The organism is Pseudomonas donghuensis (genome assembly GCF_000696345.2).
Classification (GTDB): Bacteria; Pseudomonadota; Gammaproteobacteria; order Pseudomonadales; family Pseudomonadaceae; genus Aquipseudomonas; species Aquipseudomonas donghuensis.
The window spans coordinates 2,151,761-2,209,431 of sequence record NZ_CP071706.1 but is presented as its reverse complement, the minus strand read 5'-3'; the positions used below and the strand labels follow the sequence as shown (position 1 = coordinate 2,209,431).

Annotated in this window: 49 protein-coding genes and 1 pseudogene (2 of these 50 running past the window's edge); 36 read left to right on the top strand and 14 right to left on the bottom strand. The window is 62.6% G+C overall.

Annotation, left to right across the window (positions count from 1 at the left end; genetic code table 11):
* Together BV82_RS10100 and BV82_RS10095 are read left to right on the top strand one after the other, a co-directional pair.
* Window positions 1-293: the 3' portion of a glycosyl transferase family protein gene (locus tag BV82_RS10100; RefSeq protein ID WP_036994555.1), read on the top strand. Its footprint begins 700 nt before the window's first position; 293 of the gene's 993 nt are visible here — the last part of the coding sequence; the start codon falls outside the window, past its left edge; it ends in the stop codon at window positions 291-293.
* A 101-nt stretch (window positions 294-394) separates the two neighbouring features.
* A pseudogene (locus BV82_RS10095) lies at window positions 395-1,363 on the top strand (glutathione S-transferase family protein).
* Window positions 1,364-1,432: 69 nt separating this feature from the next.
* On the opposite strand, the gene cysG reads toward BV82_RS10095, so the two are convergent.
* The 6 genes from cysG to ftsK all read right to left on the bottom strand — a co-directional run bounded on the left by cysG (window position 1,433) and on the right by ftsK (window position 8,933).
* On the bottom strand, window positions 1,433-2,821 hold the full coding sequence (cysG, locus tag BV82_RS10090; protein WP_036994552.1) for a siroheme synthase CysG: 1,389 nt from the start codon (window positions 2,819-2,821) through the stop codon (window positions 1,433-1,435).
* Entirely contained in the window at window positions 2,822-4,102 is a 1,281-nt protein-coding gene (gene serS, locus BV82_RS10085; RefSeq protein ID WP_036994550.1) for a serine--tRNA ligase, read from the bottom strand.
* Between the two features lie 17 nt (window positions 4,103-4,119).
* Window positions 4,120-4,494, bottom strand: a complete 375-nt coding sequence (gene crcB, locus BV82_RS10080; protein WP_036994548.1) for a fluoride efflux transporter CrcB — start codon at window positions 4,492-4,494, stop codon at window positions 4,120-4,122.
* Window positions 4,491-5,816 (bottom strand): replication-associated recombination protein A, encoded by a 1,326-nt coding sequence (locus tag BV82_RS10075; RefSeq protein ID WP_036994546.1) that lies wholly within the window; start codon window positions 5,814-5,816, stop codon window positions 4,491-4,493. Before BV82_RS10075 ends, crcB begins: the two co-directional genes overlap by 4 nt.
* A gap of 18 nt (window positions 5,817-5,834) precedes the next feature.
* Entirely contained in the window at window positions 5,835-6,458 is a 624-nt protein-coding gene (gene lolA / locus BV82_RS10070) for an outer membrane lipoprotein periplasmic chaperone LolA (protein ID WP_010226741.1), read from the bottom strand.
* Window positions 6,459-6,521: 63 nt separating this feature from the next.
* Window positions 6,522-8,933 (bottom strand): DNA translocase FtsK, encoded by a 2,412-nt coding sequence (gene ftsK, locus BV82_RS10065; RefSeq protein ID WP_026001533.1) that lies wholly within the window; start codon window positions 8,931-8,933, stop codon window positions 6,522-6,524.
* Between the two features lie 326 nt (window positions 8,934-9,259).
* Here ftsK and aat point away from each other — a divergent pair, with 326 nt between their 5' ends.
* The 3 genes from aat (at window position 9,260) to infA (ending at window position 11,028) form a co-directional block, all read left to right on the top strand.
* Window positions 9,260-9,940 carry a leucyl/phenylalanyl-tRNA--protein transferase gene (gene aat, locus BV82_RS10060; RefSeq protein ID WP_010226746.1) on the top strand — a complete coding sequence of 227 codons (681 nt, stop codon included), beginning with the start codon at window positions 9,260-9,262 and terminating at the stop codon, window positions 9,938-9,940.
* Between the two features lie 57 nt (window positions 9,941-9,997).
* A complete protein-coding gene (locus tag BV82_RS10055; RefSeq protein WP_036994542.1) occupies window positions 9,998-10,705 on the top strand; it encodes an arginyltransferase in 708 nt (235 codons plus the stop codon).
* A gap of 104 nt (window positions 10,706-10,809) precedes the next feature.
* The gene (gene infA, locus BV82_RS10050) at window positions 10,810-11,028 is read left to right on the top strand and encodes a translation initiation factor IF-1 (protein ID WP_002553999.1); all 219 of its coding nucleotides are present in this window, start codon (window positions 10,810-10,812) and stop codon (window positions 11,026-11,028) included.
* A 155-nt stretch (window positions 11,029-11,183) separates the two neighbouring features.
* Here infA and clpA read toward each other — a convergent pair whose 3' ends face one another.
* The gene (gene clpA, locus BV82_RS10045; protein ID WP_010226749.1) at window positions 11,184-13,454 is read right to left on the bottom strand and encodes an ATP-dependent Clp protease ATP-binding subunit ClpA; all 2,271 of its coding nucleotides are present in this window, start codon (window positions 13,452-13,454) and stop codon (window positions 11,184-11,186) included.
* A 30-nt stretch (window positions 13,455-13,484) separates the two neighbouring features.
* Window positions 13,485-13,847: an ATP-dependent Clp protease adapter ClpS gene (gene clpS, locus BV82_RS10040; protein WP_010226753.1), complete on the bottom strand. Its 363-nt coding sequence runs from the start codon at window positions 13,845-13,847 to the stop codon at window positions 13,485-13,487.
* 225 nt (window positions 13,848-14,072) lie between these two features.
* On the opposite strand from clpS, the gene cspD reads away from it, so the two are divergent.
* Window positions 14,073-14,327 (top strand): cold shock domain-containing protein CspD, encoded by a 255-nt coding sequence (gene cspD / locus BV82_RS10035; protein ID WP_026001534.1) that lies wholly within the window; start codon window positions 14,073-14,075, stop codon window positions 14,325-14,327.
* A gap of 63 nt (window positions 14,328-14,390) precedes the next feature.
* Here the strand turns inward: cspD and icd are convergent, their stop codons facing one another.
* Window positions 14,391-15,647: an NADP-dependent isocitrate dehydrogenase gene (gene icd / locus BV82_RS10030; protein WP_010226755.1), complete on the bottom strand. Its 1,257-nt coding sequence runs from the start codon at window positions 15,645-15,647 to the stop codon at window positions 14,391-14,393.
* A gap of 414 nt (window positions 15,648-16,061) precedes the next feature.
* Between icd and BV82_RS10025 the strand changes: the two genes are divergently transcribed.
* The 24 genes from BV82_RS10025 (at window position 16,062) to BV82_RS09910 (ending at window position 45,069) form a co-directional block, all read left to right on the top strand.
* A complete protein-coding gene (locus BV82_RS10025; RefSeq protein ID WP_036994540.1) occupies window positions 16,062-18,287 on the top strand; it encodes an NADP-dependent isocitrate dehydrogenase in 2,226 nt (741 codons plus the stop codon).
* Window positions 18,288-18,445: 158 nt separating this feature from the next.
* Window positions 18,446-18,880, top strand: a complete 435-nt coding sequence (locus BV82_RS10020) for an NUDIX hydrolase (RefSeq protein WP_036994537.1) — start codon at window positions 18,446-18,448, stop codon at window positions 18,878-18,880.
* A gap of 70 nt (window positions 18,881-18,950) precedes the next feature.
* The gene (gene mnmA, locus BV82_RS10015) at window positions 18,951-20,075 is read left to right on the top strand and encodes a tRNA 2-thiouridine(34) synthase MnmA (RefSeq protein ID WP_036994535.1); all 1,125 of its coding nucleotides are present in this window, start codon (window positions 18,951-18,953) and stop codon (window positions 20,073-20,075) included.
* A complete protein-coding gene (gene hflD, locus BV82_RS10010) occupies window positions 20,072-20,692 on the top strand; it encodes a high frequency lysogenization protein HflD (protein ID WP_010226760.1) in 621 nt (206 codons plus the stop codon). The genes mnmA and hflD overlap by 4 nt, the downstream gene beginning before the upstream one ends.
* Window positions 20,693-20,894: 202 nt before the next feature.
* Complete coding sequence (gene purB, locus BV82_RS10005; protein WP_010226761.1) at window positions 20,895-22,265, top strand: adenylosuccinate lyase; 1,371 nt, start codon at window positions 20,895-20,897, stop codon at window positions 22,263-22,265.
* An 82-nt stretch (window positions 22,266-22,347) separates the two neighbouring features.
* Complete coding sequence (locus BV82_RS10000; protein ID WP_010226762.1) at window positions 22,348-23,514, top strand: ribosomal protein uL16 3-hydroxylase; 1,167 nt, start codon at window positions 22,348-22,350, stop codon at window positions 23,512-23,514.
* Complete coding sequence (locus tag BV82_RS09995) at window positions 23,507-23,941, top strand: GNAT family N-acetyltransferase (RefSeq protein ID WP_010226763.1); 435 nt, start codon at window positions 23,507-23,509, stop codon at window positions 23,939-23,941. Before BV82_RS10000 ends, BV82_RS09995 begins: the two co-directional genes overlap by 8 nt.
* Before the next feature lie 160 nt (window positions 23,942-24,101).
* Window positions 24,102-24,866, top strand: coding sequence for a secretin N-terminal domain-containing protein (locus BV82_RS09990; protein WP_036994532.1), 765 nt, complete (start codon window positions 24,102-24,104; stop codon window positions 24,864-24,866).
* A gap of 489 nt (window positions 24,867-25,355) precedes the next feature.
* A complete protein-coding gene (aceA, locus tag BV82_RS09985; protein ID WP_010220395.1) occupies window positions 25,356-26,681 on the top strand; it encodes an isocitrate lyase in 1,326 nt (441 codons plus the stop codon).
* 181 nt (window positions 26,682-26,862) lie between these two features.
* The gene (locus tag BV82_RS09980; RefSeq protein ID WP_036994530.1) at window positions 26,863-27,525 is read left to right on the top strand and encodes a lysoplasmalogenase; all 663 of its coding nucleotides are present in this window, start codon (window positions 26,863-26,865) and stop codon (window positions 27,523-27,525) included.
* Window positions 27,526-27,883: 358 nt separating this feature from the next.
* Window positions 27,884-28,297 carry an NADH-quinone oxidoreductase subunit A gene (locus tag BV82_RS09975; RefSeq protein WP_010220397.1) on the top strand — a complete coding sequence of 138 codons (414 nt, stop codon included), beginning with the start codon at window positions 27,884-27,886 and terminating at the stop codon, window positions 28,295-28,297.
* Window positions 28,298-28,307: 10 nt separating this feature from the next.
* Complete coding sequence (locus tag BV82_RS09970; RefSeq protein ID WP_010220398.1) at window positions 28,308-28,985, top strand: NADH-quinone oxidoreductase subunit B; 678 nt, start codon at window positions 28,308-28,310, stop codon at window positions 28,983-28,985.
* A 78-nt stretch (window positions 28,986-29,063) separates the two neighbouring features.
* The gene (gene nuoC, locus BV82_RS09965; RefSeq protein WP_010220400.1) at window positions 29,064-30,845 is read left to right on the top strand and encodes an NADH-quinone oxidoreductase subunit C/D; all 1,782 of its coding nucleotides are present in this window, start codon (window positions 29,064-29,066) and stop codon (window positions 30,843-30,845) included.
* Between the two features lie 2 nt (window positions 30,846-30,847).
* Window positions 30,848-31,345, top strand: coding sequence for an NADH-quinone oxidoreductase subunit NuoE (nuoE, locus tag BV82_RS09960; RefSeq protein WP_010220402.1), 498 nt, complete (start codon window positions 30,848-30,850; stop codon window positions 31,343-31,345).
* Entirely contained in the window at window positions 31,342-32,715 is a 1,374-nt protein-coding gene (nuoF, locus tag BV82_RS09955) for an NADH-quinone oxidoreductase subunit NuoF (RefSeq protein ID WP_010220403.1), read from the top strand. Before nuoE ends, nuoF begins: the two co-directional genes overlap by 4 nt.
* 133 nt (window positions 32,716-32,848) lie before the next feature.
* Window positions 32,849-35,563, top strand: a complete 2,715-nt coding sequence (nuoG, locus tag BV82_RS09950; protein ID WP_010220404.1) for an NADH-quinone oxidoreductase subunit NuoG — start codon at window positions 32,849-32,851, stop codon at window positions 35,561-35,563.
* The gene (nuoH, locus tag BV82_RS09945) at window positions 35,560-36,567 is read left to right on the top strand and encodes an NADH-quinone oxidoreductase subunit NuoH (RefSeq protein WP_036994526.1); all 1,008 of its coding nucleotides are present in this window, start codon (window positions 35,560-35,562) and stop codon (window positions 36,565-36,567) included. The genes nuoG and nuoH overlap by 4 nt, the downstream gene beginning before the upstream one ends.
* A gap of 11 nt (window positions 36,568-36,578) precedes the next feature.
* A complete protein-coding gene (gene nuoI / locus BV82_RS09940; protein WP_009400993.1) occupies window positions 36,579-37,127 on the top strand; it encodes an NADH-quinone oxidoreductase subunit NuoI in 549 nt (182 codons plus the stop codon).
* Between the two features lie 9 nt (window positions 37,128-37,136).
* Entirely contained in the window at window positions 37,137-37,637 is a 501-nt protein-coding gene (nuoJ, locus tag BV82_RS09935) for an NADH-quinone oxidoreductase subunit J (RefSeq protein ID WP_010220408.1), read from the top strand.
* A gap of 4 nt (window positions 37,638-37,641) precedes the next feature.
* Window positions 37,642-37,950: an NADH-quinone oxidoreductase subunit NuoK gene (gene nuoK / locus BV82_RS09930; RefSeq protein WP_010220409.1), complete on the top strand. Its 309-nt coding sequence runs from the start codon at window positions 37,642-37,644 to the stop codon at window positions 37,948-37,950.
* A complete protein-coding gene (nuoL, locus tag BV82_RS09925; protein ID WP_010220411.1) occupies window positions 37,947-39,800 on the top strand; it encodes an NADH-quinone oxidoreductase subunit L in 1,854 nt (617 codons plus the stop codon). The genes nuoK and nuoL overlap by 4 nt, the downstream gene beginning before the upstream one ends.
* 39 nt (window positions 39,801-39,839) lie before the next feature.
* Window positions 39,840-41,372, top strand: a complete 1,533-nt coding sequence (nuoM, locus tag BV82_RS09920) for an NADH-quinone oxidoreductase subunit M (RefSeq protein WP_010220412.1) — start codon at window positions 39,840-39,842, stop codon at window positions 41,370-41,372.
* Between the two features lie 7 nt (window positions 41,373-41,379).
* Window positions 41,380-42,849, top strand: coding sequence for an NADH-quinone oxidoreductase subunit NuoN (gene nuoN, locus BV82_RS09915; RefSeq protein ID WP_010220413.1), 1,470 nt, complete (start codon window positions 41,380-41,382; stop codon window positions 42,847-42,849).
* Window positions 42,850-43,014: 165 nt separating this feature from the next.
* A complete protein-coding gene (locus BV82_RS09910) occupies window positions 43,015-45,069 on the top strand; it encodes a TonB-dependent receptor family protein (protein ID WP_036994525.1) in 2,055 nt (684 codons plus the stop codon).
* Here BV82_RS09910 and BV82_RS09905 read toward each other — a convergent pair.
* Window positions 45,066-46,130 (bottom strand): AI-2E family transporter, encoded by a 1,065-nt coding sequence (locus tag BV82_RS09905; RefSeq protein ID WP_036994524.1) that lies wholly within the window; start codon window positions 46,128-46,130, stop codon window positions 45,066-45,068. The two genes, BV82_RS09910 and BV82_RS09905, sit on opposite strands and share 4 nt — an antisense overlap.
* A gap of 122 nt (window positions 46,131-46,252) precedes the next feature.
* Here BV82_RS09905 and trhP point away from each other — a divergent pair, with 122 nt between their 5' ends.
* Window positions 46,253-47,572 (top strand): prephenate-dependent tRNA uridine(34) hydroxylase TrhP, encoded by a 1,320-nt coding sequence (trhP, locus tag BV82_RS09900; RefSeq protein WP_010220416.1) that lies wholly within the window; start codon window positions 46,253-46,255, stop codon window positions 47,570-47,572.
* A gap of 1 nt (window position 47,573) precedes the next feature.
* Here the strand turns inward: trhP and pvdQ are convergent, their stop codons facing one another.
* The gene (pvdQ, locus tag BV82_RS09895; RefSeq protein ID WP_036994522.1) at window positions 47,574-49,898 is read right to left on the bottom strand and encodes a bifunctional acylase PvdQ; all 2,325 of its coding nucleotides are present in this window, start codon (window positions 49,896-49,898) and stop codon (window positions 47,574-47,576) included.
* Between the two features lie 210 nt (window positions 49,899-50,108).
* Between pvdQ and BV82_RS09890 the strand changes: the two genes are divergently transcribed.
* Window positions 50,109-50,495, top strand: coding sequence for a fe2+ zn2+ uptake regulation protein (locus tag BV82_RS09890; protein WP_026001149.1), 387 nt, complete (start codon window positions 50,109-50,111; stop codon window positions 50,493-50,495).
* A 37-nt stretch (window positions 50,496-50,532) separates the two neighbouring features.
* On the opposite strand, the gene BV82_RS09885 is transcribed toward BV82_RS09890, so the two are convergent.
* Complete coding sequence (locus tag BV82_RS09885; RefSeq protein WP_010220419.1) at window positions 50,533-50,721, bottom strand: hypothetical protein; 189 nt, start codon at window positions 50,719-50,721, stop codon at window positions 50,533-50,535.
* A gap of 158 nt (window positions 50,722-50,879) precedes the next feature.
* Between BV82_RS09885 and BV82_RS09880 the strand changes: the two genes are divergently transcribed.
* The 4 genes from BV82_RS09880 (at window position 50,880) to BV82_RS09865 (ending at window position 53,311) form a co-directional block, all read left to right on the top strand.
* Complete coding sequence (locus BV82_RS09880) at window positions 50,880-51,344, top strand: hypothetical protein (RefSeq protein ID WP_036994521.1); 465 nt, start codon at window positions 50,880-50,882, stop codon at window positions 51,342-51,344.
* 288 nt (window positions 51,345-51,632) lie between these two features.
* Window positions 51,633-52,013 carry a Mor transcription activator family protein gene (locus tag BV82_RS09875; protein WP_010220421.1) on the top strand — a complete coding sequence of 127 codons (381 nt, stop codon included), beginning with the start codon at window positions 51,633-51,635 and terminating at the stop codon, window positions 52,011-52,013.
* A gap of 63 nt (window positions 52,014-52,076) precedes the next feature.
* Entirely contained in the window at window positions 52,077-52,646 is a 570-nt protein-coding gene (locus BV82_RS09870) for a DUF2589 domain-containing protein (RefSeq protein ID WP_036994520.1), read from the top strand.
* A gap of 101 nt (window positions 52,647-52,747) precedes the next feature.
* A complete protein-coding gene (locus BV82_RS09865; protein ID WP_302184189.1) occupies window positions 52,748-53,311 on the top strand; it encodes a DUF2589 domain-containing protein in 564 nt (187 codons plus the stop codon).
* A gap of 12 nt (window positions 53,312-53,323) precedes the next feature.
* Here BV82_RS09865 and BV82_RS09860 read toward each other — a convergent pair whose 3' ends face one another.
* Both BV82_RS09860 and BV82_RS09855 read right to left on the bottom strand, forming a co-directional pair.
* Window positions 53,324-57,001, bottom strand: a complete 3,678-nt coding sequence (locus tag BV82_RS09860) for a translocation/assembly module TamB domain-containing protein (protein WP_036994518.1) — start codon at window positions 56,999-57,001, stop codon at window positions 53,324-53,326.
* Window positions 56,998-57,671, bottom strand: the final stretch of a protein-coding gene (locus BV82_RS09855; protein WP_010220425.1) for an autotransporter assembly complex protein TamA. The gene runs 1,069 nt beyond the window's last position; 674 of the gene's 1,743 nt are visible here — the last part of the coding sequence; its start codon lies off the right edge, out of view — the gene reads right to left on this strand; the stop codon is at window positions 56,998-57,000. Before BV82_RS09855 ends, BV82_RS09860 begins: the two co-directional genes overlap by 4 nt.

Genomic DNA, 57,671 nt, shown 5'->3' with positions numbered 1-57,671 from the left:
TCAAGGGCGATGGCGGCGAGATCGAGATCAACCCGGACACCAGCAGCCACCTGTATGGCACCGCCAATGGCCTCGACTGGGATGAAGAATGGCCGGCCCTGGCCGCCCAGCGTCATGTCAAACCGGCGAGCCTGGAGCCCGAGCAGTTGCTGGCCGTGTGGCGCGGTGATGAGCAGAACAGCTATGGCGAACTGGCCGTGGTGGCGACCATGGCCCTGGCCTTGCGCGGCCTCGGTCAAGGCCGTGAAGAAGCCTTCGCCCAGGCCCAGCGCTATTGGGACCAGCGCCACTGATCGAATAGATCGATCAAACAGGCCCGGACTTTGCGCTATTCGTTCGAACCCAGGTCCGTACACTGGGTTCTATATCAGAACGAATCGCCAAGGAGCTCAGCATGGGCCTGTTGATCGACGGACGCTGGCACGACCAGTGGTATGAAAGCAGCAAGGACGGCGCCTTTCAGCGCGAAAGCGCACAGCGGCGCAACGCCCTGCCCGCCGCGCAAGCCGGGCGCTACCACCTGTATGTATCGCTGGCCTGCCCCTGGGCCCACCGCACCCTGATCTTTCGCAAGCTCAAGGGCCTTGAGAGCCTGATCGATGTGTCGGTGGTCAGCTGGCTGATGGGCGAACATGGCTGGACCTTCGACCAGAGCAAAGGCTCGACCGGCGACACACTCGAGCACCTGGACTTGCTGCATCAGCGCTATACCCGCGACGACCCGCACTACAGCGGCCGGGTCACAGTGCCGGTGTTGTGGGACAAACACGAGCAACGCATCGTCAACAACGAGTCGGCCGAGATCATTCGCATCTTCAACTCGGCGTTCGACGAGCTGACTGGCAATCGCCTGGACCTGTACCCCGAAGCGCTGCGCGGGCAGATTGAGGCGCTTAACGAACGGATTTATCCCGCGGTGAACAATGGCGTGTACCGCGCAGGCTTTGCCACTTCGCAGGCGGCCTATGAGCAGGCCTTCGATGACGTGTTTGCCGAACTGGATCATCTGGAGCGGTTGCTCGCCACCCAGCGCTACCTGGCCGGAGAGTACTTGACCGAGGCCGACTGACGGCTGTTTACCACGCTGATTCGCTTTGATGCGGTGTACCACGGGCACTTCAAGTGCAACCTGCGGCGCATTGCCGACTACCCGAACCTGTCGAACTGGCTACGGGAGCTGTATCAGTGGCCGGGGATCGCCGAGACGGTGAATTTCGAGCATATCCAGAAGCACTACTACATGAGCCACAAGACCATCAATCCGAACGGGATTGTGCCCAAGGGGCCGTTGCAGGATTTTGAGCTGGGGCATGACCGGGAGCGGCTGGTGGGGCGAGGGATTTGGCGCAAGGCTGGGGAATAGGGGTGGATTCATCGCGGGGCAAGCCCGCTCCCACAAAACCTGTGGGAGCGGGCTTGACCCGCGATGATTTCAAGGCTGGGCGCCTTCGAACCAGGCCAGCTTCTCGCGCAGCTGTACTACTTCGCCAACGATCACCAGGGTCGGCGCATGCACTTCATGCTCGGCCACCAGCTTGGGCAAGTCGGCCAAGGTGCCAGTGAACACCCGCTGATTCGGCGTGGTGCCCTGCTGTACCAGTGCCGCCGGCGTATCCGCCGCCCGCCCGTGACGAATCAGCTCGGCACAGATGGTCGGCAAGCCAACCAGGCCCATGTAGAACACCAAGGTCTGCGCCGGCGCCACCAGGTCATCCCACGGCAGGTCGCTGGTACCGTCCTTGAGGTGACCGGTGACGAAACGCACCGACTGGGCATAGTCGCGGTGGGTCAGCGGGATGCCGGCATAGGCCGAGCAGCCACTGGCCGCGGTAATCCCCGGCACCACCTGGAACGGAATGCCCTGGGCCGCCAGCTCTTCGATCTCTTCGCCGCCACGGCCAAAGATGAACGGATCGCCACCTTTGAGCCGCAACACACGCTTGCCTTGGCGCGCCAGGTCGACCAATTGCTGGTTGATCTGCGCTTGCGGCACGGCATGGTCGGCGCGGCGCTTGCCGACGTAGATACGCTCGGCGTCACGGCGGCACAGTTCGATGATCGCCGGGGCAACCAGGCGATCATAGAGCACCACATCGGCCTGCTGCATCAGGCGCAAGGCACGGAAGGTCAGCAGGTCCGGGTCACCGGGGCCGGCGCCGACCAGATACACCTCGCCCGGCGCCTGGTAGGTGGCACCGTCGATCTTGGCTTGCAGCAGACGCTCGGCTTCAGCGCCCTGCCCGGCCAGTTGCCGCTCGGCGATCGGGCCCTGGAAGACATCTTCCCAGAAGCCGCGACGCTGATTGACGTCCGGGTACAGCGCCTTGACCTTGTGCCGAAAGCGCGCGCCAAGGCCGGCCAGTTCGCCATAGGCAGCAGGGATCCAGGTTTCCAGCTTGGCCCGGATCAGCCGCGCCAGCACCGGCGCATCGCCACCGCTGGACACCGCCACCACCAGCGGCGAGCGGTCGACGATGGCCGGGAAGATCACCGAACACAACGCCGGCGCGTCGACCACATTGACCGGCACGCAGCGCTGGTGGGCATCCGCCGAGACCTGAGCGTTGAGCGCCTGGTCGTCGGTGGCGGCAATGATCAGCTGGCAGCCGTCGAGGTCGCCTGACTGGTAACCACGGCTGAGGATTTCACCACCGCTGTGCCGGGCAAGCTCGGCCAGTTGCGCTTCGATCTCGGGCGCCACCACCCGCAGCACAGCCCCGGCATCAGCCAGCAGACGCGATTTGCGCAGGGCAGTTTCGCCTCCGCCGACGATCAGCACACGGCTGCCGCGCAGTTTGTGGAACAGCGGCAGGAATTCCATTTAACCGATGACCTCCAGGCCACCCATGTACGGCTTGAGCACTTCCGGCACGCGGATCGAACCGTCGGCCTGCTGGTAGTTCTCCAGCACCGCCACCAGGGTGCGACCGACGGCCAGGCCCGAACCGTTGAGGGTGTGCACCAGTTCCGGCTTGCCGGTTTCCGGGTTGCGCCAGCGCGCTTGCATACGGCGGGCCTGGAAGTCACCACAGTTGGAGCACGAGGAAATCTCGCGGTACTTGTCCTGGCTCGGCACCCAGACTTCCAGGTCGTAGGTCTTGACCGCGCTGAAGCCCATGTCGCCGGTGCACAGCGCCAGCACCCGGTACGGCAGCTCCAGGGCTTGCAGGACGCGCTCGGCGTTGGCGGTCAGGCCTTCCAGAGCTTCCATGGACTTGCCCGGCTCGACGATCTGGACCATCTCGACCTTGTCGAACTGGTGCTGGCGGATCATGCCGCGGGTATCGCGGCCCGAAGCACCGGCTTCGCTACGGAAGCACGGGGTGTGGGCAACGAACTTGACCGGCAGTTGCTTGGCATCGAGGATCTCGCCGGCAACGATGTTGGTCAGCGACACTTCGGCGGTCGGGATCAGGTAGAAGTCGGCTTCGCCGTCGCGGCTGATCTTGAACAGGTCTTCCTCGAACTTGGGCAACTGGCCGGTGCCTTGCAGCGCCGGGGCCTGGACCAGGTACGGGGTGTAGGCTTCTTCGTAGCCGTGCTCGCTGGTGTGCAGGTTGATCATGAACTGCGCCAGGGCGCGGTGCAGGCGCGCGATAGGGCCGCGCAGCAGGGCGAAACGGGCGCCCGACAGCTTGGCGGCGGTTTCAAAATCCAGGCCGCCGCTCAGCTCGCCGAGGGCCACGTGGTCCTTGATCTCGAAGTCGAAGGCGCGCGGGGTGCCCCAACGACGGACTTCGACGTTGTGCTCTTCATCGGCGCCGACCGGCACGCTTTCGTCCGGCAGGTTGGGAATGCCCAGGAGGATGCCATCCAGTTCGGCCTGGATGCCGTCCAGCTCGACCTTGCCACTGGCAAGCTCGCCCGCCATACGCTCGACGTCAGCCATCAGCGGGGCGATGTCTTCGCCCTTGGCCTTGGCCTGGCCGATGGATTTGGAACGGGCGTTACGCTCGGCCTGCAGTTGTTCGGTACGGGTCTGCACCACTTTGCGGCGTTCTTCCAGTGCCTCGATGCGCGCGACATCCAGGCTGAAGCCACGGGAGGCCAGGCGGTCCGCCACTTCCTGAAGTTGGCCGCGTAACAGTTTGGAATCGAGCATATCGTTCTCTCGTTGGTTCAGAATTTGGTCAAAGACAGGCCGGCCCAGGTTGCGAGCAGCCCGCCAAATACGCTGATCCCGGCATAACCGAAGGCCAGCGGCGCCTGCCCGCTTTCAAGCAGGCGCACGGTATCCAGTGAAAAGGATGAAAAAGTCGTAAGACCGCCGAGAAACCCGACGATCAGGCCCGCGCGCAGCTCGACCGGCACCAGCGGGCGATGCAGAAACAGCCCGTAGAGCAAGCCGATCAGCAGGCAGCCAATCAGATTGACCGCCAGCGTACCGAGATAGAAGTGGCGTGGCCAGTGCGCGTTGACCCAATTGGCGGTGGCAAAGCGCATCAAGGTGCCAACAATACCCCCGGCGCTGACTGCGGCGATCACGGCAATCATGGTTTTCTCCGCTGCCGCGGGCTGTTGCGGTCGAGTTCGGCCAGGTGCTTGAGCTTCTCGCCGATCTTCAGCTCCAGGCCACGCGGCACCGGTTGGTAGTAGTGGCGCGGCGCAAGGTTGTCGGGGAAGTAGTCTTCACCAGCAGCATAGGCATCCGGCTCGTCGTGGGCGTAGCGGTATTCGTCACCGTAGCCCAGTTGCTTCATCAGCTTGGTCGGTGCGTTGCGCAGGTGCAGCGGTACTTCCAGCGAACCGTGCTCACCGGCCTCGCGCAGGGCAGCCTTGAAGCCCATGTACACCGCGTTGCTCTTCGGTGCACAGGCCAGGTAAGTAATGGCCTGGGCCACCGCCAGCTCGCCTTCGGGGCTGCCCAGGCGCTCCTGCACATCCCAGGCCGCCAGGCACAGGCTCAGGGCGCGGGGGTCGGCGTTGCCGATGTCTTCGCTGGCCATGCGCACCACGCGCCGGGCGATGTACAACGGGTCGCAACCGCCATCGAGCATGCGTGCAAACCAGTACAAGGCGCCATCGGGGTTGGAGCCGCGCACCGATTTGTGCAGTGCCGATATCTGGTCGTAGAAGGCTTCGCCGCCCTTGTCGAACCGCCGGCGGCTGTCGCCGAGCAGGCTCTGCAGCAACTCGACGCCGATTTCGCCACCGTCCTCCGCCAGGTCCGAGGCGTTCTCAAGAAAGTTGAGCATGCGCCGGCCATCGCCATCGGCGGCGGCCATAAGCATCTGGAAGGCTTCGTCGCCGACGCGCAACTGGCGCTTGCCCAGGCCGCGCTCTTCGCTCAGGGCGCGATTGACCAGCTTGCGCAGCGCGGCTTCGTCGAGGCTTTTCAGCACATAGACCCGCGCCCGCGACAGCAGCGCGTTGTTGAGCTCGAACGAAGGGTTCTCGGTGGTGGCGCCGATGAAAATCAGCGTGCCGTCTTCCACGTACGGCAAAAAGGCGTCCTGCTGGGACTTGTTGAAGCGGTGTACCTCGTCGACGAACAGAATCGTCCGCCGCCCGTACTGCCCGGCCTGCTGCTTGGCGATGTCCACCGCGTGGCGGATCTCCTTGACCCCGGCCAGGACCGCCGAGACGGTCTCGAAGTGAGCATCGCAGAACTGCGCCAACAGCCGCGCCAGGGTGGTCTTGCCGACCCCGGGCGGGCCCCAGAAGATCATCGAGTGCAGCGCGCCCGCTTCCAGTGCCTCGCGCAGCGGCTTGCCGCGGGCCAGCAGGTGCTCCTGGCCAACGTACTCGTCCAGGTTGGCCGGGCGCAGGCGCGCGGCCAGGGGCTGGGCTACGGGGTCGCTACGAAACAGGTCCATGGGCGGCGCTACTACCTCTTACTCGGAGATGACATCCGCACCTTTGGGGATATCGAACTTGAACTTGCTCGCCGGGATCGCCTCGTTGGCCTTGACCGCGGTGAACAGGATGTTGGTGCGCTGGCCGACGCTGTCGATCAGTTGCATGTCATTGACCAGGCCGCGACGGAACGACAGGCGCAGGGAGTCGAACAGGGTGTCCTTGGTTTTCGGCTTGAGCACGAAATCCATGACCTCGCCCTGCTCCTTGGAGGTGATGTCGAAGCTCTGGCTGATCTTCGATACGTCACCAGACAGCAACAGTGCCGGGGTTTCGGTCAGGCGCTGGTCGAGTTTCTTGATGGTAGCCTGTTCCAGGTCCGGGTCCCACAGGGTGACGTTCTTGCCGTCCGACACCACCACTTGCTCGGCTGGTGCGTCGGTGTGCCAGTAGAACAGGCCCGGACGCTGCACGGCCATCTGCCCAGTGGTTTCCTGCAACTGGGTGCCGGTGCCATCGAGGGTCAGCTGGGAGAAATTGGCGCTGATGGTCCTGGATTTGTCCAGCAACTGGGTCAGGCGCGCGGCATCGGCCTCGGCGGCAATTGCCGAAGCGCTGGACAGGGCCATAGCGGAAACCAACAGCATGCGAATCAGGCGCATGGAAATCCTCGTTGCAGTATGAAGGGGCCGGCGGCCGTCACTGGCCGCCAGCGGGTTGGATCATCAGTCGCGGGACGGCCCGGGGGCAATCACTTCGCGCGAACCGTTGGTGTTCATGGCGGTGACCACACCGGCCATTTCCATCGCCTCGATCATCCGCGCGGCGCGGTTGTAGCCGATCTTCAGCTTGCGCTGTACGGCGGAGATGGACGCACGGCGGCTTTCCAGCACGAACTGCACGGCTTCATCGTAGAGCGCATCGGTCTCGGCGTCATCGCCGTCACCGCCACCACCGCCGCCGTCAAAGCCGCTGCCGGCCTCTTCGACGCCGCTGAGGATGTCGTCGTTGTAGTCCGGGGCGCCGCGCAGCTTCCAGGCCTCGACCACGCGATGGACCTCGTCATCGGAAACGAAGGCGCCGTGCACACGGATCGGCAGGCTGGTGCCTGGCGGCATGTAGAGCATGTCACCGTGGCCGAGCAGCTGTTCGGCGCCGCCCTGGTCGATGATGGTCCGCGAGTCGATCTTGCTCGAGACCTGGAAGGCCATCCGCGTCGGGATGTTGGCCTTGATCAGGCCGGTAATCACATCCACCGACGGCCGCTGGGTGGCGAGAATCAGGTGGATACCGGCAGCACGGGCCTTCTGGGCGATACGGGCAATCAGTTCTTCGACCTTCTTGCCGACGATCATCATCATGTCGGCGAACTCGTCGACGATCACCACGATGGTCGGCAGGGTTTTCAGCAGCGGCGGCACGTCGTCCATGCTTTCGCGCTTGAACATCGGGTCGTAGATCGGCTCGCCGGCCTCTTCGGCGTCCTTGACCTTGCGGTTGAAGCCGGCCAGGTTACGCACGCCCATGGCTGCCATCAGCTTGTAGCGCCGCTCCATCTCGGCCACGCTCCAGCGCAGGGCATTGGCGGCGTCCTTCATGTCGGTGACCACCGGGCAGAGCAGGTGCGGAATGCCTTCGTAGATCGACAGCTCGAGCATTTTCGGGTCGATCATGATCAGCTTGGCGTCTTCCGGGCCCGACTTGAACAGGATCGACAGGATCATGGCGTTAACGCCCACCGACTTACCGGAACCGGTGGTACCGGCCACCAGCAAGTGCGGCATCTTCGCAAGGTCGGTGATCACCGGCTTGCCGCCGATGTCGTGCCCCAGGGCCATGGTCACCGGCGATTTGGCTTCGTCGTATTGCGGCGACGACAGCACCTCGGAGAAACGCACGATCTGCCGGTCTTCGTTGGGGATCTCGATACCGACGGTGGTCTTGCCGGGGATCACTTCAACCACACGCACGCTGGTCACGGCCAGGGAGCGGGCCAGGTCCTTGGCCAGGTTGGCGATGCGGCTGACCTTGACGCCAGCGGCCGGCTGGATTTCGTAACGGGTAATCACCGGGCCCGGGTGGATCGAGTCCACCGAGACTTCGACGCCGAATTCCTTGAGCTTGATTTCCAGCAGATGGCCAACGCCGGCCAGGGACTCTGGCGAGTAGTTGACCTGCTTCTTCTCGGCAGGATCGAGGATCGAGATCGGCGGCAAGGTGCCTTCGATGGCGCTGTCGACGAACAGCGGCGCCTGTTTTTCCTTCTGCACGCGCTTGCTCGGCTCCGGCGCCTTGGCCGGGGCCGGCATGATCACCGGCGCCGGCTGCTGCACGCGCTCAGCGACGTGTTTGCTCAAGGCCTGGTCGCGCTCGATGATGCGCTCCTTGGCCTTGGCCTGCTCACGGCGATCTGGCGCTACCGGGGCGACTACCTCGTGGACCTGGTCATCGACCTCGCGCAGCTGCGCCACCAGGCGCTTGCGCTCGTTGCGCGCCTCCCACCAGCGGTTGGCGGCGCCCTGGAACAACTCGAACAGGTCGAGGGTGATCTTGCCGGTGACATCCATGACCTTGAACCACGACAGGTCGGTGAACACCGTCAGGCCGAACAGGAACAGGGCAATGAACATCAGGGTGCTGCCCTGCACGTTCAGGGCGTTCTTGGCCAGGTCGCCAAGGCTTTCGCCCAGGGCGCCACCGGCCGATGCCGGCAAGCTGGCGGCGGAATGGAAATGAATATGCGCCAGCGCCGCGCCCGAAAGCACCAGGAACACCAGGCCGATCAGGCGCCAGGAAAACAGCCAGCCGCTCCACTGCCAGGGTTGGTGGCGTTCGCGGAAGATCTGCCAGGTCTTGATCGCCAGCAGCAACGGGAAGATGTAGGCGAAATAGCCCAGGACCATGAACAGGATATCGGCGAAATAGGCACCGGCACGACCGGCGGCATTCTGCACCTGCTCGACGTTGCTGGTGTGGCTGAAGCCCGGATCGGCCTGGTCGTAGGTCAGCAAGGCCATCCACAGGTACAGGCACAGCGCGCCCACGGCGATCAGCGCACCTTCCTTGAGCCGATAGTGCAGCTGCTGGCGCCAGAGCGGCACGGGCAAGGGACTGGGTGTTGCGGTGGATTTCTTCAAAACGCGTCTATTCCTGCGCTCATTGCGCGTCCAACAGTGATTGACCCAACTGAACAGTCAACAAACCACTACTTTTAACATTACTGCCCGCCTACCGCCATGGCGGCACGCCAGAATGAAGCGTAAACGGGGGCCAATTTCCTATACAGCAATTTGAGCATGCATTTTCTTTTGTGACAAAGGCTTATGCGGTGTTTTTGTGCAAGTGTGACAACAAAGGGTCATGCAAGTTGCCTGCAGGCACCACAGCTGCAGGAGCAGGCTTGTCCCGCGAGGCTTTTTCAGGCCATGCTGGGTGCCCTCCCCTCTTCCATCACTGGACCACGATGCTGACCTGGTTGAGCCGCGACACCCTGACCTTTCCGCCGCTGGACAAAGCCCTGCGCGACCCCAACGGCCTGCTCGCCGCCGGCGGCGACCTGAGTGCCGAACGCCTGGTGCAGGCCTATCGCCACGGCTGCTTCCCCTGGTACCAGGACGGCCAACCGATCCTCTGGTGGTCGCCTGACCCACGCACCGTGCTGTTCCCCGACGAACTGCACGTGTCACGCTCACTGCGCAAGTTCATCCGCCAGGGCCACTACCAGGTCAGCTTCGACCAGGACTTTGCCGCCGTCATCAACGCCTGCGCCGCGCCCCGCGACTATGCCGACGGCACCTGGATCACCGACAGCATGCAGGCGGCCTACCTGAAGCTGCACCAGCAGGGCTTTGCCCATTCGGTCGAGGTTCGCCAGGGCGGCGAGCTGGTGGGCGGCCTCTACGGCCTGGCCATGGGCCGGCTGTTTTTCGGCGAATCGATGTTCAGTCGCGCCGACAACGCCTCCAAAGTCGGTTTTGTCGCCCTGGTCGAGCACCTGCAACAGGCAGGATTCGTCCTGATTGATTGTCAGATGCCTACCGACCACCTGCACAGCCTCGGCGCCCGCGCCATCGCCAGGGCCACCTTTGCCGACTACCTGCAGCGTTATCTCGACCAGCCAAACCGCGCCAGCTGGGTTTGCTAGGCGAGTTTTTCCAGCTGGCTTACACTTAAAACAAAAGCACCTCCCGAGGGGTTGATCATGACAGAGCTGGCGCGGTTGAAGTTTTATGCCACTCAACCCCATTCCTGCAGCTACCTGCCAGACGAACAAGCCACCACGCTGTTTCTCGATCCGAGCCAGCCGATGGACGTCAACGTTTACGCAGACCTGTCGGAAATGGGCTTCCGGCGCAGCGGCGATCACCTGTATCGCCCGCATTGCCAGAACTGTAACGCCTGCGTGCCGGCGCGGATCCCGGCTGCACGCTTTCTGCCCAACCGCCAGCAAAAACGCATCCTCAAGCGCAATGCCGACCTGACCGTCACTGCCGCCCGTCCGGCATTCAAGGAAGAGTATTTCGAGTTGTACCGGCGCTACATCGAGCAGCGCCACGCCGATGGCGATATGTATCCACCAAGCCGCGACCAGTTTTCCACCTTCCTGGTCCGCGACCTGCCGTTTTCGCGTTTTTACGAGTTCCGCCTGGGCGACCGCCTGCTCGCGGTGGCGGTCACCGACCTGCTGCCCAACGGCCTGTCAGCGGTGTACACCTTCTACGAGCCGGACGAAGAACGGCGCAGCCTGGGCCGTTTCGCGATCCTCTGGCAGATCACCGAAGCCCTGCGCCTGGGTCTGGGCGCGGTCTACCTCGGCTACTGGATCAAGAACTGCAAAAAGATGAACTACAAGACCCAGTACCGCCCCATCGAGCTGTTGATCAATCAACGCTGGGTGACGTTGAACTGAAATCATTGGCTTGAAGTCCATTTTTCGGGCACAATGCACGCCACTTTTTTTGCCTGGCGCAGCTGTGCACCGGGCCATTAACTGGACACCGAGGGCTTTACTGCATGTCGAAAGAAGACAGCTTCGAAATGGAAGGCACTGTCGTCGACACCCTGCCCAACACCATGTTCCGTGTGGAGTTGGAAAATGGGCACGTCGTTACCGCGCACATCTCCGGAAAGATGCGCAAGAACTACATTCGTATTCTGACCGGTGACAAGGTCCGCGTCGAACTGACGCCCTACGACCTGAGCAAGGGGCGCATCACCTACCGCGCCCGCTAAGCGACACCAACGAAAACGCCCGGCTAAATGCCGGGCGTTTTCGTTGGCCCTGGAAAAGCATCGCTGGCAAGTCGGGTCGCCGCACCGCAGCTCCCACAGGGATTGTGTGGGAGCTGGCTTGCCAGCGATGGGCTGCATAGCAGCCCCAGCCTGCCTTACGCCATCTCAGCCGTGGTCTCGAAGTCGAACACCAGTTCGCCATCGCGGATGTCGATGTGCACCACACCGCCATGCTCGGCCAGCTCGCCGAACAGGATCTCTTCGGCCAACGGCCGCTTGATCTTGTCCTGGATCAGCCGCGCCATTGGTCGCGCGCCCATCTGCGCATCGTAACCACCGGCAGCCAGCCAACTGCGCGCCGCATCGCTTACCTCCAGCAGCACGCGCTTGTCTTCCAGTTGCGCCTGCAGTTCGATGAGGAACTTGTCCACCACGCTCTTGATCGTCTCGTGGCTGAGGCGGCCAAACTGGATGATGGTGTCCAGACGGTTGCGGAACTCCGGCGTGAAGCTCTTCTTGATCACTTCCATGGCGTCGGAGGAATGATCCTGCTGAGTGAAGCCGATGGAGGCTCGCGCAGCGGTTTCAGCACCGGCGTTAGTGGTCATGATGACGATGACGTTACGGAAGTCCGCCTTGCGCCCGTTGTTGTCGGTCAGGGTACCGTGGTCCATCACCTGCAGCAGCAGGTTGAAGACTTCCGGGTGGGCCTTCTCGATTTCATCGAGCAGCAACACGCAGTGCGGCTGCTTGGTGATGGCTTCGGTGAGCAGGCCGCCCTGGTCGAAACCGACGTAGCCCGGAGGCGCACCGATCAGACGCGAAACAGTGTGCCGCTCCATGTACTCGGACATGTCGAAACGCACCAGCTCAACCCCCAGGGCCTTGGCCAACTGCCGCGCCGCTTCGGTTTTACCGACACCGGTAGGGCCGGCAAACAGGAACGAACCGACCGGTTTGTCCGGCGCCTTGAGGCCAGCACGGGACAGCTTGATGGCGGTGGCCAGCGAATCGATCGCCGCATCCTGGCCGAACACCGTGAGCTTGAGGTCGCGCTCCAGGTTACGCAGTAGCTCCTTGTCGGAACTGGTCACGTGTTTTGGCGGAATCCGCGCGATTTTGGCGACGATGTCTTCGACCTGCGGCACGTCGATGCGCTTGACGCGCATCTCGACCGGTTGCAGGCGCTGGTAGGCACCGGCTTCGTCGATCACATCGATGGCCTTGTCGGGCATGTGCCGGTCGTTGATGTAGCGCGCTGCAAGCTCGGCAGCGGCGCGCAGGGCCTCATCGCTGTACTCGATGCTGTGGTGGCTCTCGAAGCGCCCTTTGAGCCCACGCAGGATGCCCACGGTGTCCTCCACCGATGGCTCGCTGACATCGACCTTCTGGAAGCGCCGCGCCAGGGCCCGGTCTTTCTCGAAGATGCCGCGAAATTCCTGGAAGGTGGTCGAGCCGATGCAACGGATATCACCCGAAGACAGCAGCGGCTTGAGCAGGTTGGAGGCATCCATTACCCCGCCGGAGGCCGCACCGGCACCGATGATGGTGTGGATCTCGTCGATGAACAGGATCGCCTGCGGACGCTTGCGCAGTTCGTTGAGCAGCGCCTTGAAGCGCTTCTCGAAATCGCCGCGGTACTTGGTGCCTGCCAACAGCGCACCCAGGTCCAGGGAATAGACCACGCTGTGGGCCAGCAGGTCCGGCACCTGGCCGTCGACGATGCGCTTGGCCAGGCCTTCGGCGATGGCGGTTTTACCGACACCGGCCTCACCGACCAGCAGCGGGTTGTTCTTGCGCCGACGGGCAAGGATCTGCGCCACCCGCTCGACTTCGAGCTCGCGACCGACCAGCGGGTCGATGCGCCCCTGACGGGCCTGTTCGTTGAGGTTGCTGGCATAGGCATCCAGTGGATTGCCCGACGATGAAGTTTCGCCGCCGTCCTCGTCCTGCATGTCCTGTTCGCCCTCGGAGTGTTCACCATGGCCCGGCACCTTGGAGATGCCGTGGGCGATGTAATTGACCACGTCGATACGCGCCACGCTCTGCTGTTTAAGCAGGAACACCGCCTGGCTTTCCTGTTCGCTGAATATCGCAACCAGCACGTTGGCACCGGTGACTTCACGCTTGCCCGAGCTCTGGACATGGAAGACTGCGCGCTGCAGTACACGCTGGAAGCCCAGGGTTGGCTGGGTCTCGCGGTCCTCGTCGTGCACGGGGATCAACGGCGTGGTGGAGTCGATAAACTCCTGCAGGTCGTGTTTGAGTTTGTCGAGGTTTGCGCCGCAGGCGCGCAGAACGGTCGCGGCGGCCTCATTATCCAATAGTGCCAGCAGCAGGTGCTCGACGGTCATGAACTCATGACGCTTCGAGCGTGCCTCCTTGAAGGCCAGATTGAGGGTGACTTCGAGCTCGCGGTTTAACATAGCTTCACCTCATACCCAAGTGGCCGGCGATTAACCGTCCTTCTCGATTTCACAGAGTAGCGGATGCTGGCTTTCCCTTGCGTATTGGTTGACCTGCATGGCCTTGGTCTCGGCGATGTCCCGGGTAAACAATCCGCACACTGCCCGTCCTTCTGTATGGACGGCCAGCATGACCTTGGTCGCCAGCTCGCGATTCAGGTTAAAAAACACCTCGAGCACTTCGACGACGAAATCCATCGGTGTGTAGTCATCGTTGAACAAAACCACCTTGTACATGGGTGGCGCCTGCAGGGCCGGCTTGGCCTCCTGTATCGCCAGGCCAGAACCATCGTCCTCATGCGATTGCGGGCGATCCTGATTGAATGTTAGTCGAATCTGGCTATGTGCATGCATGGAAAGAAATTCATCATTTCGACAGGTTGGTTTATGGGTTGACCGCACAGGCGACGCGGGACAGCCGTCGCCTCACCTTGACTATCGGCAAAACGGTGTTACAACCAATAAGAACCCACCGTGGTCGATAAAGATCCGCGCAGTCAACCAGAATTTTCGCAGGTTCATATGCGGATGGAGTGGATGATACTCCAGTGATGGAGTCCTTTGCAGAGGGATATGAGGATGGCAAGCGGTAAAGTCAAGTGGTTCAACAACGCCAAGGGCTATGGCTTCATCAATGAAGACGGGAAAACAGAGGACCTGTTCGCACACTACTCGGCTATCCAGATGGACGGTTATAAAACCCTGAAAGCCGGACAACCCGTCAGTTTCGAGATCATCCAGGGCCCCAAGGGCTTGCACGCGGTGAACATATCGAACCTCGCCGCACAAACCACCGCCTCCCCCACCCCCAACCCGCAAACGACTGAAGCCTGAGCCGGCGATCAGACATAAAAAAACCGGCCAGCCCGCAAGGACTGGCCGGTTTTCTTGTGCCGCTTACATGTGCTTGATCAAAGCCTCACCGAAACCGGAGCTGCTGACCAGCGTCGCGCCTTCCATCAGGCGCTCGAAGTCGTAGGTCACGGTCTTGGCGGCGATGGCGCCGTTGGTGCCCTTGATGATCAGGTCGGCCGCCTCGGTCCAGCCCAGGTGGCGCAGCATCATCTCGGCAGAGAGAATCACCGAACCCGGGTTGACCTGGTCCTTGCCGGCGTACTTCGGCGCGGTGCCGTGGGTGGCTTCGAACATCGCCACGGTGTCGGACAGGTTGGCGCCCGGGGCAATACCGATGCCGCCGACTTCCGCCGCCAGGGCGTCGGACAGGTAGTCACCGTTGAGGTTGAGGGTGGCAATCACGTCGTATTCGGCCGGGCGCAGCAGGATCTGCTGGAGCATGGCGTCGGCAATGGCATCCTTGACGATGACTTCACGGCCGGTTTTCGGGTTCTTGAACTTCATCCACGGGCCGCCATCGAGCAGCTCGGCGCCGAATTCGTTCTTGGCCACTTCGTAGCCCCAATCCTTGAAGGCACCTTCGGTGAACTTCATGATGTTGCCCTTGTGCACGATGGTCAGCGACTTGCGGTCGTTGTCCACCACATACTGCAGGGCCTTGCGCACCAGGCGCTGGGTGCCTTCCTTGGAGACCGGCTTGATGCCGATGCCGCAGTCCTGGTCGAAACGGATCTTGGTGACGCCCATTTCTTCCTTCAGGAACTTGATGACCTTGGTCGCTTCCGGCGAACCGGCCTTCCACTCGATGCCGGCATAGATGTCTTCGGAGTTTTCGCGGAAGATCACCATGTCGACGTCACCCGGTTTTTTCACCGGGCTCGGTACGCCCTGGAACCACACTACCGGGCGCAGGCAGACGTACAGGTCCAGTTGCTGGCGCAGGGCAACGTTGAGGGAACGGATACCACCACCGACCGGGGTGGTCAGCGGGCCCTTGATGGACACCACGTAATCCTTGACTGCGTCCAGGGTTTCCTGGGGCAGCCAGGTGTCCTGGTCGTATACCTGGGTGGCTTTTTCACCGGCGTAGACTTCCATCCAGGAAATCTTGCGCTTGCCCCCATAGGCTTTCTCTACAGCAGCATCAACCACTTTGATCATGACGGGGCTTACATCTACGCCAATGCCGTCGCCTTCGATGAACGGGATGATCGGATTATCAGGAACATTGAGAGAATGGTCCGCATTGACGGTGATTTTGTCGCCGACTGCCGGAACCTTGATTTTCTGGTATCCCATGCTGCACTCCGTTTTTTTTGGTGTGGTTCGTCATCTGGATCCCCTGAGCGTACCCCAGTTGAACGGCAACGGGAACCACGTGCGCAAATGCCCTGCAATGGGGCAGCAACGCCTACATCTTTGGTCTAAAAAAGCCCCTGCGACCGGTTGATCTTGATCAATACGACCAAGGCTTTGGTATACTCGCCCGGTGACCAAAGGGTCACTGGGGGCGAACCGTCTGAAACGAGACCTGCGGCCCCGACAAGACTGGGCTGTTACCGCAGTTCAGCCGTTTGACACTCGACTGATGCAATCCACCATCACCGCCCAGAATCTTCGACCTTCTGCTCATGGATGTGTCTGAGCGAAGCGCCTACCCTGCGCACCTCGAGATTCTGCGCACGCTCAGCAAAACAGAGAGTTAACCCGAATATGCCCACCCGATCCAAGATCATCTACACCTTCACCGACGAAGCCCCCGCCCTCGCCACCTATTCATTGCTCCCCGTCATCGAAGCCTTCACCGCTTGCGCCGACATCGCCGTAGAAACCCGGGACATCTCTCTGGCCGGCCGTATCCTTTCTGCCTTCCCTGAACAGCTCGGCGCCGACAAGCAAGTGGCCGACCACCTGGCAGAACTGGGCCAACTGGCAACCACGCCAGAAGCCAACATCATCAAGCTGCCGAACATCAGCGCCTCGGTGCCGCAACTGAAGGCCGCGATCAAGGAACTGCAAGCCAAGGGCTTCAACATTCCTGACTACCCTGAAGCCGCCGCCACCGACGCCGAGAAAGAAGCCAAGGCTCGCTACGACCGCATCAAGGGCAGCGCCGTGAACCCGGTCCTGCGTGAAGGCAACTCCGACCGCCGCGCCCCGCTGTCGGTCAAGAACTACGCACGCAAGCACCCGCACAAGATGGGCGCCTGGGCTGCCGACTCCAAGTCCCACGTGGCCCACATGAGCCACGGCGACTTCTACGGCAGCGAGAAAGCCGCGCTGATCGAAGCCGATGACAGCCTGCGCATCGAACTGCTGGACAAGAACGGCAACACCACCGTCCTGAAAGAAAAAACCGCGGTCAAGGCCGGCGAAATCGTCGACTGCGCGGTCATGAGCACCAAGGCGCTGCGTAAATTCATCGCCGCCGAGATCGAAGACGCCAAAGCCAAGGGCGTGCTGCTGTCGGTGCACCTGAAAGCCACCATGATGAAGGTCTCCGACCCGATCATGTTCGGCCAGATCGTTGCCGAGTACTACCAGGACGCACTGAACAAGCACGCCGCGGTACTGGAGCAGATCGGTTTCAACCTGAACAACGGTATCGGCGACCTGTACGCCCGTATCAAGACCCTGCCAGCCGAGCAGCAGGCGCAGATCGAAGCCGACGTCAAAGCCGTCTACGACGTCCGCCCGGCCCTGGCCATGGTCAACTCCGACAAGGGCATCACCAACCTGCACGTGCCAAGCGACGTCATCGTCGACGCCTCGATGCCGGCGATGATCCGTGACTCGGGCAAGATGTGGAACACCGAAGGCCAGCTGCAAGACACCAAGGCAGTGATCCCGGATCGTTGCTACGCCACCATCTACCAGGCCGTTATCGACGACTGCAAGCAACATGGCGCCTTCGATCCGACCACCATGGGCAGCGTGCCGAACGTTGGCCTGATGGCGCAGAAAGCCGAAGAGTACGGCTCCCACGACAAGACCTTCCAGGCCAAGGCCGACGGCGTGATCCGAGTGGTTGACGGCAAGGGCAACCTGCTGCTGTCCCAGGACGTCGAAGCCGGCGACATCTTCCGCATGTGCCAGGTCAAAGACGCGCCGATCCAGGACTGGGTCAAGCTGGCCGTCAACCGTGCCCGCGCCAGCAACACCCCGGCGCTGTTCTGGCTCGACCCGCATCGCGCCCACGACGGCGTGCTGATCGAGAAGGTCCAGAAGTACCTGAAAGACCACGACACCACCGGCCTGGACATCCGCGTCCTGTCGCCTGTCGAGGCCATGAAGGTTTCCCTGCAGCGCCTCCGTGCGGGCCAGGACACCATCTCGGTCACCGGCAACGTACTGCGCGACTACCTGACCGACCTGTTCCCGATCATGGAACTGGGCACCAGCGCCAAGATGCTGTCGATCGTGCCGCTGATGAACAACGGCGGCCTGTTCGAAACCGGCGCCGGCGGTTCGGCACCCAAGCACGTCCAGCAACTGGTTGAAGAGAACTTCCTGCGCTGGGATTCCCTGGGTGAGTTCCTGGCCCTGGCGGCTTCTCTGGAGCACCTGAGCACTGCCTACACCAACCCGAAAGCCAAGGTACTGGCGGCGACCCTGGACCAGGCCACCGGCCAGTTCCTGGACACCAACAAGTCCCCTGCGCGCAAGGTCGGCGGTATCGACAACCGTGGCAGCCACTTCTACCTGACCCTGTACTGGGCCCAGGCCCTGGCCGCCCAGAGCGACGACGCCGCCCTGCAAGCGCGCTTCGCCCCACTGGCAAAAGCCCTGGCCGAGCACGAAGCAACCATCGTCGCCGAGCTCAACGCCGTGCAGGGCAAGCCGGCCGACATCGGTGGTTACTACTACCCGGATGCCGAGCTGACCAGCAAAGTGATGCGCCCGAGCCAGACCTTCAACAGCGCGATTGCCGCACTGTAAGAGAAGCAGCTTGAAGCAGTAAACAAAAACCCCGGCCACGCACCGGGGTTTTTTTAGCTTTGAGTTTCAAGCTGCAAGCTACAAGAAAGAGCCTTGCGCGCACGGCTTTTACTTGTAGCTTGCAGCTTGAAACTTACAACTTAGGGAGAGAATCGACCGTGCGCCCCCACATCACCGTCGCCACTATCATCGAAGACCAGGGCCGCTTCCTCATGGTCGAGGAATTCAAGGCCGGCAAGCACGTGTTCAACCAGCCCGCCGGCCACCTGGAGACCAACGAAAGCCTGCTCGACGCCGCCCGGCGCGAAACCCTCGAAGAAACCGCCTGGGAGGTCGAGCTGACCGGCATCGTCGGCATCTACCTGTATACCGCCCCCAGCAACGGCGTGACCTACCAGCGCATCTGCTTCGCCGCCAGGCCGCTCAAGCACCACCCCGAGCGCGCCCTGGACAGCGACATCGTGCGCGCCGTGTGGCTGAGCCGCGAGGAGCTGCTGGCCGACCCCGAGCGCTGGCGCAGCGAGCTGGTGCCGCGTTGCATCGACGATTACCTGGCCGGCCCGCTGCACAGCCTGGCGTTGATTCGCGACTGACAGCAACGATGCCTTGCAGGCCGCAGCCTGATAGAATCGTTGTCTTTTTCCAGATACACAGCCGGTACCTATGACCAGTCCAGCACTTTACGAACCCGAAAAGACACGCGTTATCGTCGGCATGTCCGGCGGCGTGGACTCTTCCGTCTCCGCCCTCCTGCTGATGGAGCAGGGCTACCAGGTGGAAGGCCTGTTCATGAAGAACTGGGAAGAGGACGACGGCACCGAATACTGCACCGCCCGCGAAGACCTGGCCGACGCCCAGGCCGTGTGCGACCGCATTGGCATCAAGCTGCACACCGCCAACTTCGCCGCCGAATACTGGGACAACGTCTTCGAGCATTTCCTGGCCGAATACAAGGCCGGGCGCACACCGAACCCGGACATCCTCTGCAACCGCGAAATCAAGTTCAAAGCCTTTCTCGACTACGCGCTGATGCTCGGCGCCGACCTGATCGCCACCGGCCACTACGTGCGCCGCCGCGACACTGACGGGCGTACCGAACTGCTCAAGGGCCTGGACCCGAACAAGGACCAGAGCTACTTCCTGCACGCCGTTGGCGGCAAGGAAATCGCCCGCACGCTGTTCCCGGTCGGCGAACTGGAAAAACCCGAAGTGCGCGCCATCGCCGAGAAACACGGCCTGGCCACGGCGAAGAAGAAAGACTCTACCGGTATCTGCTTTATCGGCGAGCGCCGCTTCAGCGACTTCCTCAAGCAGTACCTGCCGGCACAACCGGGCGAGATCCAGACCACCGACGGCGAAGTCATCGGCCGTCACCACGGCCTGATGTACCACACCATCGGCCAGCGCCAGGGCCTGGGCATCGGCGGCCTGAAAGACGCCGGTGACGAGCCGTGGTACGTACTGGAGAAAGACCTGACCCGCAACGTGCTGGTGGTCGGCCAGGGTAACGAACACCCGTGGCTGTTCTCGCGCGCCCTGCTCGCTTCAGAAATCTTCTGGGTAAACCCGATTGATCTTTCCAGCCCACTGCGCCTGACCGCCAAGGTGCGCTACCGCCAAAGCGATCAGGGCTGCACCCTGGAACAGACCGCAAGCGGCTACCGCGCGGTGTTCGACGAGCCACAGCGGGCGGTGACGCCAGGCCAGTCGGTGGTGTTCTATGACGGCGAAATCTGCCTCGGCGGCGGCGTGATCGAAACCGCCGAGCCGTGGAGCGCGCGCGCATGAATGCCATGCAAGAGCAGTTGGTTGCCCTGGGCGGTGTATTCCAGGCCGCGGTGCTGGTTGACCGCATCGCCCGCACCGGCCAGGCCAGCGAGGCGAACCTTGGCTGCATGCTCGGCAGCCTGCTGGTACGCGACCCCAAGGACACCCTGGAGGTGTTCGGCGGTGACGACCTGAACCTGCGCGACGGCTACCGCGCCCTGGCCAGCGCCCTGGAGCGCGACCCCGGCAGCCTGCAGCGCGAGCCGCTGCGCTATGCCCTGTCGATGCTGGGCCTGGAGCGCCAGCTGGCCAAGCGCGGCGACATGCTCGATGTGATCGGCAGCCGCCTGCCGCAAATCCAGTCCCAGGCCGAGCATTTCGGCCTGGTACATGAAAACGTCATTGCTTCCAGCGGCGCCCTGTACCAGGACACCCTGAGCACCCTGCGCCAACGCATCCAGGTGCATGGCGACATGCGCCACCTGCAGCAGCCAAGCAATGCCTCGAAGATTCGCGCCCTGCTGCTCGCCGGCATCCGCGCCGCGCGCCTGTGGCGACAGCTGGGCGGCCATCGCTGGCAGTTGGTGGTCAGCCGGCGCAAACTGCTCAAAGAGCTGTATCCGATGTTGCGTGGCTGAACACCCATTGCTGGCAAGCCAGCTCCCACAGGGTCGGCATGCACTGCACCTGTGGGAGCTGGCTTGCCAGCGATGGGGCCTTTGAAGCCACTACGATACTGAATGATTTGCTGGCATTACCTTTTGTCAGCCACCCGACCCGGGCGCGTTTTTCATGTATGATATGCGCCCTTTTCAAAGCCTGACTGTCCGAGAACACCCCATGCAGCTTTCCTCGCTCACTGCGGTTTCCCCTGTTGACGGCCGCTACGCCGGCAAAACCCAGGCCCTGCGCCCTATTTTCAGCGAATACGGCCTGATCCGTTTCCGCGCCCTGGTCGAGGTTCGCTGGCTCCAGCGCCTGGCCGCCCACCCGCAGATCGCCGAGGTTCCGGCCTTTTCCGCCGAAGCCAACGCCCTGCTCAACGGCCTGGCCGATGAGTTCGCCCTCGAGCACGCCGAGCGCGTCAAAGAGATCGAGCGCACCACCAACCACGACGTCAAGGCCATCGAGTACCTGCTCAAGGAGCAGGCCGCCAAGCTGCCGGAGCTTGCCAAGGTCAGCGAGTTCATCCACTTTGCCTGCACCAGCGAGGACATCAACAACCTGTCCCACGCCCTGATGCTGCGCGAAGGCCGCGACAGCGTGCTGCTGCCGCTGATGCGCCAGATCGCCCAGGCCATCCGTGAGCTGGCCCACCGCTTCGCCGACGTGCCGATGCTGTCGCGCACCCACGGCCAACCGGCGTCGCCAACCACTCTGGGCAAAGAGCTGGCCAACGTCGTCTACCGCCTGGAGCGCCAGATCGCCCAGGTTGCCGCCGTGCCACTGCTGGGCAAGATCAACGGCGCCGTGGGCAACTACAACGCCCACCTGTCGGCCTACCCGCAGATCGACTGGGAAGCCAACGCCCGCGCCTTCATCGAAGACGAGCTGGGCCTGGTGTTCAACCCGTACACCACCCAGATCGAGCCGCACGACTATATCGCCGAGCTGTTCGACGCGATCGCCCGCTTCAACACCATCCTGATCGACTTCGACCGCGACGTCTGGGGCTACATCTCCCTGGGCTACTTCAAGCAGCGCACCATCGCTGGCGAAATCGGCTCCTCGACCATGCCGCACAAGGTCAACCCGATCGACTTCGAAAACTCCGAAGGCAACCTGGGTATCGCCAATGCCCTGTTCCAGCACCTGGCCAGCAAGCTGCCGGTCTCGCGCTGGCAGCGCGACCTGACCGACTCCACCGTGCTGCGCAACCTGGGCGTCGGTTTCGCCCACAGCGTGATCGCCTACGAGGCCAGCCTCAAGGGCATCAGCAAGCTGGAAATCAACCAAGCGCGTATCGCCGAAGACCTGGACGCCTGCTGGGAAGTTCTCGCCGAGCCGATCCAGACCGTCATGCGCCGCTACAACATCGAGAACCCCTACGAGAAGCTCAAGGAGCTGACCCGTGGCAAAGGCATCAGCCCCGAAGCGCTGCTGACCTTCATCGATGGCCTGGACATGCCGGCAGAGGCTCGCAGCGAGCTGAAGAAGCTGACTCCAGCCTCCTACATCGGTAATGCCGCGGCTCAAGCCAAACGCGTCTGATCTGCGCCCTGCGCGTAAACGCCCGGCTCAGCCGGGCGTTTTTATTACCGAAAGAAAATTACTTTTTTTCAATAGGTTACACATGAATCCTGATACTCCTCTGCAGCTTCTGGGCGGCCTCACTGCCCGCGAATTCATGCGCGACTACTGGCAGAAGAAACCCCTGCTGGTACGCCAGGCCTTCCCGGACTTCGAAAGCCCGATCGACGCCGACGAACTGGCCGGCCTGGCCCTGGAAGAAGAAGTCGAATCGCGCCTGGTCATCGAGCACGGCGAGCGCCCATGGGAACTGCGCCGCGGCCCGTTCGAAGAAGATGCCTTCAGCACCCTGCCCGAGCGCGACTGGACCCTGCTGGTGCAAGCGGTCGATCAGTTCGTGCCGGAAGTCGGCGAACTGCTGGAGCATTTTCGCTTCCTGCCAAGCTGGCGCATCGACGATGTGATGATCAGCTACGCAGCGCCGGGCGGCAGCGTCGGCCCGCACTTCGACAACTACGATGTGTTCCTGCTGCAAGGCCAGGGCAAGCGCAACTGGAAGATCGGCCAGATGTGCGACAGCGACAGCCCGCTGCTGGAGCACGCCGACCTGCGCATCCTCGCCGAATTCGAGCAGAGCGACGAGTGGACCCTGGAGCCCGGCGACATGCTCTACCTGCCGCCACGCCTGGCCCACTACGGCATTGCCGAAGATGACTGCCTGACCTATTCGGTGGGCTTCCGCGCGCCGGGCGCCGCTGAAGTGCTGACCCATTTCACCGACTTCCTCAGCCAGTTCCTGCCTGACGAAGAGCGTTACACCGACGCCGACGCCGAGCCGGTCAGCGACCCGCACCAGATCCAGCACGACGCCCTCGACCGCCTGAAAAAGCTGCTCACCGAGCACATGGGCGACGAGCGCCTGCTGCTGACCTGGTTCGGCCAGTTCATGACCGAACCGCGCTATCCGGAGCTGGTCAGCGGCGAGCCGCTGGACGAAGTCGAGCTGATCGAGAGCCTGGCCCAGGGCGCGATCCTGATCCGCAACCCGAGCGCGCGCCTGGCCTGGTCGGAAGTCGACGACAACCTGCTGCTGTTCGCCAGCGGCCAGAGCCGCCTGCTGCCGGGCGACCTGCGCGAGCTGCTGAAACTGATCTGCGCCGCCGACGCGTTGCACATTGAAAACCTTGAGCAGTGGCTTGAAAACGATCAAGGCATTACCTTGATCTGCGAACTGGTCAAACAAGGAAGCCTGGGGTTTGCCAATGAATAAGATTCGCGTCCGTCTCGCCGACTGGCAGAAAGACAACGCTGATATCCGCCGCATTCGTGAAGCTGTGTTCATCGCCGAACAGAACGTGCCGCCGGAGCTGGAGTGGGATGCCGACGACAACACTGCCGTGCACTTTCTGGCCATGGAGGGTGACTACGCCATCGGCACCGCCCGCCTGCTGCCCGACGGCCAGATCGGCCGGGTTTCGGTGCTCAAGGACTGGCGCGGGCTGAAGGTCGGTGACGCGCTGATGCAGGCGGTGATCGTCGAAGCCCAGAACCGTGACCTCAAGCAGCAGATGCTCAGCGCCCAGGTACACGCCACGCCGTTCTATGAGCGCCTTGGCTTCAAGGTGGTCAGCGAAGAGTTCCTCGAGGCGGGTATTCCGCACGTGGACATGGTTCGCGAATCGCGCGAACTGGTCTGATTGCGATTGGGGCTGCCTTGCAGCCCATCGCCGGCAAGGCCGGCTCCCACAGGCTCGATGCCAACCTGATCCTTGTGGGAGCCGGCCTTGCCGGCGATGGGCTGCGAAGCAGTCCTCAGCCTGACAACCTCGCTCCCATAACTGCTACAAATTTGCCATCATGTCCACTCCACTCGCGGAGATCATGGACATGCCGCTACGCCCCCTTCTCGCCTCCCTGCTTCTGTCGTTCAGCCTGAGTACGCTGGCCGCCACTGAAGTCCTGCCGCTGAACCATCGCACCAGCGCTGAAATCCTCCCCACCGCGCAAGCCTTCATCGGCAAGGACGGCAGCGTCAGCGCCTTCGAGAACAAACTGATCGTCAACGCCGAACCCGAGCGCATCGACGACCTGCGCTCCCTGCTGCAACAGCTGGATACCGCGCCGCGTCGACTGCTGATCAGCGTCGACAACAACGACAGCAATTTCCAGGACAACCGCGGCAATGCCCGGGTCATTCGCTACGGCACCAGCAACCGCGAAGGCGGCCTGCAGCAGGTCCAGGCCAGCGAGGGCAGCCCGGCACTGATCCAGGTCGGCCAGAGCATCCCGGTCACCAGTACCAGCACCGACAGCGATGGTCGAGTGCAGAGCGACACTGAATACCGCAACGTCACCCAGGGTTTTTACGTCACTGCCAGCGTCACTGGCGACACCGTGCACCTGAACATCAGTACCAACAATGACCGGATGAGCCAGGAACGTCCCGATGTAGTGAAGGTGCAAAGTACCGACACAAAAGTCACCGGCAAGCTCGGTGAGTGGATCACGCTGGCAGGGGTCAACCAGCAGAGTCAGTCCGAACGCAGTGCTTCGGCCCTCAGCTACAGCACCCAGCGCGGTGAAAACATGACATTGCGGGTAAAAGTCGACGCTTTGGACTGAACCCAGACAAATCAAGGCCTCGACCAAAGGCCTCGAAACTGACTGACGAGTCGTATTAGACCAAAGATGTAGTGGTTATAAAAAACCACTACAAAACATTTGACGACCCCGAAACGTCGAGGCATGATGGCCCCGCTCCCGCTGATCAGAGGCCCTGGCAAGGGCCTTCGAGCCGCGCTCTAACCCACCCACCTGAGCCGGCTCGTGTCTGTACCGCCCACAAGGCAGTTTGACGAGATTGCGACTGGAACGAAGTTGTCCCGAGGGACGGAAGCGCATCAAAAGGTACCCGGCAGCACTGTTCTTTGCAGTTCGGCAACCACGAGCCACCCTGCAACGAAAACCTCGCCCACCTGCTCACTTCCCCCTTCGAGCCCCCATCGTTCGACCGTCGCATATTTCGCCCATACTGACCTTTGCCAGGCTTCTGATCTGCGCAGTAGAGAGCGCGAATTTTTACCAAAGACCGATGCGACGAGGTTTATTTCCATGGCACTGACACGCGAACAGCAAATTGCAGCCCTCGAAAAAGACTGGGCCGAGAACCCGCGCTGGAAAGGCGTGACCCGTACCTACACCGCCGCTGATGTCGTTCGTCTGCGTGGCTCGATCCAGCCTGAGCACACCCTGGCCCGCCTGGGTGCCGAGAAGCTGTGGAAGCTGGTCACCCAGGGCGCACACCCGTCCTTCCGTCCAGAGAAAGATTTCGTCAACTGCATGGGCGCCCTGACCGGCGGCCAGGCCGTGCAACAGGTCAAAGCCGGTATCCAGGCAATCTACCTGTCCGGCTGGCAAGTGGCTGCCGACAACAACTCGGCCGAGTCCATGTACCCAGACCAGTCGCTGTACCCGGTGGATTCGGTTCCTACCGTGGTCAAGCGCATCAACAACTCGTTCCGTCGCGCCGACCAGATCCAGTGGAAAGCCGGCAAGAACCCGGGCGACGAAGGCTACGTCGACTACTTCGCCCCGATCGTGGCTGACGCCGAAGCCGGTTTCGGCGGCGTCCTGAACGCCTACGAGCTGATGAAGAACATGATCGAAGCAGGCGCCGCCGGCGTTCACTTCGAAGACCAGCTGGCCTCGGTGAAAAAGTGCGGCCACATGGGCGGCAAGGTACTGGTTCCAACCCAGGAAGCCGTACAGAAGCTGACCGCTGCCCGCCTGGCGGCTGACGTAGCCGGTGTACCGACCATCATCCTGGCCCGTACCGACGCCAACGCCGCGGACCTCTTGACCAGCGACTGCGACCCGTACGACCAGCCATTCGTGGTTGGCGAGCGCACCCAGGAAGGCTTCTACAAGGTTCGCGCCGGCCTCGATCAAGCCATCGCCCGCGGCCTGGCTTACGCGCCATACGCCGACCTGATCTGGTGTGAAACCGCCAAGCCGGACCTGGACGAAGCTCGCCGCTTTGCCGAAGCGATCAAGAAGGAATACCCGGACCAGATCCTGTCGTACAACTGCTCGCCTTCCTTCAACTGGAAGAAGAACCTGGACGACGCAACCATCGCCAAGTTCCAGCGCGAACTGTCGGCCATGGGCTACAAGCACCAGTTCATCACCCTGGCCGGTATCCACAACATGTGGCACGGCATGTTCAACCTGGCGCACGACTACGCCCGCAACGACATGACCGCCTACGTGAAGCTGCAAGAGCAAGAGTTCGCTGACGCCTCGAAAGGCTACACCTTCGTGGCCCACCAGCAGGAAGTCGGCACCGGTTACTTCGACGACATGACCACCGTGATCCAGGGTGGCAAGTCTTCGGTAACCGCACTGACCGGTTCGACTGAAGAAGAGCAGTTCCACTGATCGCTGATCGGTTGCTGACATTCGGGTAACACGCAAAACCCGGGGCCTGTGATGGGGCTCCGGGTTTTGTTTTTTATCAGGACTTGGTGGTGCCAGCGATAGGGTCCCCAGCAAATGCACAGGGCTTCCTTATTAATTGCCATTGGCTATGCTAGGTGCACAACAACACCAAGGATCGGCCATGCCCCGCCCTGTCACCCTGCTCTGCCTGGCCCTGCCGGGCGCTGCCTTCTATCTATATGCACTGGCCAGCGGCAACGCGCTGCTGGGCCTGGCGGTCAAACCGTTCCCGGTGCTGGCGCTGATCTGCTGGCTGAGTAGCGCCGAGCCCACCGCCTACCGGCGCTGGATCATTATTGGCCTGGGTTTCTCACTGCTTGGCGACATTCTGCTGGCCGTGCCTGGCGACCTGTTCGTGTTTGGCCTGGCGGCCTTTCTCTGTGCACACCTGGCCTATCTGCGCGGCTACCTGGGCGAGAACCGCCAACTGGCGCCCGCTGCGCTGTTGGGTTCGGCGATTGTCGGTGCGGCGCTGCTGGGGCTGCTGATCAGTTCCGGCCTGGGTGAATTGCTGATTCCGGTCAGCGTTTATGCCCTGGCCATCAGCGCCATGCTCTGGCGCGCCCTGGCCTGCGGCGGCCTGGCGGCGCTGGGCGCGCTGGCGTTTGTGTTTTCCGACAGCCTGATCGGGATCGACCGCTTCGTCAGCCCATTCGCTGCCGCCCAGTACCTGATTATCCTCGCCTACTGGCTGGGCCAGTGGGCTATCGCCGCCTCGGCCTACACCAGGCAATCGACAAAAGCCTTGATCCAGAGCGCGGCAGGGCAAGAAAAAACAGGTTAAAACACAAGGTGTGAAAACTTGCAGGTGACGCCTATGTTGCACAACTTTGTAGTTGACTCGAACAGTAGGGCTAATAACGCACCCTCAAATGATATTAATTATCATTACGAAGTTGCGGGTTCATTACGCGTTGCAAGAAACATAATTAACAGAACCCGGGGCAATGCCCGTTCCACGTGGCCTGCAGCCTGTTACGAAAGATTTTTGTTCTTAATCTTACGAATAAATTTGCTGCAGAAATTTTACTTGCACCGGGTTTACCCATAAAATCAGCGCGATAGATTCCGCTGCGACATATCGTCACTGCTCTACTTCTTTTCAAGCCGCAGAGCCTGGTCTCTGTATAAGGATTTTCAGCATGCCCGATTCGACAGGACTCATCGCCCACAACTGGGGCTTTGCCATTTTCCTTTTGGGTGTCGTAGGCCTGTGCGCCTTCATGCTCGGTCTTTCCGCCCTGCTCGGCAGCAAGGCCTGGGGCCGCAGCAAGAACGAACCCTTCGAGTCCGGCATGCTGCCCACTGGCGGCGCCCGCTTGCGCCTGTCAGCCAAATTCTATCTGGTCGCGATGCTGTTCGTGATCTTCGATATCGAAGCCCTCTTTCTCTTTGCATGGTCTGTGTCCGTCCGCGAAAGCGGCTGGACCGGATTCGTCGAAGCACTCGTTTTCATAGCAATTCTGTTGGCAGGTCTTGTCTACCTATGGCGCGTCGGGGCACTTGATTGGGCTCCCGAAGGTCGTCGCAAGCGGCAAGCGAAGCTGAAACAATGAGGCTTTGGCAATGCAATACAATCTCACCAGAATCGACCCGGATGCTCCCAACGAGCAATATCCAATCGGAGAGCGGGAAACCGTCTCCGATTCGCTGCTAGAGGACCAGGTCCACAAGAACATCTTCATGGGCAAACTTGAAGATGTGCTCAGTGGCGCGGTCAACTGGGGGCGTAAGAACTCCCTGTGGCCGTACAACTTCGGCCTCTCCTGCTGCTACGTGGAAATGACCACGGCCTTCACGGCGCCCCACGACATCGCCCGCTTTGGCGCCGAAGTCATCCGGGCTTCGCCGCGCCAGGCCGACTTCATGGTCATCGCCGGCACCTGCTTCATCAAGATGGCGCCGATCATCCAGCGCCTGTACGAGCAGATGCTCGAGCCCAAGTGGGTCATTTCCATGGGCTCGTGCGCCAACTCCGGCGGCATGTACGACATTTACTCGGTCGTTCAGGGGGTCGACAAGTTCCTCCCCGTGGATGTCTACGTGCCTGGCTGCCCGCCTCGCCCTGAAGCCTTCCTGCAAGGCCTGATGCTGTTGCAGGAGTCGATTGGCCAGGAGCGTCGTCCTCTTTCCTGGGTTGTCGGCGATCAAGGCATTTACCGTGCCGAGATGCCGTCGCAGAAAGAGCAACGCCGTGAACAGCGCATCCAGGTCACCAACCTGCGCAGCCCCGACGAAGTCTGATCCAGCGACCTGTTGCCTGCGCATGCGCGACAGGCAGCCTGGCTTCATTCTCTACGTTGACCGAAAGCGACCGAGACCATGACAGCGGACACCGCTATTTATATCCCGCCTTACAAGGCTGACGACCAGGATGTGGTCGTCGAACTGAACAACAAATTCGGCCCCGAAGCGTTCGTCGCCCAGGAAACCCGCACCGGCATGCCGGTGCTTTGGGTTACCCGCGAAAAACTCAAGGACGTGCTGGGTTTCCTGCGCAATGTCGCCAAGCCGTACAGCATGCTCTACGACCTGCACGGCGTCGACGAGCGCCTGCGCACCCAGCGCCGCGGCCTGCCGGGCGCCGACTTCAGCGTCTTCTACCACCTGCTGTCGGTGGAGCGGAACAGCGACGTGATGATCAAGGTGGCCTTGAGCGAAGGCGACCTGAACCTGCCGACCGTCACCGGCATCTGGCCCAACGCCAACTGGTACGAGCGTGAAGTCTGGGACATGTTCGGCATCGACTTTGCCGGCCACCCGCACCTGACCCGGATCATGATGCCACCGACCTGGGAAGGTCACCCGCTGCGCAAGGACTACCCTGCCCGCGCCACCGAATTCGATCCGTACAGCCTGACCCTGGCCAAGCAGCAGCTCGAGGAAGAGGCCGCGCGCTTCAACCCTGAAGCCTGGGGCATGAAGCGCCAGGGCACCAACGAGGACTACATGTTCCTCAACCTGGGCCCGAACCACCCTTCGGCCCACGGTGCCTTCCGTATCGTCCTGCAGCTGGACGGCGAAGAGATCGTCGACTGCGTCCCGGACATCGGCTACCACCACCGTGGTGCCGAGAAAATGGCCGAGCGTCAGTCCTGGCACAGCTTCATCCCCTACACCGACCGTATCGACTACCTCGGCGGGGTGATGAACAACCTGCCGTACGTACTGGCGGTGGAGAAGCTGGCCGGCATCCAGGTGCCGCAGAAGGTCGACGTGATCCGCATCATGCTCGCCGAGTTCTTCCGCATCACCAGCCACCTGCTGTTCCTGGGTACCTACATCCAGGACGTCGGTGCCATGACCCCGGTGTTCTTCACCTTCACCGACCGTCAGCGCGCCTACACCGTGATCGAAGCCATCACCGGCTTCCGTCTGCACCCGGCCTGGTACCGCATCGGTGGTGTTGCCCACGACCTGCCGCGCGGCTGGGAAAAACTGGTGAAGGACTTCGTCGACTGGCTGCCAAAGCGCCTCGACGAGTACACCAAGGCCGCCCTGCAGAACAGCATCCTCAAGGGCCGGACCATCGGCGTTGCCCAGTACAACACCAAAGAGGCCCTGGAATGGGGCGTCACCGGTGCCGGCCTGCGTTCCACCGGTCTTGACTTCGACCTGCGCAAGGCCCGCCCTTACTCCGGCTACGAGAACTTCGAGTTCGAAGTACCGCTGGCCCACAACGGCGATGCCTACGATCGCTGCATGGTCCGTGTCGAGGAAATGCGCCAGAGTATCCGCATCATCGACCAGTGCCTGCGCAACATGCCGGAAGGCCCGTACAAGGCGGATCACCCGCTGACCACGCCGCCGCCGAAAGAGCGCACCCTGCAGCACATCGAAACCCTGATCACTCACTTCCTGCAGGTTTCGTGGGGCCCGGTCATGCCGGCCAACGAATCCTTCCAGATGATCGAGGCGACCAAGGGCATCAACAGTTACTACCTGACGAGCGACGGCGGCACCATGAGCTACCGCACCCGGATCCGTACCCCGAGCTACCCGCACCTGCAGCAGATCCCTTCGGTGATCCGCGGCAGCATGGTCGCGGACCTCATTGCGTACCTGGGCAGTATCGACTTCGTTATGGCTGACGTGGACCGCTAAGCATGAACAGCACGCTTATCCAAACCGACCGTTTCGCCCTGAGCGAAACCGAGCGCTCGGCCATCGAGCACGAGATGCATCACTACGAGGACCCGCGCGCGGCGTCCATCGAAGCCCTGAAGATCGTCCAGAAGGAACGCGGCTGGGTGCCGGACGGCGCCATCTATGCCATCGGCGAAGTGCTCGGCATTCCTGCCAGCGACGTCGAAGGCGTGGCCACCTTCTATAGTCAGATCTTCCGTCAGCCGGTTGGCCGGCACATCATCCGCGTCTGCGACAGCATGGTCTGCTACATCGGCGGCCACGAGTCGGTGGTCAGCCAGATCCAGAGCGAGCTGGGCATCGGCCTTGGCCAGACCACCGCGGACGGGCGTTTCACCCTGCTGCCGGTGTGCTGCCTGGGTAACTGCGACAAGGCCCCGGCGCTGATGATCGACGACGACACTTTTGGCGACGTGCAGCCTGCTGGCGTCGCCAAACTGCTGGAGGGTTACGCATGACCATCACTTCCTTCGGCCCGGCCAACCGCATTGCGCGTTCGGCCGAGACCCATCCGCTGACCTGGCGCCTGCGTGACGACGGCGAGCCGGTCTGGCTCGACGAGTACCAGGCCAAGGACGGCTACGCCGCCGCCCGCAAGGCCCTGGCGCAAATGTCCCAGGACGATATCGTCCAGACCGTTAAAGATTCCGGCCTCAAGGGCCGTGGCGGTGCGGGCTTCCCCACCGGCGTCAAATGGGGCCTGATGCCCAAAGACGAATCCATGAACATCCGCTACCTGCTGTGCAATGCGGACGAAATGGAACCCAACACCTGGAAAGACCGCATGCTGATGGAGCAACAGCCCCATCTGCTGATCGAAGGCATGCTGATCAGCGCCCGCGCGCTGAAAGCCTACCGCGGTTATATCTTCCTGCGTGGCGAATACACCACCGCAGCGCGCAACCTCAACCGCGCGGTCGAGGAAGCCAAGGCTGCAGGCCTGCTGGGCAAGAACATCCTCGGCAGCGGCTTTGACTTCGAGCTGTTCGTCCACACCGGTGCCGGGCGCTACATCTGCGGTGAAGAAACCGCGCTGATCAACTCCCTCGAAGGCCGCCGCGCCAACCCGCGCTCCAAGCCGCCCTTCCCTGCCGCCGTTGGCGTGTGGGGCAAGCCGACCTGCGTGAACAACGTCGAGACCCTGTGCAACGTGCCGGCCATCGTCGGCAACGGCATCGACTGGTACAAGTCGCTGGCCCGCGAAGGCAGTGAAGACCACGGCACCAAGCTGATGGGCTTCTCCGGCAAGGTCAAGAACCCTGGCCTGTGGGAGCTGCCGTTCGGCGTCACTGCCCGCGAGCTGTTCGAAGACTACGCCGGCGGCATGCGCGATGGTTTCAAGCTCAAGTGCTGGCAGCCAGGCGGCGCCGGTACCGGTTTCCTGCTGCCCGAGCACCTGGATGCACAAATGTACGCCGGTGGCATCGCCAAGGTCGGCACCCGCATGGGTACCGGCCTGGCGATGGCCGTGGACGACAGCATCAACATGGTCTCGCTGCTGCGCAACATGGAAGAGTTCTTTGCCCGTGAATCCTGTGGCTTCTGCACCCCGTGCCGCGACGGCCTGCCGTGGAGCGTCAAGCTCCTGCGCGCCCTCGAAAAAGGCCAGGGCCAGCAGGGCGACATCGAGACCCTGCTGGGTCTGGTCGGCTTCCTCGGCCCAGGCAAGACCTTCTGTGCACACGCACCGGGCGCCGTTGAGCCGCTGGGTAGCGCGATCAAGTACTTCCGCCCTGAGTTCGAGGCTGGCATTGCCGCCCAGGCACCGGTCGCTGCCGCTGCCGGCCTGCGCCCGGACCTGGCGAAGCCGATCGTCGTCGGCGCATAACGAATAACAACGCGGGCGGTCCGTGCCGCCCGCTGCCTGCCCAGCTCGCCCGGGGACACCTGTAGCGGGCTGCAGGCACACAGATTTCCATTAGCCACGCCCGCAGACGCGGGCCAACGAAGAACTTTGAACCATGGCCACTATCCACGTAGACGGCAAAGAGCTCGAAGTCAACGGCGCAGACAACCTGTTACAGGCGTGTCTGTCGCTCGGCCTCGACATCCCCTATTTCTGCTGGCACCCGGCGCTCGGTAGCGTCGGCGCCTGCCGCCAGTGCGCGGTCAAGCAGTACACCGACGAGAACGACACCCGTGGTCGTATCGTCATGTCCTGCATGACCCCTGCCTCCGATGGCAGCTGGATCTCCATCGAAGACGAAGAAGCCAAGGTATTCCGTGCCAGCGTCGTCGAATGGCTGATGACCAACCACCCGCACGACTGCCCGGTGTGCGAGGAAGGCGGTCACTGCCACCTGCAAGACATGACGGTAATGACCGGCCACAACGAGCGCCGCTACCGTTTCACCAAGCGTACCCACCAGAACCAGGAGCTCGGCCCGTTCATCTCCCACGAGATGAACCGCTGCATCGCCTGCTACCGTTGCGTGCGTTACTACAAGGACTACGCCGGCGGTACCGACCTGGGCGTGTTCGGTGCCCACGACAACGTCTACTTCGGTCGCGTTGAAGACGGCACCCTCGAGAGCGAGTTCTCCGGCAACCTCACCGAGGTCTGCCCGACCGGTGTGTTCACCGACAAGACCCACTCCGAGCGCTACAACCGCAAATGGGACATGCAGTTTGCACCAAGCATCTGCCATGGCTGCTCCAGCGGTTGCAACATCAGCCCGGGTGAGCGTTACGGCGAACTGCGCCGGATCGAAAACCGCTTCAATGGTTCGGTCAACCAGTACTTCCTCTGCGACCGTGGCCGCTTCGGCTATGGCTACGTCAACCGCACCGACCGTCCACGTCAGCCGCTGCTGGCCGACGGCACCAAGCTGAGCCTGGATGCCGCCCTGGACAAGGCCGCGGACATGCTGCGCGGGCGCAACATCGTCGGTATCGGCTCGCCGCGTGCCAGCCTCGAAAGCAACTATGGCCTGCGCGAGCTGGTCGGCGCCGAGCACTTCTACTCGGGTATGGAAGCCGGTGAGCTGGCCCGCGTGCGCCTGGCCCTGCAAGTACTCAACGACAGCCCGCTGCCGGTCCCGACCCTGCGCGACATGGAAGACCATGACGCGGTATTCGTCCTCGGCGAAGACCTGACCCAGACCGCCGCCCGTGTCGCCCTGGCCCTGCGCCAGTCGGTCAAGGGCAAGGCCGAAGCCATGGCCGATGCCATGCGTGTTCAGCCTTGGCTCGACGCCGCGGTGAAGAACATCGGCCAGCACGCCATGTACCCGCTGTTTATCGCAAGCCTGGCCGAAACCAAGCTCGATGACGTGGCCGAAGAGTGCGTGCACGCAGCGCCGGACGACCTCGCCCGCATCGGTTTTGCCGTGGCTCACGCCATCGACCCGAGCGCGCCAGCCGTCGAAGGCCTGGACGCCGAAGCCCTGGCCCTGGCCAAGCGCATCGCCGACGCCCTGGTTACCGCCAACCGTCCGCTGGTGGTTGCCGGTACCTCGCTGGGCTCCAACGCCCTGATCGAGGCGGCGGCCAACATCGCCAAGGCCCTGAAGCTGCGCGAGAAGAACGGCTCGCTGAGCCTGGTGGTCCCTGAGGCCAACAGCCTCGGCCTGGCCATGCTCGGCGGCGAGTCGATCGATGCCGCCCTGGATGCGGTGATCGAAGGCAAGGCCGACGCCATCGTCGTGATGGAAAACGACCTGTACAGCCGCGTCTGCGCTGCCAAGGTCGACGCTGCCCTGGCCGCTGCCAAAGTAGTCATCGTTGCCGATCACCAGAAGACCGCCACTACCGACCGCGCCCACCTGGTGCTGCCAGCTGCATCGTTTGCCGAAGGCGACGGTACCCTGGTCAGCCAGGAAGGCCGTGCCCAGCGCTTCTTCCAGGTGTTCGACCCTACCTACCTGGACAGCAGCATCCTGGTTCACGAAGGCTGGCGCTGGATGCACGCCCTGCGTGCCACCCTGCTCAACAAGCCGGTCGACTGGACCCAGCTGGATCACGTTACCAACGCCTGCGCCGCTGCCGCGCCGCAACTGACCGGCATCGTCAACGCCGCACCGTCCGCTTCGTTCCGCATCAAGGGCATGAAGCTTGCGCGTGAGCCGCTGCGCTACTCCGGCCGTACTGCCATGCGCGCCGACATCAGCGTGCACGAGCCGCGTACCCCGCAAGACAAAGACTCCGCGTTCGCCTTCTCGATGGAAGGTTACTCGGGTTCGGCCGAACCGCGCTCGCAAGTGCCGTTCGCCTGGTCGCCGGGCTGGAACTCGCCGCAAGCCTGGAACAAGTTCCAGGACGAGGTCGGCGGTCACCTGCGCGCAGGCGACCCGGGCACCCGCCTGATCGAAACCCAGGGTGACAAGCTGAACTGGTTCGCCAGCGTACCGGCGGCCTTCGCCCCGGCCCGTGGCACCTGGCAAGCGGTGCCGTTCTACCACCTGTTCGGCAGCGAAGAGAACTCCTCGCGCGCCGCCCCGGTGCAAGAGCGCATCCCAGCGGCCTACGTGGCCCTGGCCAAGTCCGAAGCCGACCGCCTGGGTGTCAACGACGGCGCCATGCTTAGCCTGACCGTGGCAGGCCAGACCCTGCGTCTGCCGCTGCGCATCAATGAAGAACTGGGCGCAGGCCTGGTTGCCCTGCCGAAAGGCCTGGCCGGCATTCCGCCAGCCATCTTCGGTGCATCCGTCGAAGGCCTGCAGGAGGCAGCACAATGACCTGGTTCACCCCTGAAGTGATCGATGTGATCATCACCGTCATCAAGGCCGTCGTGGTCTTGCTGGCCGTGGTGGTCTGCGGTGCGCTGCTCAGCTTCGTCGAGCGGCGCCTGCTGGGCTGGTGGCAGGACCGTTACGGTCCGAACCGCGTCGGCCCGTTCGGCATGTTCCAGATCGCTGCCGACATGCTGAAGATGTTCTTCAAGGAAGACTGGAACCCGCCCTTCGTCGACAAGGTGATCTTCACCCTGGCGCCGGTGGTGGCCATGAGCGCCTTGCTGATCGCCTTCGCGATCATCCCGATCACCCCGACCTGGGGTGTCGCGGACCTGAATATCGGCGTGCTGTTCTTCTTCGCCATGGCCGGTCTGTCGGTGTACGCCGTACTGTTCGCCGGCTGGTCGTCGAACAACAAGTACGCCCTGCTCGGCAGCCTGCGGGCCTCGGCCCAGACCGTGTCGTACGAAGTGTTCATGGGCCTGGCGCTGATGGGCATCGTTGCCCAGGCTGGCTCGTTCAACATGCGCGACATCGTCGACTACCAGGCCCAGAACCTGTGGTTCATCATTCCGCAGTTCTTCGGTTTCTGCACCTTCTTCATCGCAGGCGTCGCCGTGACTCACCGTCACCCCTTCGACCAGCCGGAAGCGGAACAGGAACTGGCCGATGGTTACCACATTGAATATGCCGGCATGAAGTGGGGCATGTTCTTCGTCGGTGAATACATCGGCATCATCCTGGTCTCGGCGCTGTTGGTGACCCTGTTCTTCGGTGGCTGGCACGGTCCGTTCGGCATCCTGCCGCAGATCCCGTTCATTTGGTTCGCCCTGAAGACCGCGTTCTTCATCATGCTGTTCATCCTGCTGCGCGCCTCGATCCCGCGCCCACGCTATGACCAGGTGATGGACTTCGGCTGGAAGTTCTGCCTGCCGCTGACCCTGATCAATTTGCTGGTGACCGCTGCGCTCGTGTTGCTCAACACGCCAGCTGTTGCGGCCCAGTGAGGATTTGACCCATGTTCAAGTATATTGGCGACATCGTTAAGGGCACAGGCACCCAGCTGCGCAGCCTGGTGATGGTGTTCTCTCACGGTTTTCGCAAACGTGACACCCTGCAATACCCCGAAGAGCCGGTCTACCTGCCGCCACGCTACCGTGGCCGCATCGTCCTGACCCGCGACCCGGATGGCGAAGAGCGCTGTGTAGCGTGCAACCTGTGTGCCGTGGCGTGCCCGGTCGGTTGCATCTCGCTGCAGAAAGCCGAAACAGAAGACGGTCGTTGGTACCCGGAGTTCTTCCGCATCAACTTCTCCCGTTGCATTTTCTGCGGCCTCTGCGAGGAAGCCTGCCCGACCACCGCGATCCAGCTCACGCCGGATTTCGAGATGGCCGAGTTCAAACGTCAGGACCTGGTGTACGAGAAAGAAGATCTGCTGATCTCCGGCCCCGGCAAGAACCCTGACTACAACTTCTACCGTGTTGCAGGTATGGCTGTTGCCGGCAAGCCGAAAGGCGCCGCGCAGAACGAAGCCGAGCCGATCAACGTGAAGAGCTTGCTCCCTTAAGGAAGAAAGATGGAATTCGCTTTCTATTTCGCATCCGGTGTCGCTGTGGTGTCCACCCTTCGGGTGATCACCAACACCAACCCCGTGCACGCCCTGCTCTACCTGATCATTTCGCTGATCTCCGTGGCGATGACCTTCTTCGCCCTCGGCGCTCCGTTCGCCGGTGTTCTGGAAGTGATCGCCTACGCTGGCGCCATCATGGTGCTGTTCGTCTTCGTGGTGATGATGCTCAACCTCGGGCCGGCTTCGGTCGCCCAGGAACGTGGCTGGCTCAAGCCGGGCATCTGGCTTGGCCCGGTGGTGCTTGGCGCACTGCTGCTGGTCGAGCTGCTGTACGTGCTGTTCGCCAGCGAAAGCGGCGGCGGCATTGGCCACACTACCGTTGACGCCAAGGCCGTCGGCATCAGCCTGTATGGTCCTTACCTGCTGGTGGTGGAACTGGCCTCGATGCTGCTGCTTGCCGCAGCAGTGACGGCTTTCCACCTCGGCCGCAACGAGGCGAAGGAGTAATCACATGTCTGCAATTCCTCTCGAGCATGGCCTGGCAGTCGCCGGCATCCTGTTCTGCCTCGGCCTTGTCGGCCTGATGGTGCGCCGCAACATTCTTTTCGTGTTGATGAGCCTGGAAATCATGATGAACGCCTCGGCACTGGCGTTCATTGTCGCCGGTAGCCGTTGGGCGCAGCCGGATGGACAGATCATGTTCATCCTGGTGATCAGCCTGGCAGCCGCCGAGGCCAGTATCGGCCTGGCGATCCTGCTGCAGCTGTATCGCCGCTTCCACACTCTCGACATCGATGCAGCCAGTGAGATGCGCGGATGAACCTTATCTTCCTGACGTTCGTATTCCCCCTGATCGGCTTCCTGCTGCTGTCGTTCTCGCGCGGTCGCTGGTCCGAGAACCTGTCGGCGCTGGTCGGCGTCGGTTCGGTGGGCCTCTCGGCCGCCGTGGCCGCCTACGTGATCTGGCAGTTCAACGTCGCCCCGCCGGATGGCGGCGCGTACAGCCAGCTGCTGTGGCAGTGGATGTCGGTGGACCGCTTTACACCGAACTTCACCCTGTACGTGGATGGTCTGTCGATCACCATGCTCGGCGTGGTCACCGGTGTGGGCTTTCTGATCCACCTGTTCGCCTCCTGGTACATGCGTGGTGAAGCCGGCTACTCGCGCTTCTTCGCCTACACCAACCTGTTCATTGCCAGCATGTTGTTCCTGGTGCTGGGCGACAACCTGCTGTTCATCTACTTCGGTTGGGAAGGCGTGGGCCTGTGCTCGTACCTGTTGATCGGTTTCTACTACAGCAACCGCAACAACGGTAACGCCGCACTCAAGGCCTTCATCGTTACCCGTATCGGCGACGTGTTCATGGCCATCGGCCTGTTCATCCTGTTCGCCCAGCTCGGCACCCTGAACGTGCAGGAGCTGCTGGTACTGGCACCGCAGAAGTTCCAGGCGGGTGATTTCTGGATGGTCCTGGCGACCCTGATGCTGCTCGGTGGTGCGGTCGGTAAATCCGCCCAGCTGCCGCTGCAGACCTGGCTTGCCGACGCGATGGCCGGCCCTACTCCGGTTTCGGCACTGATCCACGCGGCAACCATGGTGACCGCTGGCGTCTACCTGATTGCCCGTACCCACGGCCTGTTCGCCCTGGCTCCCGACATCCTGCACCTGGTCGGTGTGGTTGGCGGCGTGACCCTGGTGCTGGCCGGTTTTGCCGCCCTGGTACAGACCGACATCAAGCGTATCCTCGCCTACTCGACCATGAGCCAGATCGGCTACATGTTCCTGGCCCTGGGCGTTGGTGCCTGGGAAGGCGCGATCTTCCACCTGATGACCCACGCCTTCTTCAAGGCCCTGCTGTTCCTTGCTTCCGGTGCGGTGATCGTTGCCTGCCACCACGAGCAGAACATCTTCAAGATGGGCGGCCTGTGGAAGAAACTGCCATTGGCGTATGCCAGCTTCATCGTCGGTGGTGCCGCCCTGGCTGCCCTGCCGCTGCTGACCGCAGGCTTCTACTCCAAGGACGAGATCCTCTGGGAAGCCTTTGCCAGCGGCAACAACGGTCTGCTGTACGCCGGCCTGGTCGGTGCCTTCATGACCTCGCTGTACACCTTCCGCCTGATCTTCATCGCCTTCCACGGCGAAGCCAAGACCGAAGCTCACGCCGGCCACGGGATTTCCCACTGGCTGCCGCTGGGCGTGCTGATCGTGCTGTCGACCTTCGTCGGTGCCTGGATTCATCCACCACTGGCGGGCGTGCTGCCGCAGAGCGTCGGCCATGCCGGCGGCGAAGCCAAGCACAGCCTGGAAATCGCCTCGGGCGCCATCGCCATTGCCGGTATCCTGCTGGCCGCGGTGCTGTTCCTGGGCAAGCGTCGCCTGGTCACCGCGATTGCCAGCAGCGGCATCGGTCGCGTGCTGTCGGCCTGGTGGTTCGCCGCCTGGGGCTTCGACTGGATCTACGACAAGCTGTTCGTCAAACCTTACCTGCTGATCGCCCACATCCTGCGCAAGGATCCGGTTGACCGCAGTATTGGCCTGATTCCGCGTATGGCCAAGGGCGGTCATGCCGCCATGAGCAAAACCGAAACCGGTCAGCTGCGCTGGTACACCGCTTCGATCGCCGTAGGTGCCGTGCTTGTGCTCGGTGCCGTTGTAATGGCTGCGGTCTGATATGAACCTTGCGACTTTGCGAAAGGAATTGAGCCCGTCATGATTTTGCCTTGGCTGATCCTGATCCCCTTCATCGGCGGCCTGCTGTGCTGGCTGGGTGAGCGCTTCGGCGCCACCCTGCCACGCTGGATTGCGCTGCTGACCATGTCCCTGCTGCTTGGTATCGGCCTCTGGCTGTGGGCCAACGGGGACTACACCCTGGCCCCTGCACCGGGCGCTGCGCCTGAGTGGGCGGTCGAATTCAAAGTGCTGTGGATCGAGCGCTTCGGCATCAGCCTGCACCTGGCCCTCGACGGCCTGTCGCTGCTGATGATCCTGCTCACCGGCCTGCTGGGTGTGCTTTCGGTACTGTGCTCCTGGAAAGAGATCCAGCGTCACGTCGGCTTCTTCCACCTCAACCTGATGTGGATCCTCGGCGGCGTGGTCGGTGTGTTCCTGGCCCTGGACCTGTTCCTGTTCTTCTTCTTCTGGGAAATGATGCTGGTGCCGATGTATTTCCTCATCGCGCTCTGGGGTCACAGCTCCTCGGACGGCAAGAAGACCCGGATCTACGCCGCGACCAAGTTCTTCATCTTCACCCAGGCCAGCGGCCTGATCATGCTGGTGGCGATCCTTGGCCTGGTCCTGGTCAACTACAGCAACACCGGTGTGATCACCTTCGACTACACCCAGTTGCTCAAGGCCGAACTGCCGGCTGGCACCGAATACCTGCTGATGCTCGGCTTCTTCATCGCCTTCGCGGTCAAGCTGCCGGTGGTACCGTTCCATTCCTGGCTGCCTGACGCTCACGCCCAGGCACCGACCGCAGGTTCCGTCGACCTTGCCGGTATCTTGCTGAAGACCGCGGCCTACGGCCTGCTGCGTTTCGCCCTGCCGCTGTTCCCGAATGCCTCGGCCGAGTTTGCGCCGATCGCCATGACCCTGGGTCTGATCGGGATTTTCTACGGTGCCTTCCTGGCGTTCGCCCAGACCGACATCAAGCGTCTGGTCGCCTTCTCCAGCGTTTCGCACATGGGCTTCGTGCTGATCGGTATCTACTCCGGCAGCCAGCAAGCGCTGCAAGGTGCGGTGATCCAGATGCTGGCTCACGGCCTGTCGGCTGCGGCACTCTTTATCCTCGCCGGCCAGCTGTACGAGCGCCTGCACACCCGTGACATGCGTCAGATGGGTGGCCTGTGGCACCGCATCGCCTACCTGCCGGCCATCAGCCTGTTCTTCGCCGCCGCGTCCCTGGGCCTGCCGGGCACCGGTAACTTCGTTGGCGAATTCCTGATCCTGATCGGTAGCTTTGTCGCTTCGCCATGGGTCACTGTCCTCGCCACTTGCGGCCTGGTGTTCGGTTCGGTGTACTCGCTGATCATGATTCACCGCGCCTACTTCGGCCCGGCCAAATCCGATGAAGTCCTGGCTGGCATGGACACCCGCGAAATGATCATGGTACTGGGCCTGGCTGGCCTGCTGATCCTGCTGGGCATCTACCCGCAGCCGTTCCTGGACACTTCTGCCGCCACCATGAGCGGTGTGCAGCAGTGGTTCGGTACCGCTTTCACTCAACTCGCTTCGGCCCGGTAAGAGCGCTATGGACCTGACGATTCAACACTTTATCGCGCTTGCGCCGCTGCTGATCACCACCATCACCACAGTTGTGGTGATGCTGGCGATCGCTTGGCGGCGCAACCACTCGCAAACCTTCCTGCTGTCTATCGTGGGCCTGAACCTGGCCCTGCTGTCGATCATCCCGGCCCTGAAGGTCGCGCCGCTGGCAGTCACCCCACTGCTGACCATCGACAACTTCGCCTGCCTGTACATGGCGCTGATCCTGGTCGCCACCCTGGCTTGCGTCACCCTCGCCCATGCGTATCTGGGTGATGGCGGCAAGGGCTACCCAGGCAACCGCGAAGAGCTGTACCTGCTGATCCTCATGTCGGCCCTGGGCGGCCTGGTACTGGTCAGCGCGCAGCACCTGGCAGGCCTGTTCATCGGCCTGGAACTGCTGTCGGTACCGGTCTATGGCCTGGTTGCCTATGCCTTCTTCAACAAGCGCTCGCTGGAAGCCGGCATCAAATACATGGTGCTCTCGGCCGCCGGTTCCGCCTTCCTGCTGTTCGGCATGGCGCTGCTGTATGCCGACGCCGGCAGCCTGAGCTTCGACGGCATCGGCAAGGCCCTGGCAACCACCAGCATGCCGAGCATGCTCGCCCAACTGGGCCTGGGCATGATGCTGGTCGGCCTGGCCTTCAAACTGTCGCTGGTGCCGTTCCACCTGTGGACCCCGGACGTCTACGAGGGTGCTCCGGCACCGGTCGCCGCCTTCCTGGCCACCGCCAGCAAGGTTGCCGTGTTCGCCGTCGTGGTGCGCCTGTTCATGCTCTCCCCTGCTGCCAGCAGCGGCGTGCTGACCACCGTGCTGTCGATTATCGCTGTCGCCTCGATCCTGATCGGCAACCTGCTGGCGCTGACCCAGAGCAACCTCAAGCGTCTGCTCGGTTACTCCTCGATTGCCCACTTCGGTTACCTGCTGATCGCCCTGGTGGCAAGCAAGGGCCTGGCGGTTGAAGCCATCGGCGTGTACCTGGTCACCTACGTGATCACCAGCCTCGGTGCCTTCGGCGTGATCACCCTGATGTCGTCGCCATACAACGGTCGCGACGCTGACGCCCTGTACGAGTATCGCGGCCTGTTCTGGCGCCGTCCGTACCTGACCGCGGTGCTGACCGTGATGATGCTGTCGCTGGCCGGTATTCCACTGACCGCAGGCTTCATCGGCAAGTTCTACATCATCGCTACCGGCGTCGAGTCGCAGCTGTGGTGGCTGGTCGGTGCCCTGGTGATCGGTAGTGCCATCGGCGTGTTCTACTACCTGCGCGTGATGGTCACCCTGTTCCTGATCGAGCCAAACCTGCGTCGCCACGACGCCCCGCTGAACTGGGAACAGCGCACCGGCGGCGTCATGCTGCTGGCCATCGCCATCCTCGCCTTCGTGCTGGGTGTGTACCCGCAGCCACTGCTGGACATGGTCCAGCATGCAGGCCTGCAACTGATCGGTTGATCGATCAGGCACTGACAAACACCCCGCTTCGGCGGGGTGTTTTGTTTTGGGCCGCTCTGCAACCATCGCTGGCTTGCCAGCGATGAGGCCGGTACAGATCGGCGACTGTGCTTCGTCTGATAGTTGCGACGTCAGATACCCGCTCACAGTCCCGGAACCCCCTCGATGCGCCCCACCCTACCCCGCTCCGCCCTCGCCTTGCTGATCTCCTGTGCCGCGTCGGCCCAGGCCGGCGATGGCATCGAACTCGGCCAGGTGCTGATCCAGGAACAGGAACACAGCGAGCTGCAGGATGCTCGCGAACGCCTGCAGCAGGTGCCCGGCGCCAGCAACCTGATCGACATGCAGCGAGTGGAGCAAGGCCGGGTCGCCAGTAACCAGGACGTACTGGCCTACCAGCCGGGGGTGTTCGCCCAGTCGGCCGGCAACGACGGCATCAAGCTGTCGATCCGCGGCTCCGGCATCAACCGCGCCCCCGGCGCCCATGGCTCGGGCGTGTACACGATGTTCGACGGCCTGCCGCTCACCGGCCCCGGCGGCACCCCTTATGAATTGTTCGAACCGCTGTGGCTGAACCGCGCCGAGGTGCTGCGCGGCGCCAACGGTTTCGACAAGGGTTCACTGGCCCTGGGCGGCGCCATCGACTACATCTCCCACACCGGCCGCGACGCCGCACCGCTGCAACTGCGCTACGAGCTCGGCAGCCGCGGCTACGCCAAGCGCCAGATCAGCTCCGGCCAGGTATTGGGTGACCTGGACTACTACGTAGCGCTGACCGATTCGGAATACGACGGCTACCAGGATCACAGCAGCGGCAGCAGCAAGGGCGTCGCCGCCAACGTCGGCTACCGTTTCAACCCGAACCTGGAAACCCGCTTCTACCTGCGCTACCGGGAAACCGAGAACGACCTAGCCGGGCGCCTGACCAAGGATCAGATCAAGCACCATCCGCGTGCGGCCAACCCGGCCTACCTGACACGTGATGACAGCCGTCCGCAGCCGGGCAGTACCTGGCTGGGAAACAAGACCACCTTTTATCTCGATGACGATTCGCAACTGGAAGCAGGCCTTGTCTATCACGACTATCCGATGGATCTGCGTGAAGGCCCGATGCGCCTGAAGGTCGCCTACACCGACGTCAGCGGCACCCTGAATTATCAGCGCCGCCACACCCTGTTCGGACACGCGAGCAAAACCACCATCGGCTGGCGTACCACCAAGCACCTGCCCAACAGCGGTGCTTCGCAATACTCGCGGGTCAATGGGGTATTCGGTGAGAAAACTCGTGACTTCACCTACCAGGGTTCGGACAGCGTCCTGCATGTTGGCAACGAACTGGAACTGATCCCGGACCTGTGGCTGACCAGCGGCCTGGCGGCGATCTACACTCGCCGCGAGAGCGCGGTGACCTATCCGGACAACGGCGGCAAGGTCAGCCAGAGTGACTGGGACTACGCACCGCGCCTGGGCCTGCGCTATGACATCAGCCCGCAGTTGCAGGTCTATGGCAACCTCAGCCGCTCGGTGGAGCCGCCGCACCCGTGGTCGCTGATCTGGAGCTCGACCAGCGCCACGCAACCGATTGAAATGCACAACCAGACCGCCACCACCCTGGAGCTGGGTGCCCGCGGCGAGTCGTCCATCGGTCGCTGGGACCTGGCCTGGTACTACTCGCAGGTGCGCCATGAGCTGCTGGCCGTGGAGATCGTACAAGGCCAGCCCGCCAAGGAGTTCAACGCCAGCCCAACCGTGCACCAGGGCATCGAGGCGGGCCTCGACAGCCTGCTCTGGGAGCGCGCCGCGGTCGGCAAGCTGTCCCTGCGCCAGGCCTACACCTTCAGCGACTTCCACTACCGCGACGACGATACGTTTGGCGACAACCGTCTGCCGGGCATCCCCATGCACTACTACCAGGCCGAGTTGCGCTTCGACCTGCCCAGCGGCTTGTATGCAGGGATCAACACGCAGATGGCGTCCAAGGTCCAGGTCGACTACGCCAACAGCTACCCGGCCGACGCCTATGCCATTCTCGGCGCCACCCTGGGCTACAACTCGCCGAGACAGGACTGGCAAACCTGGCTCGACCTGCGCAACCTGACCAACAAGCGCTACGCCGCCACCGTTACCCCGAGCTACGACGACAAGGGGGCGGACGCCGCCCGCTCGACCCCGGGCGAAGGCTTCGGCGTCTACGCCGGGGTGTCGTACAGCTTCCGCTAACTGGGCAATTGCACCTGCGGCTTGGTCGAGACGAAGATCGCCCAGCTGGAGATGAACAGCGCGGCGATCAGCGGGCCGATGACAAAGCCATTGAGGCCGAATACCGCCAACCCGCCAAGGGTGGACAGCAGGATCAGGAAATCGGGCATCTTGGTGTCCTTGCCCACCAGGATCGGGCGCAGCACGTTGTCCACCAGGCCGATCACGAACACACCATAGGCCGTCAGCACAGCGCCTTGCCAGAACGCACCGGTAGCGACGAAATACACCGCCACCGGCGCCCAGACGATCCCCGCGCCCACCGCTGGCAGCAGCGACAGGAAGGTCATCAGTACCCCCCAGACCAGGGCACTGGGGATGTCGAGAATCCAGAAAATGATGCCGCCGAGGGCGCCCTGGGTCACCGCCACCACCAGGTTGCCTTTGACCGTGGCGCGCACCACGCGGTTGAACTTCAGTTGCAGGCGACGCTTCTGCTGCTCGGCCAGCGGCACCGCCGTGCGGATCTTGCGCACCAGCTCGGCGCCATCACGCAAGAAGAAGTACAGCAGGTAGAGCATGACGCCGAAGCTGACCAGAAAATCGAAGGTGCCCTGGCCAAAACTGAAGGCCTGGGAGGCAAAGAACTGGCTGCCCTGCATTGCGCCCTTGGCGATCTTGTCGCGCAGGCCTGCCAGGTCACCCATGCCCATGCGCTCAAGAAAGTTCTGCGCGAAGGCCGGAAGGATGTTCTTGAAACGCTCGATATAACCGGCCAGGTCCAGCTCGCCGCTCTCGATGCTCTTGTACAGCGCAGCGCCTTCCTGCACCAGCAGGGTACTGATGATGATCACCGGCAAGATTGCGATCACCAGACAGATGAACAGAGTCAGCCCGGCCGCCAGGTTGCGCCGCCAGCCCAGGCGCGCCAACAGGCGGCGTTGCAGCGGGGCGAAGACGATACCGAGGATCACCGCCCAGAACACGGCGCCATAGAATGGCAGGAGAATCCAGACAAAGGCGATGGTCACCAGCACCAGCAACGCCAGTAGCGCCTTGTGTTGCATGACGGTTTCGTTCATGTGCGCTCCTTGTACGTTCTATTCGTTAGTGCGCCGGACAGTGGTAAAAGTGCCATTGATGCAGATCAATAAAAAGTCGCCACAAGCGGCGTAGCATCCGCGCCTTTTGCCGCGACCCGATCATGACCCTTCTCGCCAAACCCGAACTGCTCGCCCCCGCCGGCTCGCTGAAGAACATGCGCTACGCCTTCGCCTACGGCGCCGATGCCGTGTATGCCGGGCAGCCGCGCTACAGCCTGCGCGTGCGCAACAATGAATTCGATCACGCCAACCTCGCGCTGGGCATCAAGGAAGCCCAGGCGCAGGGCAAGCGCTTCTACGTGGTGGTCAACATTGCCCCGCACAACGCCAAGCTCAAGACCTTCTTGAAGGACCTGGCGCCGGTGATCGACATGGCCCCGGATGCGTTGATCATGTCCGACCCCGGCCTGATCATGCTGGTGCGCCAGCACTTCCCGCACATGCCGATCCACCTGTCGGTGCAGGCCAACACGGTGAACTGGGCCAGCGTCGAGTTCTGGCGCAGCCAGGGCCTTACCCGGGTGATCCTGTCGCGCGAGCTGTCGCTGGAAGAGATCGAGGAGATTCGCCAGCAAGTGCCGCAGATGGAGCTCGAGGTGTTCGTCCACGGTGCCCTGTGCATGGCCTACTCCGGCCGCTGCCTGTTATCGGGCTACCTCAACCGCCGCGATGCCAACCAGGGCAGTTGCACCAACGCTTGCCGCTGGCAGTACAAGGCCACTGCGGCCCGCGAGAATGTCACCGGCGAAATCGTTCGCGAGGTAGAACCGACCCTGGGGCTCGGCGCCCCCACCGAGCAGGTGTTCGTGCTGCAGGAAAGCAACCGCCCCGATGAAGACATGCCAGCCTTCGAAGACGAGCACGGCACCTACATCATGAACGCCAAGGACCTGCGGGCGGTGCAGCATGTCGAGCGGCTGGCGCGCATGGGCGTGCATTCGCTGAAGATCGAGGGCCGGACCAAGTCGCACTTCTACTGTGCACGCACCGCCCAGGTGTATCGCCAGGCCATCGATGACGCGGCAGCCGGGCGCGCGTTCGACCGCAACCTGATGCTCAACCTCGAATCACTGGCCCAGCGCGGCTATACCGAAGGCTTCCTGCGCCGGCATGTGCATGACGAATATCAGAACTACCAACGCGGCAACTCGGTGTCCGAGCGCCAGCAATTCGTTGGCGAGCTAAGTGGCGAGCGGGTCAATGGCCTGGCAGAGGTGCGGGTGAAGAACCGCTTTGCGGTGGGTGATCATCTGGAACTGATGACGCCCAAAGGTAACTACCACTTCGACCTGCATCAGTTGCGTGATCGCCAGGGCGGCGCAATCGAGGTGGCGCCGGGGGATGGGCATACGGTGTACCTGCCAATCCCTGAGCAGGTCGATCTGGCCTTCGGCTTACTGCTCAGGGATTTGATTCATTGAATCAAGGCGCAGACTTCGCCAGCGCCGCCCCCTCAACCTCGTGAATCACCTGCAAGCGATACTGCGGATCGGCCTTGATCTGCGCCTCGGTGAACGGAATCACCTGCCACTGCTTGGCCGAAAACGCACGGGTCTGGTCGCCGGCATGGGCCGAGCCCGCTTCACTGGACTCGGAGAACGCCAGCATCCCTTGGGCATGCGGCCCTTGGTCATCGAAGGTCACCAGTTGCAGGTAGCTGGTGCCGCTGACCACCAGGCGTTTGTCCGGCGCGACCGGTACGCTCTGGATCGCGTTGTACACCCCAAGGCTCGCCGGACCGCCATGTATCGGCGTGCCATCGGCAGCCTGCTGGATCTGCCCCCAGCGCGCGTCCTCGGCGAACCCGGCCTTGGTCACTTCAGCGATTGAAGCCAGGGCTGCCTCACGCAAGGCGTTGGCCACGTCGGCCTGATCAACTGCCAGCCCCCGCGGTGTGTGCAGCGGGTCGGCGGCATCGAAACCGACCCGCCAGATATCCTTGCGTCCCTGCAACGCCTGCATGATGCGCTGAAAGTGCACCAGGCCAAGACCACTGTCGAGGTTGGCGCGTTGGTCCCAGGCCTTGAGGCTGGCACACAGCACACTGAGCTGGGCATCGGCCGCTTGCCCGGCGCACCACTTGAGCAGGTCGGGCATGACCAGTTCAGCGAGATAAACCTGGTTATCCATGACCATCTGCTGCAGGTCCGCCTGGCTGATCTTGCCCTTCTCGCTCAGGCTCGCCAGGCGCTGCAAGGCAAAGCGGCTGCGCGGGCCCAGGGGTTGCCCCTCGCGGCTGATCAACGGCGAGTAGCCCTGCAACGGTTTGGCCGGGTTGACCATCCAGGCCGAGTCGTTGGAATGCTGGACGAAGTCGCTACGGCTCAGGCTCGGCTGCAACTGCGCAGGGAAGATACCCGCCTGCGCGGCACGCGGGTCGATCTTCCAGTTGCAGGCACTGCGCGAGCCGTCGAGCACGATCATTTCCTGGCCGGCAGCCGGGTCGCTGCACTGGGTCAGCAGAGCGGCGTCGACGTACGGTACCACCGACTGGTTCAGGTACAACGCCTGGCCCTTGGCGTCCACCGCCAGGGTGTTGACCCAAGGGATGCCCTGCAGGCGCTGTACCGAAGCCTGCAGGCCTTTCAGGCTGTCGGCGCGGTTCAGCGCATCCCACTGTTGCAGCACCCGGGTGTTGTCGAGGTTGGCGTCACGCAGGCTGAAGGCGTACTGCCTGTTCCAGTCCAGGCGCCCCGGCCACTGCACGATCGGGCCGAACACCGAGCTGTAAACGTCGCGGGTCACCGGCTTGAGCTGGCCGTCCTCGCCCTTGACCGTCACGCTCAGGCGCTGGTGGGTCAAGGCCAGCGACTTGCCGTCGAGCAGGTAGCGGGTCGGGTCCTTGGGGTCCAGCTCCAGCCGGTACAGGGTGAAATGCTTGGAGGTGTCGACCGTGTGGGTCCAGGCCAGATGGCGGTTGAAACCGATATTGATCAGCGGCAACCCAGGCAAGGCTGCGCCCATGACATCGAGCGTGCCCGGCAGGGTCAGCTGCATCTGATAAAAACGCATGCCGCCAGCCCAGGGAAAGTGCGGGTTGGCCAGCAGCATGCCGCGGCCATTGAACGAGCGCTCGGCACCGATGGCCAGCGCATTGCTGCCACGCTCGACGGCAAACTGTTCCTGGCGTGCCTGGGCAACGCTGAGGTCGGGGCGCAGCTGGGCGACGACATTCGGCGGCGTTGCCCCGGCCAGGGCTTCGGCAAACTGGCCGACGCCGCCTTCGACCAGCAAGCGGCGGGTCAGCTTGACCAGGTCGAGGGTGGTGATCGGCCGCAGCCACTCAGCCTGCAGGCATTGCGCGCCCTGCCCCTGAGCCTTGAGCTCGGCCAGCGCGCGGTTGTAGCCCTTGGCATAGCCTTCAAGCCGTGCGCGCATGGCCGCCGGTTGCGCCTGCCAGAAGCCGAACACGGCGGTTGGCGTGTTCAGCCAATTGAAGAACAGGTCGCTTGGCAGGTTTTCGCGCTGCTCGAAGGTGCGCTGCCCGGGGCCGAAGTAACGCGAACGCTCGCCATTGACGGTGACCACTTCGTTCGCCAGCAGGCACAGGTTGTCCTGCGCATAGGCATAGCCAATGCCGTAGCCCAGGCCCTGTTCGTCCTTGGCCAGAATATGCGGCACACCAAAACTGGTCCGGCGGATCTGGGCAGACGCATCGCCCGCGACTACGCGCGCCTGGGCGGGAAGGCTGAGGCCGGCGAGCAGCCCGACCACACAGAGGGTTGCAAAAGGACGAGGTTTGATCACGCGTACTCCGGCTCAATCAGGGGAAAGGTCACTCTGACTGAACGAATTTCTGCGTGAAAATTTACTGGATTGGCCCGGTCAAAACGTCATTTGAGGGTGAGCTTGCAGTTTTTTTTTGTCAGGTACTGCAGTTTTGCCGCGCTCATTCGTCTTATAGGTATAGGCAAGCACTTTTGCTTATCTGGACAGACCATGAAATGGAGCATTCACATGTACAACCAGCAACATTCAGCGGCAATAGCTGAGCCTGGACGCACAAATAACCAACCTGTGGCTGAAAATACCGAAGCCGGCGAAAATGAACGCCCCGGCAATGAGCACATCCGCGAATTGCTCAAGGCCTTTGGCCTGCGCACCAGCCTGATTCGCCTGAAGGTCATCGATGCCTTGCACATGGCCGATCGCAACGGTCGCAGCATTGGTGTACGCGGTGTGCACAGCCAGCTCGAACAGCTGGATATCCCCCTGTCATTCCTCAGCGTTCGCGAAGTACTCAAGCGCTTGTGCGCCGAAGGCGTCATCAGCCTTGGCAGCGACAAGTGCTACAGCCTCAATCCCCAGGCCCGTGCCGTGCTGGAGCAAGCCAGCTCACGTTGAGCGACCGGCCGGCCCATAGCCGGCCGCGCTTAAACCCTCAGGGTTTGACCTTGCGGCGCATGACGCCATTGATCACCACCACTGCCACCGCCACACCGATGGCGATGTACTGGAACACCTGCTCGCTGATCGTCCCCTGTTTTTGCAGGTAGGACAGTCCGAGCATGATCCCCAGCACCAGCAGGGAGATCAGGATGGAGTATTTCAGGCGTTGACCTTGCGTCATTGGTAGTTCCTTGCGACATCGGCGAAAAGGCCCGAAGCGGGCCGTGCGCATGATACAACGTCCCCCGCCGGTCAGCGGACAATTTCCCGCTTCTGTTGTCGCCGCCCCGTCGCCACCATGGTGTCCCGGGCTGATGCCCAGACGAACGGAAGCTCACCATGTTGATGCGAACACTGCTGGGCAGCCTGCTGCTCCTGGGCGCCGCCCTCAAGGTTCAGGCCTTGCCCACCGAAAATCAGCCTCAGGCGCTGCTCCTGACACTCGGCGCCGAACTGGCCAACAACGCCGGCAGTAGCCAATGGCAACAGCTGTGGCAGCGGACCCGACAAGCCGGCCACCTGGGCACAGGCACCGCCACGACGCACTTCACCGTACCCCAGGCACAGCTTGCGCAACTGGTGGCACACGCCCTGGCGACAGCCGATCAAGCCCAGCCACTGAAACAGACCCAGGTCCTGTATCGCCGGGATTTTCACCCCAGCGTCATCGGCAAGGCCTCGGCCCGGGAATTTACCGCCCTGTGCGTATGGGTCGACTGGCGCAGCTTTCCCCTCCACGGCGTTACCCGTCCAGCCAGTTTCCTGGGCCAAGTCAGCCTGCTACTGGCGCGCCCGTGCGAATGAGCATGGGTCGGCCAATCAGGTCGAGTCAAAACTCTCGCATGTGCCAGCAATCAAGGCCCTGCGCGATGCCCTGAACCCCATTCCCACCGGGGTGAGCCTAACAACCTACAAACCGCGTGCAAAAAGGCCACCCTAACCGCCCCACTTGCTGCCTAGCCTGCTTTCTTCATGCTGGCCGAAAATCCAGTTCAAGCCGGTCAGGTGCGAAATGGCCTGAAATGGCTCGAGCCGCTTGGCACGGATGCTCAAGCATCTGGGTGCCAAACCATCGCCTACAAGGAAGTCATCATGGAACTGAGCGAACTGAACCGTATTGATGTCGCGCAACTGCCCCACTCGCTGCAGATGCTGATCGAGTGCCTGGGTATCGAGAATGCCTACAACCTTACCTGTGCCTTTGGTGGGCGCCCCAAGTACATCCCCAAGCATCGAGAGCGCACCGCCCTGGCACAGATCCTTCCCGCCCCGGCGCTGGATGCGCTGATCCGGCGCTTCGCCGGCATGGCCCTGGAAATCCCCAAGGTCGACCATTTCCTGCGCCAACTGCGCAATCAACAGATCCAGCAAGAAAGTGCCGATGGCCAGTCTCGTAGCATGCTGGCCAACAAGTACGGCTTAAGCCTGCGCCAGATCGGCAACATCCGTCGTCAGGAAGCTTGTCCGCGCTGAGTACGGCAAACATGAACCCCAATACTGCACACAAGGTGTGGACCCACGATAAGGAAATCACCCATGGCAACAATCGACAACGATCTGATCGGTTCGGTCATGAACTCCCTGCCCCTGGACCGGATGATTGCCGGACCGCTGCAGGCAATGGTCCAGGCACAGGTAGCCGCTAGCCAGTCCTACGCCGACTTCCTCATGGGCGTCTGTGTCGAGAATGGCAAAGCAGTTGCCATCGAGTTCAACTACGACGAAACCGTCACCGATGAGCAGGGGGCGGCCAAGGGAACCGTTTCCAAAACCATGCGCATCCCGCTGATGGCGGCGATCGCCCACCCCAACATTGTCATCGAGGAAGGTAACGTCGAGTTCGAAGTGACCATCAGCCAACAGGCTGAATCCAGTCGCGAAACCGCAGGCGAAGCGAGTACCGCTGCCTCCTTCGGCTTCGGCAAGTTCAAGATGGAGTTCAAAGGCCAGGTCAGCCACAAGTCGACACAAACCCGCAAGACCGATACCCGTGCGCGCTATGCCTTCAATACCAAAATACGCCGCCAGGAGCCGCCGGAGGCACTGATGCGAGTAATTGATGCCCTCACCGAAGCCGCCAGCAAACCGGTTGCAAGCCCCAGCTGACAGCCACCGTCCCAGCGCAGGGTAGCTGAGCGCACCCCTTCGCCACTGGCCCCTTCCACGGGAGGGGGCTTCAGCTAAAAAATCCCAGGAGTGCCCACCGCTTGGACCCTCGCCCGCCAAACAACGCACCCATCATCGCCAGCGACCTGTGCGATATCACTCGCGGCCTGCAGGAAGCCGCCGCAGCCACCAACAACCTGATTGCCCAGCAGTACATCAAGCTGTTCGACCAGTTTTTCGACTATGACGCCGAGGCACTGGGCACGCCGATGAAAGCCAAGATGGTCGAAGTGGCGATGGACGATCAGCACACGATGCAGATCCCGCTGATCGCACTGGTGTCACCGCGTGGGCTGGCACTGGAGCGCATGCAGGTCGACCTGTCTGTGCGGATTCAAAACACCGAAACCACCGAGGCCTGCGAGAGCCTGCAACGCGAGCGCTTCTATGTAACGGTCGGCGGCCAGAGCAAACGCAATGGCGAAGCACCGCGCGACCCCGATGAAGTGCAGATCCGCATGCAGTTCCAGGCCTGTGAACCACCGGAAGCGCTGAACCGGCTGATCGAGGAGTACACCAAACTGATTACCCCGCTTCGCTTGTCCACCCCTGTCCAGCCCACGGACGACAGCAACGAGTTCATCGAAGCGGCGACCGTGCGCTGACACTACTGGCCTCTAGAAGTCACGCTTGTAGAAGATATCTAGGGAGCTGGCCAGACCACTGGCCGCCTCCAGGTAGACTTTCTTGCTGAGCTTGTAACGCAGGGCAATGGTGTTGGCCGGCTCGAACACCCCAACACCGTAACGCAGGCTCAAACGCTCGGTCAGGTTACCGCTGGCGACTACCGCAGTGCTATTGCCGCTGCCCTGGGTGTCGAGCTGGAAGTCATCGATACCCAGGCTCGAGGCCAGGCTGCCGGTGATCCCGGCGCTGCCTGCCAGGCCCAGGCCGAGCGCGGCTTCAGCGAGCATGTTGTTGTCTTCCCCGGTAGTACCCAATGGCCGCCCGAGCACCAGGTAGGACAACGCCTGCTCCTGGCTCATGGCCGGCTCCGAGAACACCTGGGTGGTGGGCTGTTCGGCGCTGCCGCTCAAGCGGATACCGGCAATCACATCATCGGTCTTGCGAATGGCCTCGATGTCCAGGTAAGGCTGGTCGATGGGGCCGGCAAACAGCAAGCGCGCGCGGCGGATGGTCAGGCGTTGGCCATAGGCGCGGTAGCGGCCGTCGGCCAGGCTCAGTTCGCCGCGGGTATCGAGGTTGTCACCGATGTGCACGTGCCCCAGCAGGTTGGCGGTCAGGCCGAAGCCGCTGAACGAGAGTTTTTCCTGACCGACCTGGACGTCGATATCCATGGCCATGGCCATCGGCGGTTTGCCCTCCTCGGTCTGATGACCAAGGATCACCGTATCGTCGGAAACCTTGACCGTGGACGGCGGTAACTCACGCACGGTGATTTTGCCCTTGGGTACCCGCACCTTGCCGGTCACCGCGAGCTTGTCGTCAATCAGGCTGATTTTCAGGTCCGGAGCGACTTCCAGTGCCGCATAGGGCTCAACATTGACCGGCAGCTGCTGGCCCTGCAGCGCCAGGTTGACAGTCAGTGCCTGGCCCCAGCCAATCTGCCCGTTCAGGCTGCCCTGGCCAGCATCACCGCTTTTCCAGCGGCCGTTGAGCTGGACCTGTTCGCCAGCGATCAGTGCCTGCAATTGCAGATCCTCAAGGCTGATCGGCAGCTCCGAGCCGCTAATTTCGCCACGCGCAAGGTTCAGGCTGCCATTGACCTGGGGCGCCAGCAAAGTGCCGGACAGGCGCCCGCTGCCGTTGAGCTGGCCATTCAAGCGTTCGACCATCGGCGCGAACGGGCGGCCAATGGCCAGGTCCAGGCCACTGAGGCGGAAGTCACCGCTCAGGGGTTTGTTTTTGGCCAGCGGATCAAGCCGGGTATTGACCGCCAGCTCGCCGAGCTTGTCGCCCAGGAAATCCAGACGGGTGTCGATGCGTCGCGGGCCCAGGGTGCTTTGCAGGCGCAGGGTCTGGTAGGGGAAGTCCAGCCAGCGGTCCTTTTCGCGCACCCGCAGGGTACCGCCGCTGGCATCGATGAGGACAGTGCCCTTGGGCCCGCTGGCCGGAACATCGAGGTTGATGTCGGCATTGAGCAGGCCCTGCCAGGCAAAGTCCTTGGGCAGCCACTGCGCCAGGCTTTGCAACGGGAACTGCTTGAGGTGGTAGCGCAGGCGCGGCTCGGGCGCCAGACGCTGATCTTCGCCACACAGGCTGGCCTGGCCGGAACGCCAGCAATGGGCGCTGAAATCCACTTGCCCACTGGCCAGGCGCTGCAGTTTCGCCGGTGCCTGCAGGCGCCAGTCCTGGCCGCCGGCCTGGATTTCACCACTGGCCAGGCGACCGCGCCAGTTGCCCTTGTCCAGTTGCCCGTCCAGGCCCAGGTCCAGCTTGAGCTGCGGCCCGTCCAGGGCCAGTTGCAGCTTTTGCTGGCGAATGTCACCTGCCCCCTTGGCGGTGAGCATGCCAAGGGGGGTGTCACCCAGGCGAATGCCGCCGGCCTGCAGGTCGATAAGCGCGCGTTGCGCGTTGTCCAGACGCGCATCCAGGCTCAGGCGCTGTACACGGTTGTCGGCCTGGGCCAATTGCTGGCCCTGCAGAACGAAGCTGCCCTGGGGCGCCTGCAAGGTTCCGGTAACCTCCAGCCGCCCTTTGACCTGGCCTTGCAACTGCGGCCAGAGTTGGCCCAGGCGCGGCAGGTTGAGATCGATCTGCCCGGCCAGACGCTGTTGCAGGCTGCCGCTGCCATTGATCTGGTTGTCGCCCAGGCGGATGTCCAGGGTGCCCAGGGTCCATTGCTGCCCTGCCCCTTGTGCCACCGCCTTGAGTACGGCGGGCTGGCCGCGCAGGCGGCCCTTGAGGTCAAGGTCGGCATCCAGGCGCAACTCGCCGTTTTTCATTTCACCCTTGCTGCGCAACGGGCCCGCCAGGGTGCCGGGCAATTCGGCCAGCCAGTACGCCGGGTTCAGCGCCGACAGCTCCAGCGCCGCATCCCAGGCCAGGCCATCGGCAAACTGCACGCCGACACTGCCGGCGGCCTTGCCCTGGCCGGCACTGAGCAACAATTGCGGCAAGCTGACCTGCTTGAGGTCGCCCTTGAACGGGCTGCTCAGGCTGAAGGCGCCGGCCGGGCCGTCCAGGTCACCTTTGAACTCGCCCTGGTAGTTGCCATCACGGTACTGCACCTGGCCGTTGAAGCGGCGCAGGGTAACGTCGGGCGCTTGCTCCAGCGGATACAGGCGCAACCAGGGGAAATCCAGCCAGTCGATGCTGGCTTCAGCACTCAGGCCTTGCTGCCAGTCGGCCTTGGCCTTGAGCTTGAGCGCCTGCTCGGCGCTGGCGCTGAGGTCCAGGGTGCTGAGCTCGGCACCTTTGGCATCGACCCGGCCTTGCAGATTGAGCGCCACCGGCCCCTGCTCGGCGGGCAGGCTGGCTGAACCCAGCAACTGATAGCCGCTTTGCAGGTTACCCTTGGCGCTCAGTTGCAGCGTGTTCAGTTGCAGGGTGTCAGGCAGCTCGGCCGAGGGTTTGAAGGCCTCGCTGCTGATCTGCAGGTGCGCCGGCAGGTTGTCGGCCAGGGCTTGCAGCTCGCCGGACAGGCGCGCGTGCAGGTAACCGCTGCTGTCAGCCTTGAGCCTGAGGGTTTTCTGCAGGTCGCCGTCCACCTGCAATGCCAGTTGCCAGGGCTGTCCGTCGACACTCGGCAACTGCAGTTGCCCCTTGGCCTGCAACGGCCAATCGGCTTCGGGCTTGAGCAACCCCTGCAGGTTCAGCTTGAGCTCATCGCGCTGCAGTTGCAGGCTGTCGATCTGCAGCCCGCCCGAGGTCCAATGCGCGGCCAGTTGCAATTGGCTGAGCTGTTCATTGCCGTCCAGGCGCAGATGGCCGATACGCACCTGGCCCAACTCGATGGCCACGGGTAGCTTGAGTGCCGGCAGTTGCAACGGCCCGCTATCAGGCTTCGGCTCGCCGGGTGCGAAGGCCAGGTTGACCTGATCGGCTTGCAACTGATCGATGCACAGGGTCATGCGCAGCAGGCAGGCCGGCGACCAGGCCAGTACCGGCGCCACCAACTCGACCCGATCGCCGCCTTGTGCCCACAGCAAGCGCTCGGCTTGCCACTGCCCGGCCAGACGCCCCTGGAAGTTATCCAGCTGCTGCAGCCCCGGCACCTGCTCCAGGGCCCAGCGGCTGCCGGCCTGGGTACCGAGCACCAGGCCCACACCCAGCACCACCAGCATGAGCAAGGCCAGCAGGCCAAGAACGATGAATTTGATAACGCGACTCACAGTTCCGGCCCCATGGAGAAGTGCAGACGCAAACCGCCGTCGTCATCCAGCGCGCGGGCCAGATCCAGACGCAGCGGTCCGACCGGAGACACCCAGCGCACACCGATACCGACACCGGTCTTGAGGCTGGGAAGCTCCAGATTATTGAATGAATTGCCCTGGTCGATGAAGGTCGCCACCCGCCACTTTTCTGCAACCGAATACTGGTACTCGGCACTGCCGGCCACCAGGTAACGGCCGCCAATACGATCGCCGTCGGAGTTTTTCGGTGACAGGGTCTGGTAGTCGTAGCCTCGCACGCTCTGGTCGCCACCGGCAAAGAAGCGCAACGAGGGCGGAACCGAATTCTTGTAGCTGTTGGTGGCGCTGCCGCCGAACTGCACACGGCCGAGAAAGCGATGATTCTGGCCCAGAGTGGTCAGGCCCTTGAGCAGCACATTGGCATGCAGCAGGTTGGTGTCGGAGACCAGTCCCTGCTTGGCCGCCTGCACATCGAACTGCAGGCGATAGCCATTGTGCGGGTCGATGCGATTATCGCTGCGCAGGTAGGAATAGCTGATGCCGGGCATCAGCAGGTTGCTCAGGCCCGAATCGTCACCGAGCTTGTACTCTTCGCGCTGGTACTTGAGCGAAATGACCCGCTGCCAGCCGCTGGGCAGCTTGCTGTGCC

Coding starts and splice junctions, on each gene's coding strand:
- cysG (WP_036994552.1), bottom strand. CDS start 2,821: ATGGAATTCCTGCCGCTGTTCCACAAACTGCGCGGCAGCCGTGTGCTG.
- serS (WP_036994550.1), bottom strand. CDS start 4,102: ATGCTCGATTCCAAACTGTTACGCGGCCAACTTCAGGAAGTGGCGGAC.
- crcB (WP_036994548.1), bottom strand. CDS start 4,494: ATGATTGCCGTGATCGCCGCAGTCAGCGCCGGGGGTATTGTTGGCACC.
- BV82_RS10075 (WP_036994546.1), bottom strand. CDS start 5,816: ATGGACCTGTTTCGTAGCGACCCCGTAGCCCAGCCCCTGGCCGCGCGC.
- lolA (WP_010226741.1), bottom strand. CDS start 6,458: ATGCGCCTGATTCGCATGCTGTTGGTTTCCGCTATGGCCCTGTCCAGC.
- aat (WP_010226746.1), top strand. CDS start 9,260: ATGCTGACCTGGTTGAGCCGCGACACCCTGACCTTTCCGCCGCTGGAC.
- BV82_RS10055 (WP_036994542.1), top strand. CDS start 9,998: ATGACAGAGCTGGCGCGGTTGAAGTTTTATGCCACTCAACCCCATTCC.
- infA (WP_002553999.1), top strand. CDS start 10,810: ATGTCGAAAGAAGACAGCTTCGAAATGGAAGGCACTGTCGTCGACACC.
- clpA (WP_010226749.1), bottom strand. CDS start 13,454: ATGTTAAACCGCGAGCTCGAAGTCACCCTCAATCTGGCCTTCAAGGAG.
- clpS (WP_010226753.1), bottom strand. CDS start 13,847: ATGCATGCACATAGCCAGATTCGACTAACATTCAATCAGGATCGCCCG.
- cspD (WP_026001534.1), top strand. CDS start 14,073: ATGGCAAGCGGTAAAGTCAAGTGGTTCAACAACGCCAAGGGCTATGGC.
- icd (WP_010226755.1), bottom strand. CDS start 15,647: ATGGGATACCAGAAAATCAAGGTTCCGGCAGTCGGCGACAAAATCACC.
- BV82_RS10025 (WP_036994540.1), top strand. CDS start 16,062: ATGCCCACCCGATCCAAGATCATCTACACCTTCACCGACGAAGCCCCC.
- mnmA (WP_036994535.1), top strand. CDS start 18,951: ATGACCAGTCCAGCACTTTACGAACCCGAAAAGACACGCGTTATCGTC.
- hflD (WP_010226760.1), top strand. CDS start 20,072: ATGAATGCCATGCAAGAGCAGTTGGTTGCCCTGGGCGGTGTATTCCAG.
- purB (WP_010226761.1), top strand. CDS start 20,895: ATGCAGCTTTCCTCGCTCACTGCGGTTTCCCCTGTTGACGGCCGCTAC.
- BV82_RS10000 (WP_010226762.1), top strand. CDS start 22,348: ATGAATCCTGATACTCCTCTGCAGCTTCTGGGCGGCCTCACTGCCCGC.
- BV82_RS09995 (WP_010226763.1), top strand. CDS start 23,507: ATGAATAAGATTCGCGTCCGTCTCGCCGACTGGCAGAAAGACAACGCT.
- BV82_RS09990 (WP_036994532.1), top strand. CDS start 24,102: ATGTCCACTCCACTCGCGGAGATCATGGACATGCCGCTACGCCCCCTT.
- aceA (WP_010220395.1), top strand. CDS start 25,356: ATGGCACTGACACGCGAACAGCAAATTGCAGCCCTCGAAAAAGACTGG.
- BV82_RS09980 (WP_036994530.1), top strand. CDS start 26,863: ATGCCCCGCCCTGTCACCCTGCTCTGCCTGGCCCTGCCGGGCGCTGCC.
- BV82_RS09975 (WP_010220397.1), top strand. CDS start 27,884: ATGCCCGATTCGACAGGACTCATCGCCCACAACTGGGGCTTTGCCATT.
- BV82_RS09970 (WP_010220398.1), top strand. CDS start 28,308: ATGCAATACAATCTCACCAGAATCGACCCGGATGCTCCCAACGAGCAA.
- nuoC (WP_010220400.1), top strand. CDS start 29,064: ATGACAGCGGACACCGCTATTTATATCCCGCCTTACAAGGCTGACGAC.
- nuoE (WP_010220402.1), top strand. CDS start 30,848: ATGAACAGCACGCTTATCCAAACCGACCGTTTCGCCCTGAGCGAAACC.
- nuoF (WP_010220403.1), top strand. CDS start 31,342: ATGACCATCACTTCCTTCGGCCCGGCCAACCGCATTGCGCGTTCGGCC.
- nuoG (WP_010220404.1), top strand. CDS start 32,849: ATGGCCACTATCCACGTAGACGGCAAAGAGCTCGAAGTCAACGGCGCA.
- nuoH (WP_036994526.1), top strand. CDS start 35,560: ATGACCTGGTTCACCCCTGAAGTGATCGATGTGATCATCACCGTCATC.
- nuoI (WP_009400993.1), top strand. CDS start 36,579: ATGTTCAAGTATATTGGCGACATCGTTAAGGGCACAGGCACCCAGCTG.
- nuoJ (WP_010220408.1), top strand. CDS start 37,137: ATGGAATTCGCTTTCTATTTCGCATCCGGTGTCGCTGTGGTGTCCACC.
- nuoK (WP_010220409.1), top strand. CDS start 37,642: ATGTCTGCAATTCCTCTCGAGCATGGCCTGGCAGTCGCCGGCATCCTG.
- nuoL (WP_010220411.1), top strand. CDS start 37,947: ATGAACCTTATCTTCCTGACGTTCGTATTCCCCCTGATCGGCTTCCTG.
- nuoM (WP_010220412.1), top strand. CDS start 39,840: ATGATTTTGCCTTGGCTGATCCTGATCCCCTTCATCGGCGGCCTGCTG.
- nuoN (WP_010220413.1), top strand. CDS start 41,380: ATGGACCTGACGATTCAACACTTTATCGCGCTTGCGCCGCTGCTGATC.
- BV82_RS09910 (WP_036994525.1), top strand. CDS start 43,015: ATGCGCCCCACCCTACCCCGCTCCGCCCTCGCCTTGCTGATCTCCTGT.
- BV82_RS09905 (WP_036994524.1), bottom strand. CDS start 46,130: ATGAACGAAACCGTCATGCAACACAAGGCGCTACTGGCGTTGCTGGTG.
- trhP (WP_010220416.1), top strand. CDS start 46,253: ATGACCCTTCTCGCCAAACCCGAACTGCTCGCCCCCGCCGGCTCGCTG.
- BV82_RS09890 (WP_026001149.1), top strand. CDS start 50,109: ATGTACAACCAGCAACATTCAGCGGCAATAGCTGAGCCTGGACGCACA.
- BV82_RS09885 (WP_010220419.1), bottom strand. CDS start 50,721: ATGACGCAAGGTCAACGCCTGAAATACTCCATCCTGATCTCCCTGCTG.
- BV82_RS09880 (WP_036994521.1), top strand. CDS start 50,880: ATGTTGATGCGAACACTGCTGGGCAGCCTGCTGCTCCTGGGCGCCGCC.
- BV82_RS09875 (WP_010220421.1), top strand. CDS start 51,633: ATGGAACTGAGCGAACTGAACCGTATTGATGTCGCGCAACTGCCCCAC.
- BV82_RS09870 (WP_036994520.1), top strand. CDS start 52,077: ATGGCAACAATCGACAACGATCTGATCGGTTCGGTCATGAACTCCCTG.